The following is a 48,552-nucleotide window of genomic DNA, read 5'->3' as shown; positions in this document are numbered from 1 at the left end:
GTTGCGGGGGACGCCGTAAACCCATCCCTGGGGGCTTGGCCGCGGCATCCATGCCGCGGACACCCCCGCAACCGGACCCACCCCGCCTTCGACAGATTTCCGCGATCTGGGAACGGTGTTCTGTGCGGCTGTTGATGGGTGTCGACCACGCGGCTTCTGGTGGGTGTCGACCTTGGTCGACACGTGTAGATCCACGCCATGCGTGGATGGGACTCGCCGAGGCCGCTCGATCTGTTGGCGAGGGCCTTGCTGACTACTGCGCCATCTCCCGCGGCGGCTGAAGGATGTCGACCATGCGGCTGTTGGTGGGTGTCGACCTTGGTCGACACGTAGATCCACGCCATGCGTGGATGGGGCTCACCGAGGCCGTTGGATCTGTTGGCGAGGGTCTTGCTGACTACTGCGCCATCTCCCGCGGTTGCTGGAGGATGTCGGCCACGCGGCTGTTGGTGGGTGTCGACCTTGGTCGACACGTGTAGATCCACGCCATGCGTGGATGGGACTCGCCGAGGCCGCTCGATCTGTTGGCGAGGGTCTTGCTGACTACTACGCCATCTCCCGCGGTTGCTGGAGGATGTCGACCATGCGGCTGTTGGTGGGTGTCGACCTTGGTCGACACGTAGATCCACGCCATGCGTGGATGGGGCTCACCGAGGCCGTTGGATCTGTTGGCGAGGGTCTTCCTGACTATCTCGCCATCTTCCGCCGCAGCCAATAACCGGCGCCCAGCAGCACGAACCACGCTGGGCTTGCGATCAGCGCCTGGCGGGTGTCGGCCTGCAGGCTCAGCAGCACCAGTACCGCAGCAAAGAAGACCAGGCAGGCCCAGCACATCGCCACGCCACCGGGCATCTTGAAGATCGAGGCCGCGTGGCGCTCGGGGTAGCGGCGGCGGTAGACCATGTAGGCCACCAGGATCAGCGACCAGACGAAGATGAACAACACCGTCGCCAGGGTCGTCACCAAGGTGAAGGCGGTCACCAGGTTGGGGATCAGGTAGATCAGCAGGGTGCCGCCCAGCAGGCACAGGCAGGAAAACAGCAGGCCCCGTGCCGGTACCGCAGCGCGCGAGAGCTTGGACAGGCCACGCGGTGCGTGGCCTTCCTCGGCCAGGCCGAACAGCATGCGGCTGGTCGAGAAGATGCCGCTGTTGGCCGAGGACGTGGCCGAGGTCAGCACCACGAAGTTGATCAGGCTGGCGGCGGCGGGAATGCCGGCCAGCACGAACAGCTGCACGAACGGGCTCTTGTCCGGTACCACCTGGCGCCATGGGGTCACCGCCATGATCGCGATCAGCGCCAGCACGTAGAAGATGATGATGCGCACGGGGATCGAGTTGATCGCCTTGGGCAGGTTGCGCTCCGGGTCAGCCGTTTCCGCAGCGGTGGTGCCCACCAGCTCGATGCCGACGAAGGCGAACACCGCGATCTGGAAACCGGCGAAGAAACCCACCAGGCCCATCGGGAACATGCCGCCGTCATTCCACAGGTTCGACAGCGATGCGGTGTGGCCGCTGGGCGAAGTGAAGCCCCACGCCACCAGTCCAGCACCGGTGATGATCAGCGCGCAGATCGCCACGATCTTGATCAGCGCGAACCAGAACTCCATTTCGCCGAACAGCTTCACCGTCACCAGGTTCAACGACAGCAGCAGCATCACGCAGGCCAGCGCCGGTTTCCACGCTTCCAGTCCCGGGAACCAGAACTGCGCATAGGCGGCGATGGCGATCACGTCGGCGATGGCGGTGACAATCCAGCAGAACCAGTACGTCCACCCGCAGAAGAACCCGGCCCATGGGCCAAGCAGATCGGTGGAGAAATCGATGAAGGATTTGTACTGCAGGTTGGACAGCAGCAACTCGCCCATCGCCCGCATCACGAAGAACAGCATCGCGCCGATGATCAGGTAGACCAATACGATGGACGGGCCGGCCAGGCTGATGGTCTTGCCCGAACCCATGAACAGGCCGGTGCCGATGGCACCGCCGATGGCGATCAGTTGCAGGTGGCGGTTGGACAGGCTGCGGCGCAGGTGCTCGGGGGGCGTGGCGGGCTCGGTCATGGGCGCGGGAAGGGGCGGGTGAAGCGTTCGACGTTAGTCCTCCCGCTGCCACAACGCCAGCGCCGGACGGCCCAGGGCCGTCAGCACGTGTCACTTTCACCACAATGTGACCCGTTACCGCCTTTGTCCCATTCCGCCCAGCCCTGCGCCGTGTTCATATACCGCCATCGTCCAAGGACCGGCCCCGCCCATGTGCCCAGCCCTGCACACCTCTCTGGAGCCCCGGTCATGAGCCGACTGCGGGTCATCATCGGCGGCACCGTCCTGGCCGTGCTGGCCGCGGCAGTGCCGATCGCGGTCATGGTCTATGCCACCTGGGACCGTGCCGTAAGTGTCGAACAGCAGCGGCTGCATGCCATCGCCGAGCGCAGCCTGCGGCGTACCGAAGTGTCCTACCAGGAAGCACTGGCGGCATTGAAGTCGGCCGAGGCCACCGTGCTGCCGCCCTGCGGGGCCGAACACATCCAGCGCATGCAGACCCTGGTGATGACCACGCCGTCGTCGGACCAGATGGGCTACTTCGAGGGCGGCAAGCTGCGCTGCACGTCGTGGGGGCCGTTCCAGCAGGATGTGGACCAGCCCACGCCGGACCACGTCACCAGCGATGGTGCCGGCATCACCGTCAACGTGCGCCCCGAGGCGGCTGGCCGGCGGCCGATGCTGTCCATGATGTACGGGTCCTACGACGTGCTGGTCGACCCTCGGCGCTTCGTCGACGTCATCGTCGATCCGGACGTGCGGCTGGCCCTGGCAAGTCCGGATGGACGGCTGCTGACACAGCAGGATGGCATGGACCAGGCCCTGCTGCAGCGCCTGCTGCGTGAGCCCGGCGAAGGCCTGGACCGCGACACCCTGTATGCCAGCGCGCGCAGCGGTGAATGGCTGGCGATCGCCACGGCGCCGCGCACCGCGCTGGCGGCCACGTTCCGGCAGCAGGCGTGGCTGTTCGTGCCCTTGGGCCTGCTGATGGCCGCCGCCGGTGCCGGCCTGGTGATCTGGCTGTCGCGACGACGGCTGTCGATGCGCGGCGAACTGGGCATCGCCATCCGCCGCCGCGAACTCTACCTGCACTACCAGCCCATCATCGAACTGGACACCGGCATCTGCGTCGGCGCCGAGGCGCTGGTGCGCTGGCAGCGCCCCGACGGCACGCAGGTGCGTCCGGACCTGTTCATTCCCTTGGCCGAAGAAGCGGGGATGATCGCCGCCATCACCGATCTGGTGATCGAGAACGTGGTTGCCGACATGCGTGAGCTGCTGGCCGAGGATCGCAGTGCACACATCGCGATCAACCTGGCGGCCGAGGACATCAGCAGCGGACGGGCGCTGAAGGTGATCTCGCAGCGCATGGCCGGCAGCGGCATCCTGCCGCAGCAGATCTGGTTGGAGGCCACCGAACATGGTTTCCTCGACATCGACCGTGCCCGCACCATGCTGGCCGCGGCGCGGCGCGCGGGCCACAGCGTGGCCATCGATGATTTCGGCGTCGGCTATTCCAGCCTGCAGTACCTGCAGCAGCTGCCGCTGGATGCGCTGAAGATCGACAAGTCCTTCGTCGATGCGATCGGCACCGAAAGCGCGACCAGCCCGGTCACGCCGCACATCATCGGCATGGCCCGCGAGCTGGGCCTGTGGGTGGTGGCCGAAGGTGTGGAAACCGAAGCGCAGCTGGCCTACCTGCACAGCCAGCACGTGCAGTTCGGCCAGGGCTGGCTGTTCTCGCGGCCGTTGCCGCGCGATGAGTTCATCGCCTTCCACCGCAAGCGCCAGCAGCAGTACGGCGCGGCGCGGGAGCACATGCAGAATCCGCGCAGCGTGCCGTTCGAGCGCGAGCAGGCGGGGGAGTAGCCGGCGAACGGCGACGCCCCTCGTGGTGGGTCGCATAAAGCTGTTCGTGGGTTGGCCGGGTGGTACAGATCTCTGCGGCGTTCCACCACGTAAATAGAGAAGAGAAAAGCAACAGCGGGTCGCTGCGCTCGCGCGCGCTGTTGAGCTTCGGCTGGGGTAGTGCCGGCCGCTGGCCGGCAACCCCGTCATCCTCGATCGACGCCTACGCCCAAGCCTTCGGCCGCGCCCAGACCCAAAGGCCGCACACCGCCAGCAGCAGCAACGGCAGCCAGGCCAGGTGCTGGGCGCCGCTGGCCTGCAGCATCAGGCCGCCGCCGACGCCGCCGGCGGCGATGGCCAGGTTCCAGCCGGTCACCAGCATCGACTGCGCCAGGTCGGCGGCGGCACCGGCGCGGCGCGCCAGGGCGGTCTGGAACAGGGTGGGTACCGCACCGAACGCGACGCCCCACAGGATCGTCACCAGCAGCAGCACGCCCGGCACGCCTGGCCACAGCAGCAGCGAAGCCACCGCCATCACGAAGCCGATCACGCTGGCCCACACCAGCGCGCGCAGGTGGCGGTCCACGCCCCAGCCGGCGATGGCGATACCCACGATCGCGGCGATGCCGAATGCCAGCAGCAGCCGGTCCAGCCACGCCCCGGCGCCGGCCTGCACTGCCAACGGCTCGATGTAGGTGTACAGCACGTTGTGCGCTAGCACGTACAGCACCATCACCAGCAGCGTGCTGCGGATGCCGGGCATGCGCCAGACCGAGCCCAGCGACATGCGCCGGCCTGCACCGGCCGCCGGCAACGCGGGCAGCGCCCATCGGGCGTAGCCGAGCAGCAGCACTGCCAGCACGCTCATCAACGCGAACGCCCAGCGCCACCCGATCTGCTGGCCCAGCAAGGTGCCGGCCGGCACTCCCAACGACAGCGCCAGCGGCGAGCCGATCATCGCTACCGCGATCGCCCTTCCCTGCAGTTCCGGCACCACCATGCGCGCGGCATAGCCGGCCACCAGCGACCACAGCAGGCCCGCGCCCACACCCGCCAGGAAGCGCGCCACCAGGGTCAGCACGTAGTCGTGGCTCAGCGCGGTCACGGTATTGACCACCATGAAGCCGGCAATCGCCGCCAGCAGCAGCGGACGACGTGGCAGGCGCTGGGTCAGCGCGGTCATCGGCAACGCAGCCAGCACCGAGCCCAGTGCATACACGCTCACCAGCTGCCCTGCGGCCGCGTCGCTGACGCCGAGGCTCTCGCCCATCGGCCGCAGCACGCCCGCTGGCAGCGTTTCGGTCAGCAGAGTGATGAAGCCACCACCGGCCAGTGCCAGCAGCCCGCGCCACGGCAGGCGCGTTGCTTCACCCGCCGGAGCCCCTGCATCAATTGCGTGGCCGCTCATCGCACCGTCTCCAGATCGGCGTACACCGCATCGCGCAGTTCATCGACAAACGCGCCATGCATGCCTTCGTACAGCGTGTTGGTCAGCGCGACCACGCTCAGGCCACGCGCCGGGTCCACGAACCAGCTGTGGCCGTAAGCACCGCCCCAACGCCATGTCCCTGCGGTCTGCGGTGTGCCGCTGGCCGCTGCATCACGCAGCACCGCAAAGCCGAGGCCGAAGCCCCAACCCGGCGGATCAACCGGTCCCAGCTCGCCGACCTGCGGGGTTCCCATCTGTGCAACCACGCTGTCCGGCAGCAGCTGCGAGGCGCGCACATCGCGCAACGCTTCCAGCACGGCCATCACCTCGTCGGCACTGCCCACCAGCCCCGCGCCTGCCGACGGATAGCGGTGTGAGTCGGTCGCCCGCGCCACGCTGTATTCGATGCCCACCGAGCCCTCGAACGCAGGCACCACCTCGCCCTCCCGCAACCGATGCGGCTGCGGCGTGTCACTGACATATGGCGTGGCCAGACGAGCGCCCTCGGCGGTGGCGAACGCGGTGTCGCGCAGGCCCAGCGGCTGCGCCAGCAGCCGGTCGAACAATACCTGCAACCTTTCGCCGGTGGCCGCTTCAGCGACGGCGCCCGCTACATCCACGCCCAGCGAGTACAGCCACTGGCTGCCCGGCGCGAACAACAGCGGCGCCTGCGCGATACGCTGCACGTTCTGCTGCAGCGTCACCGGGTTCGCGTCCATGCCGTCGCTCACACCCGCCTGGGCATAGGGCCCCTCGGCATCGGCCTCCAGAAAGCGGTAGCCCAGCCCACTGCTGTGGCTGAGCAGCTGGCGCAGGCTGATCGGCGGGCGGCTGCCATCGGCCAGTGCCGGGCGGAACGCCGGCAACCAGCGCTGCACCGGCGCGTCCAGGTCCAGCACCCCCTCGGCTACCAGGCGCAGGATCACCGTGGTCAGCAGCGGCTTGCTCACCGAGGCCAGCCGGAACAGGTGGTCGCGGCGCATCGGCGTGTTCGATTCACGGTCGGCCAGGCCACTGGCGCTGGCGTGGCGCAGCACGCCGTGCTCGCGCACCAGTACCACCGCACCGACCAGGCGCTGTGGATGCACGGTCCGCAGCAGTGCGCTCACCGCGGGCAGCGCCGGTGCGGTATCAACAGGAAGGGCGAGTGTCATCGGGGTGGTCCGTGGGGAGAGGCCCGCCACGGTAGGCAGCTCCGGCACCGGCAAAAAGCGGGGCGGGGCTCCGTGCATCATGGACCGCAAGGTCCGCAATCGGCATGATGCCCGGAACCACTGGGCCGCAGCGACCCTCCAGGCCCGCGCACCGCAGTGTTGCGCGGGCCACGTCAGCGGGCCGGACTGCCGCGCCCTACCCTGCCCACTTTCGCAGCGACCCTACCCATGTCCGTCCTCGACAACCTGGCCAACCTGCAGACCTTCGTCCACGCCGCGGACACCCGCAGCTTCGTCGACACCGGCCGCGTGCAGGGCATCTCCGCCTCGGCCGCCGGCAAGTGCGTGGCCCGGCTTGAACACGCACTCGGCGTGCGCCTGTTCCACCGCAGCACGCGCAGCATCACCCTCACGGCCGAGGGCCAGCTGTTCCTGGCACGCTGCCGCCGCATCCTCGACGAACGCGATGCCGCACGCACCGAACTGGCCCAGCAACATGCAACCCCCAGCGGCACCCTGCGCATCAGCCTGCCGCTGGTGGGCGACCTGACGCTGCCGCTGATGGCCGAGTTCATGGCAGCCTACCCGGACATCCGCCTGGAGCTGGATTTCTGCGATCGCCTGGTCGATGTCATCGAGGAAGGCTTCGACGCCGTGCTGCGCGTTGGCGAGCCCAGCGATTCACGCCTCACGGCACGCCGCCTCGGTGTGTTCCCACGTCGCGTGGTTGCATCGCCGGCGTACCTGCAACGGCATGGCGTTCCACGCACGCCGGCCGACCTGCTGCAGCACCGCCTGCTGCACTACCGCTTCCCCAGCACCGGCAAGCTCGAGCCATGGCCGATCCTCTGGCCCGAAGGCGAAACGGCACAGGATCTGCCGGTGCACCTGGTCGCCAACACCATCGAAGCGCGGGTGGCACTGGCGCTGCGCGACGGGGGCCTGGCGTTCGTGCCGGTGCATTCGGTGCGCGATGCACTGGCCGATGGCCGGCTGGTCACCGTGCTTGAAGAGCACGTGCATTCCTGCGGCATCTTCCACCTGCTGTGGCCCTCCGGCCGCCACGTGCTGCCGAAGCTGCGGGTATTCATCGAATTCGTCGGCGCGCGGCTGGATACGGTGCCCTGACCCAGCGCCACGGCCGCGACCATTCAGCTCGCGGCGCTATACTGCCCGCTCATTCCCCACCGAGGCTCGCGACCAATGCGCCAGTGATGCCGCCGTCTTCGCACTAGACGGCCCGACTCTTCCCGCCCCTGCGCGCAGGGGAGAACCAGGCATCCATGGAGGTCGCATGACTTCGCATTCCCTCACGCTCGATCGCGTGTCGTATCGGTTGGCCAATGGCCGTCCGTTGTTTTCCGATCTGTCCTTTTCCTTCGAACCGGTGGCCACCGGGCTGGTCGGCGCCAATGGCGCCGGCAAGAGCGTGCTCGCGCGCCTGCTCGCCGGCCAGCTGTCGCCCGACGATGGCCGCGTGCACCGCAGTGGCCAGGTGTTCCTGTTGCCTACGCCGGGCTATCCGCCACGTGGCACGGTGGGTGAACTGGCCGGCGTCGGCGCCGAACTGGCGGCACTGGCGCGCATCGAAGCAGGCAGCATCGATGAAGCCGATTTCGCCTGCGTGGGCGACCACTGGGACCTGCGCGAACGCCTGCAGCAGCAGTGGCAGGCGATGCAGCTGCCGGCCGGCCTTGATCCGGCGCAGCCCGCCTCCCGGCTCAGTGGCGGCCAGGCGATGCAGGTGGCGCTGTCCGGTGCGTGGGCCAGCGGCGCGGACTGGCTGATCCTCGACGAGCCGAGCAATCATCTCGACGCCCGTCATCGCCACCAGCTGTACGCACAGCTGCAGCAGTGGCAGGGCGGCCTGCTGGCCATCAGCCACGACCGTGGCCTGCTCGCGCAGATGGCGCAGATCGTCGAGCTGGACGCGCACGGCCTGCATCGTTACGGCGGACCGTGGCAGCACTATGCCGACACACGCGCCGCCGAACGCGAGGCCGCCGCCGCGCAGCTGGAGCATGCCCGTGCCCAGCACCGACAGCAGCAACGCAGCGCGCGCGAACAGAACGAGCGCCAGCAGCAGCGGCAGGCACGTGGCAACCGCGAAGCGCGCGAGGCCAACCAGGCACCGATCCTGCTCGGTCGGCAGAAGCAGCGCGCCGAAGCCAGCCACGGCCGTGCGCAGCAGATCCAGAGTGATCGGCTGCAGGCCAGCGCAGCGCAGGTGCGCGCCGCCGCTGCGGCGGTGCACGTGACGCCAGAACTGGCGTTGTTCAGTGGCGAAGGCGAGCGTGGCCAGGGCCGCCTGCTGCAGGCGCACGATCTGGTGCTGCCGCATGGCTGCAACGCGGCGCTGCAGCTGGAGATCAGGCGCGGCCAGCGCATCGCCGTCGTGGGCGACAACGGCAGCGGCAAGTCGACCCTGCTGCGCGTACTGGCCGGGCAGCTGGCGGCGCGCAGCGGTCAGGTGCAGCGGCATGCGCCGCTGGCCCTGCTCGACCAGCAACTGCTGGGGCTTGCAGGTGAGCTGAGCATCCTCGATGCCGTGCGCGCTGCGAATCCCGCGGCCGATGCGGGTGAACTGCGTACGCGTCTTGCCCTGCTGGGCCTGGATGCGCAGCGCGTCCAACGCCCGGCCAGCAGCCTCAGCGATGGCGAGCGGGTGAAGGGTGCGCTGGCCAGCGTGCTGTACGCCGATCCTGCCCCGCAGCTGCTGTTGCTGGACGAGCCGGGCAACGCGCTGGACCTTGCCGCGCTGCAGGCGCTGGAAGAACTGCTGGCGGCGTGGCCGGGCGCGTTGCTGATGGTCAGCCATGACACCCACCTGCTGCAGGCGCTGCGGCCAACGCAGGTGCTGCAGGTCGGTGATGCAGGTTGGCGGTGGCGCGATGCGTTGTAGGGCCGAGCGGGTGCTCGGCTCCTGCAGGCATTCATCCACGCATGGCGTGGATCTACTACCAGCCTCTCATCCACGCGTGGCGTGGATCTACTGCCAGCCTCTCATCCACGCATGGCGTGGATCTACTACCAGCCTTTCATCCACGCATGGCGTGGATCTACTGCCAGCCTTTCATCCACGCATGGCGCAGACGCATCAACGCTTCCACACCGGGAACGCCTGCGGCATCTGCTGCCACAGCAAGGGCCCGGCCTGCAGCTCGGTGTCGTTGAGCAGGCACGCATCCAGGGCCGACCGCACCACACGCTCGTCCATGTGCACGCCGATCACCACCAGTTCCTGCCGGCGGTCACCCCACAGCGGATGCCACAGGCGTGCCATCGCCGAGTGCGCGGCCGCGTCCGGGAATTCCCGTACGTCCGGCAGCGGAGCGCTCCAGCAGTCGGCCTGCTGCCGGGCCCAGCCCAGATCGCTGTAAGGCAGCGGCGTTGGCGGCAGCAGCGGCGTGGTGTCCTCCTGGCCGGCGCGCACCCGCTCGCGCGCCGCATACCAGAAGCCCGCCGCCTGGGTGCGTGTGGCCGCGCCCACACTATTCAACTCACCCACCCAGTCCATGCGGTTGGCCAGCCAGAACCAGCCCTTGCTGCGGATCACCCCGGGCATACCGTGCTGCAATGTGCGCGCGAAACGGGCGGGATGGAACGGCCGCCGTGAGCGATAGACGAAGCTGCCGATGCCGTACTCCTCGGTTTCCGGCGTGTGCTCGCCACGCAGTTCCTTCACCCAACCGGGGGCCTGCTGCGCGCGCTCGAAATCGAAGCGACCGGTATCCAGCAGCTCGGCAAGCGGCACGTCGCCGAAACTGGACAGCAGCAGCTTCGCGTCGCGATTCAAGCCGCGCAGCACGGCCAGCGTGTCCTGCAGCACTTCGTCGTCCACCTGGTCCACCTTGCTGACCACGATCACATCGGCGAATTCCGCCTGCTCGCACAGCAGGTCGACCACGCCACGATCATCATCCGGCCCCGCCTGCTGGCCACGCTCGGCCAGGCGCAGTGTCGAACCGAAATCGGCCAGGAAGGCACTGCCATCCACCACCGTCACCATCGTGTCCAGCCGTGCGATATCGCTCAGGCTGAAGCCGTGTTCGTCGCGCACCGCGAAGGTCGCCGCCACCGGCATCGGCTCGCCGATCCCGGTCGATTCGATCAGCAGGTAGTCGTAGCGGCCGCTGTCGGCCAGGCGCCGCACCTCCTGCAGCAGATCGTCACGCAGCGTGCAGCAGATGCAGCCGTTGCTGAACTCCACCAGCGTCTCTTCGGTGCGACGCAGTTCGGCGCCGCCATCGCGCACCAGCTGCGCATCGATGTTGACCTCGCTCATGTCGTTGACGATCACCGCCACCCGCAGGCCATCGCGGTTGCGCAGGATCTGGTTGAGCAGGGTGGTCTTGCCGGCACCGAGGAAGCCGGAAAGCACGGTGACCGGAAGGCGGGGGTCGGCGCGGGAAACAGTGTTCATGTCGGAGCGGGCTGGCTGCGGAATGGAAATGTTACTGTATAACAATTGTCGCGCAAGGAATCCTCCCCGCATGAAGTCGCCCTCTGCCGCCCTGCTTGATGCCGGCGCCGTCGCCCTGTCCAGCCTGTGCCTGCTGCATTGCCTGGCGCTGCCCCTGCTGGCGGCCGCACTGCCGCTGTTCGGCGTCTGGGCCGAAGCGGAGTGGGTGCACCTGGTCTTCGTCGCCATCGCGCTGCCGATGACCGGCTTTGCCCTGTGGCGCGCCGAACGCCGCCAGCCGCTGCCTGCGCTGGCATGGCTGAGCGCGGGCATGGGCCTGGCACTGTTGATGGCCGGGGCGCTGGCACTGCCCTCGCACGCCTGGGAGACCCCGCTGACGGTCACCGGCAGCCTGCTGCTGGCCGCCACGCACCTGTGGAACGCGCAGCACCGGCACCGCAGAAGCTAGTGCCGGCCGCTGGCCGACAACTGCAGGCATCGTCCGCAGGACATGAGGTTGCCGGCCAGCGGCCGGCACTACCCAGCTATTTGCCGTAACGCCGCAGCAGTTCCACCAGTACCTCGGCTTCGGCCGCCCGTTGCGCCGGGTCGTCCGCGCCCACCACGTGTTCCTGCAGATGCTCGTGCAGCAGTTCCATCAGCAGGCTGTGGGCAGCGCCACGCACGGCCGCCACCTGCACCAGCACATCGGCGCAGTCGCCTGCCTCGCCCTCGGGCGTGTTCAACGCCTGTTCCAGCGCCGCCACCTGCCCGCCGATGCGGCGCACCCGGGTCAGCAGCTGCTTTCGACTTCTGTGTACATGGGCCATGGCAGGATCATATACCCTATGGGGGTATCCACCCAAGCCTGACCGCCGCCATGCACCTGGACGCCCTCGCCGCCGCCCGTCGCCACGAGCACCGCTTCGACGACGGCAATCCGCTGGCCGAACGCAACACCCGCCGCGCGATGTGGCTCACCGTCAGCATGATGCTGGTGGAGATCGTCGGTGGCTGGTGGTTCAACTCCATGGCCGTGCTGGCCGACGGCTGGCACATGAGCTCGCACGCGCTGGCACTGGGCCTGTCGGTGTTCGCCTACCGCTGCGCACGGCGCTACGCGCACGATCCGCGCTTCGCCTTCGGCACCTGGAAGATCGAGATCCTGGCCGGCTATACCAGCGCCATCGCCCTGCTCGGCGTCGCCGCTCTGATGGCCGTGCAATCGCTGGAACGCCTGTGGGTGCCCGCGCCCATCCACTACAACGAAGCCATCGCCATCGCCGCGGTCGGCCTGGGTGTGAACCTGCTGTGCGCATGGTGGCTGCATGACAGCCCCGGCCACGCCCATCACCACCATGGACACGGGCACGACCATGGCGATCATCATGGTCATCACCACGATCACGACCACGACCATTCCCACGGCCACGACCTCAACCTGCGGTCGGCCTACGTGCACGTGCTGGCCGACGCCGCCACCTCGGTGCTGGCCATCGTCGCCCTGCTGGGCGGCAAGCTGCTCGGCCTGACCTGGCTGGATCCGGTGATGGGCCTGGTCGGCGCGGTGCTGGTCACCGTCTGGGCAATCGGCCTGCTGCGCGACAGCGGCCGCATCCTGCTTGACGCGCAGATGGATGCGCCGGTGGTGGCCGAGGTACGCGAGGTGATCGAGCAGGGTCCGTGGCCGGCACGCCTGGCCGACCTGCACGTGTGGCAGGTGGGGCGCGGCAAGTACGCCGTCGCCGCCAGCGTGGTCACCAGTGATGCCACGCTCGATCCGGACACCGTGCGCCAGGCGCTGGCGATCCACGAGGAACTGGTGCATGTCACCGTGGAGATCCACCGCAGCGCGTGACGCCAGAAGGGCGGCGGTTCTTGCCGAAAATCTGTACCGGCCACGGCTGCGTGCTGCCTACACTGGCCGCACCTGCCCCGTCGGGACATCCCATGCGCACGCTCCGCCTGCTGCTGCCCGGTGCCCTCCTGCTGCTGGTGGCCTGTTCCGGCGACACCCAGCTGCCGTTCTCCTCCGACCCGATGCTCGGCTGCTTCGCCACCAGCCCGCGCAAGTCCGCCGAGTTCCGCATCGAAAAGGAAGCAAGCCAGTACTTCGTCTCGTTCGAACGCGATGGCCACTGGCAGCGCGAACCCAATGCGCTGTACAAGGCCAGCCGCAGCGACATCCAGCAGTACTTCCGCGATGACGCCGACCAGATCGACAGCGCGCTGATCCGGATGGCCGGCGGCTTCGGCATCTTCCGCGTCAAGGACGGCGCCACGCTGAAGGCCCGGGCACGCGACAGCGACTACATGGCGCTGCTGCTGATCGGCGCCGGACCGGTGTATGCGGTGAAGTGCCAGTAGCGGCCACATTGCAATTCTTCCCATGGCCTCAACGATGCCGCTGGCACACGCTGACGATTTCGAGGAGGAATTCCGATAACCGTTCTTCTCCTGCTGGCCGCAATCGTTGCAAAGACCCAGGGTGCTTACGACGAGGTGCGTGAGACCGCTGATGGCGAGATCGTGGTAATGCGTACCTTCGACTGGGAGATCGAAGGGCAACGCGCCGAACGCGTAACCGTGCACTGGCTGCTGCAGGAAGACGGCAGCATGCGCTACGACTTCGACCGGCAGCCAGCCGCCACCCAGGATGTCCATCGCCGTTCGTGCGCGTTGCGGGGAATGCAGCCCTCGCGAGGCGTCGGCCTCATCTCGGGAGAGGGAACCATCCACGGATTCAGCTGCACCGACCTGCGGTAGCGCCGCGCCCATGTCCGGCTCGGCTGCACAGCGCCTGCGGTACCATGCCCTCCCCCGAATCCTCCCGCTACCCACCGTGCCCCACTACTCCGGCCCCCTGCTGACCCGCGACAGCGCTGACACCCTGCGCCGTGCCCACGACAAGGGCGCCACCGAGTGGTCCGGCTCGCTCGATCTGGGCCGCAGCGAAGCGGCGGTACAGCTGGATGCCGAGGGTTTCACCTTCCGCGGCCAGCACTATCCGTGGCCGGGCAAGCTGAAGGACCGCACGCTGTACTACTGGGATGGCGAGGAGTTCTGCTCCATCTCCCGCTTCAGCGGCTCGCTGATCAAGCTGGTGCCGACCGAGTGGGGCGCACCGACCTTCGAGATCGACGGCATCAAGATGCTGCCGACCTCCAAGCTGTCGCCGTTCGAGGACGCGCGCCGCAAGGTCGAGCTGGTCGCCCCGGCGGGCAAAAGCCTCCTCGATACCTGCGGTGGGCTTGGCTACTTCGCCGCCTGCGCACTGGAGGCCGGCGTCGGCCAGATCCGCTCGTTCGAAAAGAACGCCGACGTGATGTGGCTGCGCACGCTCAATCCGTGGTCGCCCGATCCTGACTCAGCCGCCGCGGGCGGCCGCCTGCACTTCAGCCACGGCGACGTCTCGCAGCAGATCGAACAGGTCGCCAGCAACAGCGTCGATGCGATCCTGCACGACCCGCCGCGCTTCGGCATTGCCGGCGAACTGTACTCGCAGGTGTTCTACGACCATCTCGCCCGCGTCATCCGCAAGGGCGGCCGCCTGTTCCACTACACCGGCGCGCCGAACAAGTTGACCAGCGGCCGCGACGTGCCACGCGAAGTGGCCAAGCGCCTGGAAAAGGCCGGCTTCAAGGCGGAGCTGGCGCTCGATGGCGTACTGGCCGTCAAGCGCTGAGGCTCACTCGCCTTCCACCTTGGCCAGCTTCATCACCCACTTCGGCACTTCCGGCTCGCCGGCGTAGAACGCCTTGGGCTTGTTTTCGGCCATCGCCCAGCGGTGCAGCCAGCTCGGCCCATAGCGACCGCTGTAGCCCTCGGCGCCGCGCGCGTAGGCGGGGTCTCGCACGGCTTCTTCCAGCGACACGAAGCGATAGCCACGACGCTTGGTGGCTGCCACCAGCTCGGCGAACGTCGCCGCGTTGAGCTCGTTGGCATGCATCAGCCACACCTGCGGCACCGCATACCCCAGCAGCGCCTGTGACTGCTGCTCGTAGTAATCCACCTTGTTCAGCATGTACGGCACATAGCCCTTGCGCAGGCCCGCCAGCGTCGCCTCGCGCTGCGGTGAATCGGGCTGCTCGTTCATCACGTTGGCATAGGCGAAGGCCCACACCCACTCACCGTTGTCGACCGTCACCGGCGCAACGCGGTAGCCGTGCTGCTTGAAGAACACGTCCATCGCCACGCGGTCTTCCTGCGTACGGCCCGCACGCAGGTAAGGGTGGCGCATCCATTGCGGCGTCTGCCCACGCTCGGCCAGCAGTGGTCGCAGCACCTGCTCGCCGCGCAGGAAGTCCTGCTGGAACGCCGGCACGCCTTTGGCGTTGAGGTCCATGTGCGACCAGGTGTGGTTGCCGAGTTCGTAGCCGGCATCCAACCAGTCGCGCAGCATCTGCACGCGCGCCGGCTGCACCTGGCCATCCACTTCCAGCTTGTTTTCGTTGACGAAGCCCACCACTGGCACATCGGTCTGGCGCAGCTGCGCCATCAGTGCGGCATGGCGTGCCTGCAGATCGGCCGGCACGATCTCATCCAGGCGCGCCCACGGCAGATCGTCGATGGTCACCGCGATGCGCCGATCGACTTCGGCAGCGTGGACGGTCAATGACAACAACAGCAACGGCAACGCACGCAGGAACAGACGCATCGGTACATCCATGGGACCAGGATGCAGCGACTGTAACGCGATTGGGCCTTGCCGCCGAGTGTGGACCCGGCCGCAGCGCCAGAGCGGGTCAGTCGGCGATGTACTGCGGCGGCACGTGGTCGGTCAACCAGACACCATTGGCCGAGCGGTGGAACACGTGCCCATCGGCATGCATGCGCCCTGCGTGCACGCTGAGGATCACCGGCGCACCGCGGCGAGCACCGACCTGGTGGGCCGTCTCCCGGTCCAGTGACAGATGCACGTGATGGCGCTCGCCCGCATGCAGGCCCTGCTCGCGGATCGAGCCGACGAAGCGCGGCACCGTGCCGTGGTACAGCCACTGCGGCGGCGCCACCGGCACCAGTCCAAGATCGACCGCGACCGAATGCCCCTGGTTTGCGCGGATACGCTGGCCATCATCGCTCAGTGCAAAGCGTTGCTTGTTGCAGCTCGCCACGATGTGCTGCAGTCCGCCACGGTCGAGCGCCTGCCCGTGTGCAGCCAGCTTCTGCAGCAGTTCGTCGACATTGGCCCAGCCTTGGCCGTCCAGGATCAACCCGATTTTCCCGGGTTCATGGCGCAGCACCAGGCTGAGGAACTTGCTGGTCTGCTTGGTTGAAGTTTCCGTATTCATCCGCATAGCGTGCCGCAGAAGCACCGGTCGATGCCAGTCAGCGGCCCGCGCTGGCGTCAGAACCGGGTCAGCTGCGAGGTGGTGCGCCACAGCCAGAGCCCAACCACCATCGCGGCCAGCAGCAGTCCACACAGGATGATCGCCAGCGCGTCAGGCGCGTGCGGCGGCATCAGGTCGGCCCTGGCGAAGATCTGCAACAGCCATCGCCGCATCGAGGACGGGAGCGCATGTCCGTCTGGCGTCAGGTCTGTCATGCATGCTGCAGGCAGCGCAGTGGTGATGCCCGCCCACACATGCTCATACAGTCGAAGCATCACGCTCGCCAGCAGCAGCGCCGCCGCATGCAGGGCAAGCAGGCCCCAAGCGCTGCGGCGCAGCGGTGCATCCACATGGCGCAGCCAATGCACGCAGACCAGCAGCGTACCCAGCAGGGCCAGCACCAGCGTTGCCATCGGCAGCCAGCACAGCGGCTGCCAGTCGTCCAGCGCGCCGGCACGTGCCAACAGCTGCTCGGCAACCAGCATCCGGGCAGCAGGATCGGCGCCGCCGCAGGCCAAAGACAGGGGCTCCAGCAGCAAGGCCACGCGCTGGTGGAAATGGCCTGCGGCCAAGCCCACCGACAGCAGCGCCAGCACCTGCAGCAGCAACAACATCAGGCCGGCGCCAAAGAAGCGTCCGAGGCGGGCAGTGAAGGCGGTCATCGACGTAGTCCCAGCGAGTGACGCGCATGCTAGCCAAGCCAACGGCCGCTGTCGGCTGGCAGATGCGACACGACCCTGGAGGATGCGCGATCATGTCTACTCCTTCAGGAGAGCTGGCGATGGTAGGGCTGTATCTGCTCGTGCGTACCCTGCTGCCGGTTCTGCTTGGCGGGTTGGTTGCAATGCTTGGCGCACGCGTGATCAATGCGCGGCTGGCCCGCCTTCCGCCGCGCGTGATTGCACTGCCGGATGACAGCCTGCTGCCCAGCCCCGCAGCACAGCGACGCTATCGCCGCATGCGTCGGCGCAGACCGCGCCTGCAGCGCTTCACCCAGCCGCCCAAGGTGCCGCGCAGCTGGGTCCTGCTCGCAGCAATGGCGTTCATCGGCACGGTGGGCCTGACCGTCTACCTGATGCCCGATGGCGCCCGCTTCCAGGTGCTGGTCGAGAGCACCTTGGGATATCCCTCCACCGTCATCGAAGTCCATGCGCCCATGCAGCAGCAGCTGCAGCTGCTGGATGCCTGCGCCCCCGTGCTGCATCGCACTGTCCGCCCCATCACCATGCGCTACCGCAGAGCCCGCACCGGCAATCCGGTCGAGGTGCACGGGGTACTGCCGGTGCAGGTGCGGCACCGCGGCACGCTGCTGCAGGTGGCCACGGCGCGGCCGGTGGATGTGGCCCTGCTGCGCGATGCCCTGCACCAGTGCAGCGCATCGTCCAACGTTACGCTGACGATACAGCCGCGCACCGTCGCGCCATGGCGGGAATGGGGTTGGCAGCCGTGGCCGGGGCGCAACAGCCAGTAAGGCTTCAACCGCGCGGCAGTTTCGCCGCCCACATGTTGTCCACCAGGTTCGGGTAACGGCGCCCGCTCTCCTCTGCCCGCTGCCGCGCCGCCGCCTTCTGCGCCTCCGTCAGCGGCTGCGTCTTCTGGCCCTTCGGGTTGGGCTTCTTCCAGGGCGGCGTGCGGGCAGTGGGCATGTGCGGATGATGCCGTAGTGGGTGTTACTTCTTCAGGAATTCCAGCAGCGCCAGATTGAAATCATCGGCGTGGCTGGTATTGCAGCCATGCGGTGCATTCTTCAGCACCACCAACTCGCTGCCGGCGATGGCCGCATGCGTGCGCTTGCCCGAACCTTCGAACGGCACCGTCGCATCGCTGTCACCGTGCAGCACCAGCGTCGGTACGGTCACCTTCTTCAGGTCCGCACGGAAATCGGTGGTGGCGAACGCCTTCATGCACCCCAGCGCAGCGGTCTGGTCAGATTGATGGGCAAGCGCGATGGCGGCCTGGCGCTCGTCCTCGGTGACCATCAGCTTGCCGTCGGCACTGAAGAAATCGCGGGTAAAGCCGTCGAAGAACGACTCCCGGTCCTTCTCCAGCCCCTGGCGCATCTCATCCGCCTTTTCCTGGGTCAGCGGCCCTTCGGGATTGTCCGCGCCCTTCAACAGGTACGGCGGCACGGCCGCAGCGAACACCACGCTGTGCAGGCGGTCTTCACCATGGTTGGCGATGTAGCGCGCCACTTCGCCACCGCCCATCGAAAAGCCGACCAGGGTGACATCGCGCAGGTCGCGTTCGTCGATCAGGCCGGCCAGGTCAGCGGCCAAGGTGTCGTACTCGTAGCCATCGGCGGGCTTGTCCGAGCGCCCGAAGCCGCGACGGTCGTAACTGATCACCCGGTAACCGGCATCGCGCAGCAGCGGCACCTGCGCCTTCCAGGATTCGGCAGACAGCGGCCAGCCATGGATCAGGATGACCGGGCGGCCGGTGCCGCCGGTATCTTCAATGTGCAGTCGGACGGAGGAGGTAGCCATGGGAACTCCCGGGGGAAAGAGGAACCCAGCCTAGGCAATCGCACCGGAGCCGCCCGTGATGGATCCGGCTCAGGCCATGACATCGCGTACACGGGCACCGGTCAGCCGGCACATCGGTTCGCACCCGCCAGCACGGCATTGGTCGAGCCCTGCCCCGGTTTCGTCATGCCCCGCTTACCGTGCGCCATCGTCCATGCCAGTCTGCGCCGGTCCTCAATGGAGCCACGCCATGCTGCTCGCCCTGCCCCTGCTCGCCGCCGCCGTCGCCGGCACCTCCCCCACCAGCGACACCCTGCGCGAGCAGATCCGCGCGGCCGACACGCAGCTGTTCGCCGTGGCCTTCGATGCCTGCGATGCCGACAGGGCCGCCGCGATGACCACCGAAGACATGGAGTTCTTCCATGACAAGGATGGCAAGTCCGCCAACAGCCGCGAGGACTTCCGCCGCAGCGTGGCCACCCTGTGCGACAACGCGCGCAAGGGGGGCTGGCACCTGCGGCGCGAGCTGGTGGAGAGCTCACTGCAGGTCTTTCCGCTGCAGGACGATCGCGCCCTGGAAGTGGGCGATCACCGCTTCCATGAGCGCGGCGCCGATGGCGTTGAACGCTGGACCGGCCAGGCCCGTTTCATCCAGGTCTGGCGCCGCGTGAACGGTCAATGGCAAGCCGAGCGGGTGATCAGTTACGACCACCACCCGGCAGACAAATAAATATCACCACCGCAGCGCCCGCTCAGTCGCGCAGGTTGCTGGCGCGCGTCAGCATCCAGCAGCCGTAGCGGCGCGCGAAGGTATAGGTATCGCGCTCGGCGTCGCTGCCGAAGATCACGCGCTGCCCGTTGTCATCGATCGCTTCGATGCGTGTGGGCGCGTTGTAGGTGCCGGCGCGCATGCGCTCCAGCGCGGCCGGATCGCGGCTGACCGGTGAAGGCACGAACAGATCGAACGCGGCCAGGTAGCGGTAGCTGAAACGTTTCAACCGCGCGGCACCCTGCTCCAGCACGATGTGCGTGGGCGCCAGCCCCTCGTGGTCGTCACGCACTGTGTGCATCGGCACCTCGTACTCCAGTGGGTCGGAGGTGTAGCGCAGGCGCACCCGGTCATCGGCCGGGTCGGCGAAGCGTTGCAGGAAATGGGTGAAGTCCTGCGAAGGGCAAGCGGGATCGTCCGCCGCCACGGGCGTATCAGCCACTGCAATACCTGCGCAGGCCCACAGCCCCATGCCCAGCAGCAACCGCACAGCCGCCTGCCCCCGTATCCGGTTTGTCTCCCCGTGCACCACCTTCTCCCTCCATCCCATTGCAGCCGGGCGCCATCCCCTGCGCCCCGGGCCACAGGCTAGCAACAAAGCGGTTACCGGCGCAGCCCACGACCGTTTTACACTGGCCACATCCGGCCACACGGTAGCGGCCACATGGAGCCCCCAATGACCCCTGATGATTCCCTGCACCAGCAGATCCGCCAGAACGTAGCCGCACTGGACGAGAAGCATGGCCGTGCGTTCGACGCCACCAGCGAGAACGTGGCCGCCAGCCTGGCCGTCAAAGCCCGCGAACAGGGTCTGGAACGCGCCGACCACGTGGTGGTGAGCAACGCCACGGCCAACCTCCCGGCCGGGCACAACATCTTCGTGGTGCAGGGCGACCCGGCCAACCCGGCGCACCTGCGGGCGATGCTGCCGACCGCCGTGGCCGCGCAGACGCCGGCCGAGCAGTCACTGCAGAAGCTGGGGCTGGGTGGGCAGCAGCCAGTGCAGGCCGAGCAGCAGACGCTGGATGCACAGGCGCAGGATCAGCAGCAGAACCCTGCGCATCGCATGGGGTGAATGCCGTCAGGCGTCGATGCTGTCGACGCCTGTCGCATGGGCCGGTATCAGCCCATTCGGGGCTGAGCGTGCTGCGTCTGCTGCAGCAGCTGATCTTCCTGCGCAACGCGGCTGGACTCACGGCCCTGATGCTGCACGCTGGCTTGCTGGTACACCTCTTCAACCGTGCCCTGCTGGGCATCGGCCAGCGAAAGACGCTGGCGGTTCGCTGCCGGGTCCGGTGAGGCGGTGTCGCCCGTGCGCTGCAGGAAGACATAGCCCGGAGAGTCCGCCGCACCGCCACTGCTGAAGGCCACCTGCAAGGTATCGCGCTCGGTGTAGCCCCCCTGCACCGCCAATCGCGTCAGGTGGCCCGCCAACAGCTCGGGCTGCTGTCCCGGCGGCAACCCTTGGCGCTCGGCCGCGTCCCCCAGCGCCGCACGCACCCGCTGGTCCAGCGGATGCAATGTGTCACCCGGCACACGTGCGTCGTTGGCCAACCGCTCACCGCTGCGCTCACCGATGTCGTCGTTCTCGCTCAGCAAGCGATGCTTCCACGTGCGCTCGGGCATCGGATTGGTCTTCGTACGATTGAGATCGCTGTTCGGGAACGGCGGCTCGATGCTGTCCACGCCGTGGATGTTGCGCAGCGGGCGAAAACCGTCCTTGCCCGCGCCCTTGCTGTCCAGGGGAATGCGGACATCCGGAAAGAGCTGCCCTGCGGGACCTCCAAAAGCATTCACATCGATGCTTCTCTTTCGCTCGATGCCAGCGTGGTTCAGCGCTTCCCAGGTGAAGTCCACGCAGTTGTGGCGCACGTCCTCGTAGTGCTTGCTGAAGCCGAATTTCTCCGGGTCCGAGCCGAAGGCCTCAAGCTTCTTATATTGCTCTTCGCTTATCTCGAGGGTGCGGCTGTGTCGCGGGTCCTTATAGACATCTGCATCATCCGGCATGATGTCACCGGGCCCGTTGATGCTTCCGTGTACCTTGGGTGCGAACCCGAAACTCTTCGCGGGCTCGCCTGATGCATGCAGGACATAAAACATATGACCTGGAGAGGATGTCTGCGGAACACCGTCAAGGACCTCCTGTCGACCGGTCTTCGGGTCCATCAGAGGCGTGCCAGGTGCGGCGATGACGATCTCTACGGTATAGCGCGGCTTATCCATAAGGTGGCTCCTTCAGTTCCTTCCAAGGGTGAGGTGCTGACTACTTTCCAACCGGGCGGGCGGCGTGAACCTTCAAACGAGCCGAATAGTGCTTCAACTCGGCGCTGGGCTGAACCGTGCGCACATCCAGCCGGTAACGGGCATCAAGATCCAACGGCAGGGCAACGATGCTCCATCGATACTGGCCACCGCTGCCCGCGCTCAACGCTGCGTAGCGCCAGGCAGCGGATGCGTGCCATGCAGGAAGCGGCTTCCCCGCGTTGAGCGCGAGTGCCTGGTAGCTGTCATGGGTGGGAACGTCCTGCCAGGCACCTGCGCCCCATCGCTGCAGTGACACCTCAAAGGGAAGATTCAACTTGCGCATGTCCGGTTCGCCGTTCTCGCGCCTTCCTTGCCCTTGCACCTCAAGCTCCAGCGCATAGGTGCGCCCCGAGTCGAAATTGCGCGCATTCGTCTCGAACTCGAACCGCACCTCCTGGCCGGGCTGATCCACCGTAATCGGCTGCGTCAGTTCCAGTGGTTCGGGTGGCTCCGGGATGCGGCTGGAACAGGCACCCAGCGCGATGCTCAAGATGATCAACAGACCGACGTGCAGCCAGCGGTGGATACCCAGCATGTTCAGATCCTTTGGCTCCCTGCCATGGGTTTCAACCCTAGCGGGTTGGCGGTGAGGACCGCAACCGGGCAAAGAAAAAGGCAGGGCAAAAAGCCCTGCCCCTTTCCAGCAGCCAGCTGCCGGGCATGACCCGGCACCATCCCTTACAGCTGGATCCGCGCCACGCTCTCGTCCGAGCCCTTGGCATCCTTCTCGCCGTTCTTGATGCTCACGTACAGCACGTTGTTCTTCGCATCCAGCGCCAGACTGTTCGGGTGCGTCGGCACGGCGTAGGTGGCCACCTTCTGGTAGCTGTCGCTGTTGTACGCGGTCACCGTCCCGGCTTCGCGGTTGGTCACGTACAGGCGTTTGCGCGGTGCATCCAGCAGGATGCCCAGCGGGCCGGCGTCGGTCGGGATGCTGGCCAGTTCCTTGCCATTGCTGCGGTCGAGCACCAGCACGCGCTGGCCCGGGTGCTTGCTGACCAGCCCGCTGCTCTTGGCCTGGTAGCCACGCAGCATTTCCGAGCCCTGGTCGGTCACGAACAGGCGCTTGCCGGCCGGATCCAGCGCGATGTTCATCGGCTGCTCGGCGGCGATCTTGTGCTGGGCTTCGACCTTGTTGGAGTCGGTGCCGACCACCACCAGATCGGCCAGCAGATTGCTGGTGTACACGCGCTTGTTGGCGGCATCCAACGCCAGGCCCGGCGCCTTGGCGTTGCCCAGGCCCGGAATGGTGTTGATCACCTTCAGGGTGTTGGTATCGATCACGAACAGCACGCTGCTCACATCCGGCTGGCTGCTGTGGCCGGTCACGTACAGGCGGTTGGCGGCACTGTCGACCACCAGCTCGCGCAGGTCGTGGGTGTAGGCGGCCTTGCCGTCCTTGCCGGCCTTCTTCTCCATCAGCTGCACGGTGCCGACGGCCTTGTTCTGTGCGGTATCGACCACGGTCACCGACAGGTCCACGGTGTTGCCCACATACAGGCGGTCGTGGGCGTCATCCAGCACCACGCCGAACGCCTTGCGCTCCAGCGGGATGCGGGTTTCCACGGCCAACGTGGTCGGGTTCAGGCGCAGCACCTGGGCCGGGCCGGCGTTGTCACCGAAGCCACCGGACGAGGCAACGAACACGGCGTTCTGCTTGGGGCTGTAAGCCAGCTCGTACAGGCCCTGGGCGATGGCCTGGCGCTGCACGGCGGTGGCGGGGCTGGTGGCAGCGGCGGCTTCAGCGGCGAAGGCGGTCGGAGCACCGAGGCTCAGCGACACGGCGACAGCCAGCGCGGCCGAACGGAAAAGGGAATTGCGGATCATGCGAGCGTCCTTCAATGGGCACGGAGGGTGTCCTGGCTCGCGGGGCCGTTCTTCGACGGCCCGGCCCTGCATCTGTCTGCGCGGGGTGGGCTGGCTGGGTAGCGCGGGAATGGTAGCAGGTAGGGGCCGTGGCGTCCGCCTGCGGATGCATGGCGGACGCGCTGTTCGGTGTTGGGCGCCTACGCCGTGCGCGGGGCGTGCGCCTGGGCCAGCTGCTGCTCTTCCTGTTGACGCTGGGCATCGCGCTGCGGCTGTGCCTGCGCCAGTTGCTCGATGCGCTCGAACGAGGCGGCCACCGGCGTCTGCGCGGCGACATCTGCCGGCAGACTGGCGCGCTGATGCGCCGGGTCGCTGCGGTCGCCCTGCACGATGAAGAGGTTGGGGGCGGCATCGCCACGGCGCTCGCCGAGCAGCACATCGTCTACGCGCGTGAACTGCTGCTCCTTGGAGAGTGCCAGGAGGCTGGCGCTGACGTTGCCGTTCTGGGCGCCGAAGGCATTCATGGCAACCACGCGCTCGTGGATCTGATTCAGTCGGGGATTATCGGCGTGGTTGGGGTCGCCCGGCGTACCGGTCCAGGCCAGTGCATCCGCGCGGGCTGGATCACTGGCGTCCGTGGACCACCGCTGTATCACATTGGTCTGTACGGGCATCGGCTTCCATTCTTCCCGATCCAGATCGCTGCCTTTCACTTGTGGCCGGATGCTCTGCACCGGTCCGATGTTGTCCAACACCTTCAACGTACCTTCGTACGTCTTGAACTCACCGAAAATGGTGTTGCCGTGAATACCGGCGTGGTTCAAGGCGCCCCAGGCGAAGTCCACGCAGGAGTTGGAGGCAAGGTTGTAGTTCTTTGCATCGAAGCCGTGCTTCTCGGGATCTTTCGCGAACTCGATGATCTTGTTGTACTGCTCGTTGCTGATCTCGATCGTTCGCTGGTAGCGGGGGTCCTGGTAGACCCTCACATCGTTGGCATCCACCGAGCCGTGACTACTGCCATCCGGCTCGATCTTGCGGGTAAAGCCAAAACTCAGCGGGTCTGCCTTCTCGCCGACCCGGTTAAGGGACAGATACATATGGCCGACATCGGAGTCCTCCAGATCAATCCACTCACCGCCTCGCATGCCGCGGCGGGGCGTGCCCGGCGCAGCAAGATGTATGGTGACGGTGTAACGCTCGGCTGCATCCTGCATGATTTACTTTCCTAGCGAGTAATACGCGGCGATGAACTCGACCTGCATCCCCTCGAACTCAGGGCGATCTTCGACAATATCAACGGTAACGCGATACCGACCCGGATCAATCAAACCTGCATCGGCGATCTGCAGAACCTCATAGAACATATCCTCCGACTGGAGCCCGGCCTGCACCAAGGGATAGGCGTCCACGCTGTCTTGGAACAAACGTTCGACGCGGCCATCCTGAGGAAGCTTTTGCCAGCCGCGGCCATCATCGGACGACCTTGAAAGCGGTATGGGCGACGGCTTTGCCATGTCCACGCGCTCCAAGTGAATACGCGTCTGAAACTCCGCGCGCCTGAGGCGTTCAGCAGCTTCCGATACAGCCTTCTGCTCAGACCCCTGCATTCTCAACCCGAGCTTCAGCCAGGACATCTGCGGGTCAACCGCCGCCGGCGCCTCAAAGGTCACGTCCACGATCCGCCCCGCCTTGTCCAACCGCACGCCTCGCGTGAATGGCACCACGGCACGTGCGTCGGCCTCGGCCCGGGTCAACAGCTTCGGGGCTTCAGGTGACGAAGTACTGCCGCAGCCCACCAGCAAGGCGAGTACCACCGACGCAACAACTGCACGCACCGCCCGCATCACTGCTCCTTCAGCCGTAGCGAATCCGCCACATCGGTCTGTGCCGCCACCTCCGTAGCGATGCTCGCGCGGCGATGCCCCGGATCATCGCGGTCGCCCTGCACGATGAAGATGCTCTCCGCCTCGTGGCTGCTCTTGGTAGGCCGGCTGAGCAGCACGTGGTCCACGCGGGAGAGGTTGTTCTGCTTGGCCAACACCAGCAGGCTGGCGCTGATGCGCTGGCTGGTGTCGTCGAAGGTGCGCCCGTGTGCGGCGTCCAGCTCGGCCACCTTCTGGATCAGCTGCGCGAACAGCCGGTGATCCGGGTGCGAGGGGTCCAGCAGCGTGCCGGCCACTTCCATCGGGCTGGGCGGCGGCTCGTCGCTCGGGCGACCGCCTTCGCGGTGCAGCTCGGCCTCGCGTTCGGGCATCGGGTGGTGCTGTTCGCCATTCAGCTCGCTGGCCGGGAATGGCGCCGCAATGCACTGGATTTCCGGCAGGTTGAACAGCACCGCAAACTCGCCCAGGTTGCTGCCGCCGTCCAGCGGTGCTGGCTGCGAATGCAGGCCAGCATAGTGCAGCGCGGCCCAGACGAAATCGCTGCAGCGGTTGATGGTGGCCGGGCGATCGACATCGAAGCCGAACTCGGCCGGCTCCTCGGCGAAATCGCGCAGGCAGCCGTAGTGCTCCTCGCTGATCTCAAGGGTGCGGCTGTAGTACGGGTCGCGGTGCTCGTCGGCGTCGTCGTGTACGACCTCGGCGTACTGCACACCGGCAGCGGCCTCATCGGTCGGCAGGCGCGGCGGTGCGAAGCCGTAGCTGTGTGCTTCCTCGCCGGCGGCGGTCCGGAAATACATGTGGCCGCGCGGCGAGCTGCCGCCGCTGTTCAGCGGGGTGCCGGGCGCGGCCAGAAAGAGGGTTACCGTGTAGCGTGTTGCTTGCTCCATGCCTGCTCAGCCTTGTTGGGTACTGCGGTCCTGGCCGGATGATCGCATAGGTGGGTTCGCGGGCAGGTGGACAGCCCGGGCCGGGGTGGCGGTGGCTTGCTGAATGTGTGAACCAGCGTGCAGTACCAGCGCCCCGGAAGCTCGCAGGTGGAGTGGGTTGGGATGCCGCCGTATAGTGGCTGGAACGCTGCAATGGATTTGCTGATGGGTACCCCAACCTCTGGCGCTTCGGCTCGATTGCGCCCGGCCCCTATCTCACTGGATCGGTCGCTCCGACTGCGTTTAATGTCGTATCTGGCCCGAGCCGGGGTAGCCGTCGGGCCATTGGCATTGATCACTCTATCCTCGGCATGCGCGCCCGTATCAGACACGCCTGCTGGCGAGACCCGTCCCTCTGCTTCGGCGAGCCGCCCCGCCGATATCTCAATGTCGGAGCTTCAGAGGAGACTCCTCGCCTACGCCGATTCGCTCAAGTCGCGAGCTGACATCAGCCCTGAGAAGTTCGGCGCAGCAATCGGTGTATCCCTGGTGCCGGACGAGAAGGTCAGCATCAGGAGCGTCGCCAAAGACCTGGTGATAACAGAAGGCTTCAATTACGCAGCCTCATACTTCTCTGTTGAATCTCCGCGTGACTACCCCCGGCATTCCGTCGCCTTCTACCAGCTTGGGAAACCTTCAGTAACCGAAGCTCCTGGCGACGTTTGCTATTGGGATGCGGATAGCGCGGAGCAGGCCTTGAAACGATTGGGCTACAGGGGCCTTGGGGAATCGCCGTTCAAGAGAGGCGGAATCAGGCATTTTTGGCGTCCTATCGGCGCGGGCAAGAAAGGCATGAGTACCAGCCTTCTGACATACCGCATCAATGACAGTGCCGGACTCCGAACGTGTGTGTATGAGATCAGGTTTTCAGGAGGTGACATGTGAAAGGAATCGAAGCAAGTATCGAACCGCTGCTGAGCGATTTGAAAGCTGACAAGCGGCTGCCAGAAGGCGCAGAGGAAGCAATTCGCCGCACCATCGCCGATTCGCCCTATCTCAACCATCTTTTGGCAAACGCGGCCAAGGATGGTCAGGTCGGCCGGATCTCCGTGTCCTATGGCCACCACAACGGAGGTCACTTCCAAGACGCAAGCCCGGGAAGTCCTCCGACCATCTTCATCAGCGCGTCGAATTTCAAGAATTCGTTAGGTGTCGAACTTGAAGAACGTCTGACCGAAGTACTCGGGCACGAGGCCATGCATGGCATCCTCGCAAAGGAACGCGGAGCAGCACTCGAGGAATTCAAGGGCTCCTACGCTACAGAGCTTGATGCTGCCCACGCCTCTCGATCAGGCACCGTCAACCTGACCGATCCAGTGAAGAAGTATCTCGACAAGGGCCGCCAGGACGAGGCGCTGGCAGAGGTTTCCGGCCTGCGCGCGCTGGACAGTCGTCTGAGAAACTTGAACCCGACGTTGGATGAGGCTGCGCTTGAGGCACTGCTTGCGGATCGCTCTGGATCACGCTGCGCCGCCGACGACGGGAGGCTTGCAGAAGGAATCTCGTATGAAGCACTCGCCCATCGCCCCAACAAGGATGGTGTGCAACTGACGAAGGCCGTCGAGCAGTGCTTCTACGATGGCAGCGGCACGCTGGGAAGGCATGGCGATTCGGACTATCGGAACTACTACGGCACCTACCCGCTATCTGCGATCGGGGCGAGTCACGCCTTCCTGGCAGAGGGCCGCCAACCACCTTCCATCCGCATCGATCTTCACGAGCTGGGCTTGAACCCCCAACAGCTTGAGCGCAATGGCCTCAACCTTGGCAGCGCCAAAGTCCTTCCGATTGGCGACTTTGGAAAGGACGGGCTGGGCTGGGTTGAACTGAAGAACACGGGTAGTGCGCTTACCACGCCCCCACCGACGCAGGGTGTTGCAGGTACGCAGTCGTCGCCGGCCCACACGCTCAATCCTGCCGACCAAGCTCTGCTGGAACAGATCCGCGGCAAGGTAGAGGCTCTGGACAAAGCAAACGGCCGCGCCTTTGACGAGACCAGCGAGCGCATGTCCGCCAGTCTGCTGGCAAGCGCCAAGGGTGCAGGCATCACCCGGGCCGATCATGTGGTGTTGAGCAGACAGACGGCGAACTCGCCGGCAGCGCAGAACATCTTTGTCGTGCAGGGCGAGATGTCCGATCCGGCGGCACTGCGCACGCACATAGCGACGGCGGAAGCCGCGCAGCGGCCCGTGCAGGAGAGCTTGAACCAGGTTGAGGCGATTGGTCAGCGCCAGGCGCATGAGCAGGCGACAGAGATGCAGCGTGCGCAGGAGCAGCAGCGGGCTTCGGCGCCGTCGATGTAGCCCGCGCTTGTCTCTGAATGCCTCTGTGTGCCGGCACTAGCCCATCTGCATACCGCCAGCCGTCTGCGCCGCCGCCTCGCGCTGCTGCGTTTCTTGCCGGGCCTGCTCAGACACTCGCGTGTCGATCTGCTGACTACGGGCCAGCCCCTCCTCAAGGCTTTGTTGAGACTGGTTCAGATCCACCATGGCCCTGAAGCCAGGCGTCGTGCCCATCACGAAGATTTTCTCTTCCTGCAGCACCACATCGCGCAGTTGTTGCGGCTGGTGAATGCCGTTCTCCCGCGCGGCAACCATCGCTGACATCACCTGCGCATCGCTCACCTTCTCAGGCAAGTCCGATCGCATGCGATCAAACAGTTGCTGCGACTCCGGCGACAGTGCAGCCAATCGCTCGCGCGGCGGTAGTTCGCCCTCCACTTCGGTCAATAGCTTCTGCAACGTGCTCTGCTTCTTGGGAAGCGGATTCTCGTGTGTGGAATTGAGCTTGCTGTCGGGGAACGGCTTGGGAATGCTCTTCAGCGCGTCAATGTTCGGAAGCACCTTCATCGTCCCTTCGAAGCCGGGATCGGGCTTTTCGAGCTTAGGTCGCAGACCGGCCTGGCCAAGGCCTATCCATACGTAATCGACGCAGCTATTCGACAAACCGTTGTAGTAGAGATTGAAACGATCCTGATCGCGATTGACGCCAGCCTCGCCGTACGCCTTCAACTTGTCGTACTGGTCCTTGGTGATCTCGAGCGTGTATGAAAACCGAGGGTTCTGGTAGCTCTCGAATTCGCCCTTGACCACGTGCCCAGGCCCGGTGATCCCCGTTTTTATCGGGGAGAACCCATATCCGTCTTTCTTGTCACCATCGGCAACCATGAAGTAGGCATGGCCTGCTGAAGATGAGTGGGTCGTGCCATCCTTGCCTGCGACAGGTGTGCCCGGCGCAGCGAGGTAGACCGTGACGGTGTAAGGTCCTTTCTTGACGTCTTGGGGTGCGGCGCTGTTCGATTGACTGTCCATAGTCCTATTTCACGTTGTAGTTGGCGACGAGAAGCTCGATGTTGAGATGTGCAACTTCTGGGTTGCCCTGAAGGTTGGTCACTTTCAGCCGGTACTTCCCGGCTGTCAGATTTCCAGAATCGGCACGGGCCACCTCGTACTCCCTGTAGGCCAGTGACATGTCGTACTTCCCTACATTGACCAGACTGTTCGAATCCGCGCCGACGGCATTCCTGTATTCGAATACATCGGCCTTGGCCGGTTGATATCGGCTGCCCTGCCAGACGGCAGGCAGATCGCGATTCAATGCATGTAGCGCGATGGGCGTTTCGGTGCCGCCCTCCAGCTTCCACAGCTGCACCTTCAGGGGAATCCGGGCGTCTTCAAGGAAGTCGACATCTCCCGGTTTCATGTCCGGGCGCTTGGCAGGCCCACCCGTACGGAAGCCGATCAGGAACGTGCGAGGTTTGGGATCCTTCTCCCAAGGCGGCGGCAGTTCAAAACGCGCCTCCACCGTTGCACCTGCATGGACAAGGTCCATCGGCTTGGCGACGGGGAAACCATCGCCATACATCTGGGGTGCCTGGGTGCCACAGCCGCCCATAAGCAGGGGCAGCAGCACCATCCATGGCCTCAGTAGGTGTCGCATCCGTTCCTCACATTCGGGCACTCACTTGTCGGCAGTTTATACACCGCACCGGCCTGCAGGACCTGAACTGGCTTCACATAACCCCGGCGCGAGATGGGGAGTCCTGCCGTTGAACATTGCACGGGTCAGTTCCGAACGAAGGAAGCACGCAATGGTGCAGGTACTATGCTTGGCGGATGCCCAGCCCTCATCTATCCACGATCATGGCCGTTCGCGTCGTCATGGCAGCACTCGCCCTTGCTTTGGCCGGTTGCGCTTCGTCGCCACACGAGTCCTCCGCTGCACCCACGTCGTTGGGACTGCCGCACGTCTCCACCGCGCTTTTCATCGAGCCGAATGACAACCCCGAGCTTCCAGCCCTCATTCCGCCGGGTGTGCTCAACTCTCCTGCCCCGCGCGCTCCGGCAGATGCGGCGCCTCTGCTGGAAACGGCGGAGATGATCCTGGTAGTGGACGTCGGTGCGGAAGGGGAAGTTCGCAACGTGATGGTTGCGACGTCAACGCGTGTGCGGGATCTTGATCGCGCGGCGCTGGATGCACTCCGACAGTGGCGCTTCGCGCCTACCGAGTACGAAGGGTCAGCCGTGGCGGTACGTGTGCGGGTCCGAGTGGTATTTGAGATGCGCGATCGTTGATTGCCACCCCATGAGATGCGCCAAGTTCATCCTCTGCTGCCCTCGGGAGGATGACCATGACCAAGATCGACGCCGAATGGCTGGAAGCATTCGACAAAGAGCTCCTCCACCTGTTCGCCATCGACCATCGCGATGCCGGCATGAATGAGTACCTGCTGGGCTGCTACGCAGACCTGCCGCCGCGCGAAGCGGCGCTGGCGTTCGGCAGCGACTACGACCTGGAGCGCGACGATGCGCTGTGGCCACGGCCGGGATTGGCGCCTCAGATCGAGCGGTGACGTATTCGCCACTCTTTGCATCGCAGCCCCGATAGCGAGCTGTCGCAATTGGGACAGCACCACACCGAAACCGTGCAGCGTGATGCTCATAAGCGTGGCGGCTTAACATCGCTCGAAAGCCCTGCGCCGCAGTAGATGTGCCGCTTCCGTGCTATGCGACAATGCCGTAAGCGTCAGCATTTGCAGCCTCAGTAGCCTGCGACTTCTTGGCATTTGGCATCTGTGCGGGTACACCTTGGCATGCCACCGAAAAAGGGTGGCGCGGGTGTCGAAAACCCGTTCTGTAGCGATGTGTTTACGCTTGCCAGCCGGCGTCACCTTTGTGTGGCGCCGGCTGGCAATCCGTTCGCGTTCCATGGCGGGCGGTGCGTGGGGGTCTTCGGACCCACCGGCTTCGCTACAGACCGGTTTTCGAGCCACGCATCGTCCGCCACCCTTATTGGTGGCGCTGCTGTCTGTCCTGTACGGAGCATTGCCATGAACGCATCGGAATTCCGTTCCCTGCACGCGCAGTACGATCCCGCCAACGCCGAGCCGGAGCGCGAGCCGCCCATCGATCCCAACGCCTTTGTCGCAACGCTGCGACGTATCGGGACGGGGGCGGCCTCAGATGGCCAGCCTTGGCCGGAGCGTCATCAACTGCCTGGGCGGTGCCTTCAACTGGCGGATGCGGACTGTGCGCTAGCCGGTCTGCGCGTGGTGGCGGAGCTGATGCTGGCTGCGGAGCGGACGCGGCAGAACGGCGCGCCCGAAGAGTACCTGGGGGACCGGGTGATGGAAGGGTTGAAGATGGCTTGTGTGGCGTTGACTGCGCAGGTTGCTGAGCGGTTGCAGGTGCGGGAATAGCCCAGTTGGACCTGGCCATCTGTCGCGTGACTGCTGGTCATCCACGTGCTATCGGCTGACGTCGGTTGGAAGTCACCCTTGCGGGTTCCACCAGGCATCCCCGATTCGGAGATGCCTACCTCCGGTGATTATTTCCTACTTACGCAGCAGTACGGCCCGATGGTAATTCAGGTACTGGACCTGGGCAGCCGAGAACGGAACGGGCGAAGTCTTCTGATCCACCTCCCACTGCAACCGTACCGCCTCCGGCAACTGCTTGCTCAGAATTAGGCGGCCGTCATCTTCAAACGAGATGTATCCGCGGTCGAATAGCCGATCGATATGGGGCGCCAACATCAGCCCATTGCTTCCGTCAAGGCGCTCAGAGTTGGTGCTCTTCGCCCAGGGCTTGATGTGGCTAGCGATAAGAAATTTTGGCTCGCTCGTGCCGGTAACGCGGCAGACCTTTTCGATGTCGCTCACGCTCTTTCGGTAGATGCCCTGCCCCACTCTGGCATTGATCAGCTGGGCCTTCACCGTTTCGCCAATATTGCTGTCTTCCTTGATCTCCTTGACTCGTACCTCGTCTTGCCAAGCGACTAGGTCATCAACGTCAACGTTGAGCAGCGACAGTAGCTGGGCAGCCATCTCCTGGGGCACCGGGAACAGGTAGGCCTGGTTGGCCTTGCCATCCGGCTTTAGCGGCGAGTACTTCCTCGGAAGACTCGGCCCAATCTTCGCCATGTGCTCGCTCACCTTTAGCGGTGCTTCCACCAGGTGATAGTCCACCGGAACTGCCCAGCCGTCCCTGCGCCATTCGTTGTCCGTCTTTTTGAAGTCATCAGGGCGAGCTTTCGCATAGTGAGCGCCATTGACGATCGCGACAGCCTTGATTCGAGTGTTGGCAAACGCAAAGACCACATCACCCGGACGCACCTGGGTCATGTGCTCATAGAAGGGATTTATCTTCCCTTCCACATTGGTCTTCGGCGACCACAAGTAGCCAGCCTTAACCGCCCGATCAAACGTCTGCTTCTGGTTCACCCACCAGTACGCCATCCCTGCTTCCCCTGTCTCATCTAATTGATGAGGCCTATTGGCCTCCGAGACGGGATAGTACCTTTCGATGTCGCAATCAGCACGCACCTGCTGGATGGGGGGGGGGGCAGTCAGGGACGCGCCATCCCTTCTACACGGTGCCTCGATGAATTACTTAGAGAACTCCCTTCCTCTTGATCAGTGGCCACGCGCAAAAATCTGTAGCGGTCGAGCACCACGTAGACTTCCATGCGCCCCTGTCAAAGTATTTTCTTCTACCGAAATGCACGCCTATAGCTTGAAACGAACTAGGGATATGAACTGAATGCGCGATACCGGTCAAACCTGCAAGGAACCTAACCACTAGCACTGACTGTGCCGCTGAAACAAGAACTAGGTACTTTGGCGAGTGACCTGATCCACTGTCACGCCGGCATAGAAATGGTCCAGCATGAAGTGCTCTGCGGGGGAGCCGAACAGCTTATAGACTTCCGACCGACGGGTCTCCAGCGCCTCGAGCGCATCAGAAAGAGACAAGTCCGCCCTCTCAAAATCTACAATCGCTGACAAATGAATCCTGCGACTAAGCATTCTTGGCAGGCCATACTCTTCGAGTTGATAAACCGTTGCCGGAAGAAAAGCGTGGGAAAGCCTGTAAATGAATGGCGACACATCGAATCCGCGATTTGGACTAACCCTGGCATGAATTGTATTGATGTCCCCGAGGAGCGCTGCCATTTTATAGGAAACCGTCCTCTCAAGCTTAAAGAACTCCTCAACCGTAACCGAATGATTAGAAAGTTTTCGTAGCATTGCCGGAATTGTAGACGTCCATGAGTCTGCGACGACTTTGATGAATGCAACAACTTTGGTGTATGGAGCATCCCATCCGGCCGGGCTCAGGTTGATTGCATTGAAGAGCACCCATTCCCATGACTCACGATTCGAGGAATTCAGATTCGCTAAAGCCCTCCAATTGCTCGGCTCATTTGAAATCGAATTCACCAGTTTCCAGATGACATTTGCGTCACTCGATTGCAACTTGCCTTCTCGTTGCAGCGCAGCTACAGACGTCACGTTAAGAATAGCCGAAACATCTCTATCAAAAGCCTCGGCCTTGTCCCGCTGCGCTTCGCTCAACGAATCCGACACTGAGTCAATTTCAGCAACACCAAGCAACGATTCAGGCAACTCTAGAGTGAGCTGCGTTTCAGAATCAGCAGGAGCTTTCTCCAGCAAATATACTTCACCAACGAAGTATCTGAACATCCTTCCTCCACGACCAATTAAATTTCGGTAGTCGAAGTTCGAAAGCCGCGGATTGCCATTCTTGTTACTCCAAACCACGACACGTTGCGCTGACGTATTCACGCCCTCAATAATCGAGGACGTAGATACAATCAAATCCAGACCATGCTGTTCCATTTCAAACAGCCGCAGCTGCATCTGAGCAATCGCCCGGTGGATCTGGCCATTATGCAACCCAATCCGATGTTGAATAAGAGTTGATAGAGCCCAGGTTGCAGAATAGTTATCTCCCAGCCATCTGCCTATGTCGCGCAGGAGATCAGAACTAGACAATGGCCACGACATTTTGACAGCATCCGATGCAACCTTGACCTGAGAATGAGATCCTGCATAAAGCAAAGTTTTTGAGCCTGGCTGGCAAATTCTGCGCACTGCAGCCGACTTCTTCTCTACATCACCAGAAGTCGAGTCCGAAAGGTCGTAGGTCTTTAGAACAACGGTATTAAAGTCCGTCTTAACAAACTCCATGCCCCTGGTAAAAAGATTTTCCTTCAACGATGATATGTTGGGCGCCAGGAAATATCTCTGCTTGGCGATCGACGAAAACTTGATCATTGCACGAACTAGCGTTGGTGACCTATCCTTATCGAACGCAGCACTTGCCTTGTAGAACTCATCCACAATGAACAAGTCGAGACTTTCAATTCTGTTCGCATAGGTAATGGCTCGCTCTTGGGAAAATACGAATATTTTCGACCCCTCTGGGATATTCCCCTCAGTCGTCGTCACAACTGAGTAGCTGCCACCAAATTTTCTATGAAGTCGACGCCTCACCTCGTCCATCAACGCGAGCGTAGGCACGATGATGAGGACTGACTTTGGCCGAGTTATCGAAATGAAAGCATCAATAACGAAGCTCTTGCCAAAGCTAGTTGGTGCGCTTACTGCGACGCTCTGCCCCTTCAACAGCTTAGAAAGCAAGGACGATTGGTCGCGATGGAGAGTTGCAAACTCTGGTAGTCCAACGTCTGCTCGAAAAACGTCTGCGACGATGCGATCCTGCCACATCGCTGTATCAAGCTGAAGATAAGGATAGAGGCCGACCCTACGTAACAGATGATTCAGAAGGGGCGTATAGGCCTCCTCTGATTGTGACCGTCCATGGAGATGCTCAATCAATGAAGCTCGGGCCTCCTGCTCACATCCAAGCTCGATCATATCGTTGATTCTAGAAAGCACCTCAAAATCAGTCATTACCACACTCCTTGTGGAACTTCGCGGTTGCGAGGAACTTCTCTACAACCTTCTTCTTGTCAGGGACTGGGAACAGAATCACGTGAAACGTGATGTCACCATACTGAGATACAGTGGACGAAAGCTGGCTGAGCTGCCGACTAAAGTAGGTCACCGCTCGCTCTCGGTGGTGGTCAATCAGGGACTTCTCGTACTCATCGGTCCAAATCGAGGCGCTCGACGTAAGCGCACATTCGTGAAGCAGAAGTATGGGGATGCACAAGTGAGGCTTGAGCTCATCCAGGGAGACGTCCTGGGAGAGCATTTTTTTTATCTTATCTAGAACGACCTCATTTTTTACACAGGCCGAGAGATCGCTCACGTTGCAGATTATTGCATTCTCTTTCTTAAGCTTATCTGCCCTTAGCGACTCCCCCACCGATTTCACAATAGAGGCAATACGAGCATCTTCGATGTTTGAGTAGAATTTAGACTCACCAAACCAGAGGTGAAACTCGTCGCCATCCACGGTCACGTGAACGCTGTCAGCACCCTTCGCGTTATCTTGGGCATTCTGTTTATAGAATATCTTTGGAACTACGGGGAGACCGTCATAGTACGCTCTCATGACCCCATATAACATGGCCTCAGCAAGCTCGCTGCCTGATCCAATATCCTCCGCGCTGTCGGTGAGCCTAAGGTTGCTAGCAGCTCTATTGATAAGGGTTTGCGGGCTGTCTATTAACGCATTTCGCTCAGACTCTGATAGAGCTGTTTGAGCGATATTGTTCCACACGAATTCATGGAATTTTGCCACTCGCCACTTTGAGTCTTCAAAGTCATTCGCGATGCTCAGTACGAAATGTCGATCTCCGCCCGATCCAGCTATGTTCACCGATTCTTTCAAAACAGTCTTGAACACGAACCACTCCAGGTTGGCTAAGCTCTGCTTCCTTCCGAGTCACAATCGCTCGGAGCACATCGAACCACCATTAGCATACTCATCTTGATACAACAAAAAAGGGCGGCCAATGGCCGCCCTTTCTCACGTCAATTAATTGACGAAATCAAACCCCAACAGGATTAGCCTTCTCCGGATCAATCTTGTACTGCTTGATCGCCCGTGCCACATCCTTAGCCGTCATCTTCCCGTCCTTCGCCAGCGCCGCAATCGCGGCATGCGCGATGTAGTACCGGTCAACCTCGAAGAACCGACGCAGGTTCGCACGCGTATCCGAACGGCCGAAGCCATCGGTACCCAGCACGGTGTACGACATCGGCACGAACGCGCGGATCTGGTCCGCATACGCACGCACGTAGTCGGTGGCGGCAATCGCCGGGCCCTGGCGGCCTTCCAGCAGCTCGGTCACGTAGGCCTTGCGCTGCTCACCTTCCGGATGCAGGCGGTTGGCACGCTCCACGTCGAAACCATCGCGACGCAGCTCGTTGAAGCTCGGGCAGCTCCAGATGTCGGCGGTCACGCCGAAATCCTTGTCCAGCAGCTCGGCCGCGGCAATGGCTTCGCGCAGGATGGTGCCCGAACCCAGCAGCTGCACGCGCAGCTCGCCCTTCTTCGGCTTGCCGGCGTCGGTCAGCAGGTACATGCCCTTGACGATGCCTTCGGCCGCACCTTCCGGCATTTCCGGGTGGGTGTAGTTCTCGTTCATCAGGGTGACGTAGTAGTACTCGTCAATCTGATCTTCCATCATCGCCTTGGTGCCGTGCTGCAGGATCACCGTCACTTCGAAGCCGAAGGTCGGGTCGTAGCTGCGCACGTTCGGAATGCCACCGGCCACCAGATGGCTGAAGCCATCTTCGTGCTGCAGGCCTTCACCGTTCAGCGTGGTGCGGCCGGCGGTACCACCCAGCAGGAAGCCGCGGGTACGCATGTCCGCTGCCTGCCAGGCGATGTCGCCCACGCGCTGGAAGCCGAACATCGAGTAGTAGATGTAGAACGGCAGCATCGGCACGTTGCTGACCGAGTAGCTGGTACCGGCGGCCATCCACGAGCTGATCGCGCCCGGCTCGCTGATGCCCTGCTGCAGCACCTGGCCGCTCTGGTCTTCGCGGTAGAACATCAGCTGGTCGGCGTCGACCGGCTTGTACTTCTGGCCGAACGGCGCGTAGATGCCGATCTGGCGGAACAGGCCTTCCATGCCGAAGGTACGGGCTTCGTCGGCCACGATCGGCACGATGTGCGGGCCCAGTTCCTTGTCGCGCAGGGTGATGTTCAGGCTCTGCACGAAGGCCATGGTGGTGGAGTAGCTGCGCTCGCCGCTGCTCTTGAGCAGGCGCTCGTAGCTTTCCAGCTTCGGTGCGTTGAAGCTCTTTTCGGCCTTGCGGCGGCGCTGCGGCAGGTAACCGCCCAGCGCGGCACGGCGTTCCTGCAGGTACTGCACTTCCGGCGAATCCGGGCCCGGGTGGTAGAACGGCACCTGGCCGTCGGCCAGCTGCGCGTCGGTCACCGGAATGTTGAAACGGTCGCGGAAGTGGCGCACCGCTTCGTCGTCCAGCTTCTTGGTCTGGTGGGTCGGGTTCAGTGCCTCACCGGCGCTGCCCATGCCGTAACCCTTCACGGTCTTGGCCAGGATGACGGTCGGCATGCCCTTGGTGTTCACGGCCTGGTGGTAGGCGGCGTACACCTTGTGCGGGTCGTGGCCACCACGGTTCAGGCGCCAGATGTCGTCGTCGGAAAGACCGGCCACCATCGCAGCGGTTTCCGGGTACTTGCCGAAGAAATGCTCGCGGGTGTACGCGCCACCGAAGGCCTTGCAGTTCTGGTATTCGCCGTCGACGGTTTCCATCATCAGCTTCTTCAGGACGCCATTGGTGTCCTTGGCCAGCAGGGCATCCCAGTAACCGCCCCACAGCAGCTTGATGACATTCCAGCCGCCACCACGGAACACGCCTTCCAGCTCCTGGATGATCTTGCCGTTGCCGCGCACCGGGCCGTCCAGGCGCTGCAGGTTGCAGTTCACCACGAAGATCAGGTTGTCCAGGCCTTCACGGCCGGCCAGCGCGATGGCACCCAGGGTTTCCGGCTCGTCGCTCTCGCCGTCGCCGATGAAGCACCACACCTTGCGGTCGGACTTCTCGATCAGGCCACGGTTTTCCAGGTAGCGCATGAACTGCGCCTGGTAGATGGCGGCCAGCGGGCCCAGGCCCATCGACACGGTCGGGGTCTGCCAGTACTCCGGCATCAGCCACGGGTGCGGGTACGACGACAGGCCGCCGCCGTCCACTTCCATGCGGAACTTGTCCAGCTGCTCTTCGCTGATGCGGCCTTCCAGGAAGGAACGCGCGTAGATGCCCGGGGCGCTGTGGCCCTGGATGAACAGCAGGTCGCCCGGATGGTTTTCGCTGGGGGCGCGCCAGAAGTGGTTGAAGCCCACGTCGTACAGCGTTGCGCCGGAGGCGAACGAGGCGATGTGGCCGCCCAGGTCACCCGGCTTGCGGTTGGCGCGCACCACCGTGGCCATCGCGTTCCAGCGGATGATCGAACGGATGCGCCATTCCAGTTCGGCGTTGCCCGGGCTCTTGGCCTCCAGCTGCGGCTCGATGGTGTTGACGTATTCGGTAGTGGGAGAGAACGGCAGATAGGCACCCGAACGACGGGTCAGTTCCACCATGCCTTCCAGCAGCTGATGCGCGCGCTCGGGGCCCTCGACATCAATAACGGCCTTCAACGACTCGATCCACTCCTGGGTTTCCACAGGATTCGGGTCGTTGTTCAGCACCTCGTTCAACCAGTTCATTAGCGCTCCCATTACCGCACGCACGCGCGCGACTGTTGATAGATTTCTAGACCGCAAAGTGTAGCGCACCAAGGGCTTTCGTCACTTGGCTACGCTGGCGTATGGATGCAGGCCACCCATGTCTGCAAGGCCTGTCCCGGGACGTCCACCCGCGGGACAAAGCGCTGACAACGCGCTGCGGCAGGCCGCTGTGGCTGCCTGCAAGGGCTGCGCCAGCTGTCGCTTGCGGCCTGCTGCGCCCATGCGCAGGACGCAGTGTTACCGCCATGGATGACCGTTGTGGGGCAAGGCGGGCGCCATGTCGGCGTTGTCTGACGGGGCGCCGCTGAACCCGCGACAACGTGTCGCGCGCGCCTCTCGACGCGGACGAGGCAGCTGCGCACGGTTGGCCGCGAGCAGGCCCCTTCCCGCGGTTCGCCGCTCGTCTGCTGCGCCCCTGCCCGGGGCGGAAACCCGCAGTGCCGTTGCGTGGCCCGATACGGATGTCAGGCCGCGCAACGGTGGCTTGCGCCGCGCGCATCTTTCCCCCTGAGCCCTTGTGCCGCCTGGCTGCGTGGCCCGATCCGGCAAGCGTTGTGGCCGGAATCCTGCTTGCCGCGCTTGGCCTATCGATATATCGTTTGCAATACACGTTACCGATATATCGAAATGGGCCGATCCCCCTCCCCTCGCAGCCGCACCGACGATGCCGCGGTACCCCGCCGCAACGGCCAGCCGCGCGTGCTCAGCCGTGGCGACCTGCGCCTGTTGGTGCTGGCGCTGATCGGCGAGCAGCCGCGCCACGGCTACGAGTTGATGCAGCACATCAGCACCATGTTCATGCAGGCCTATACCCCCAGCGCCGGCACCATGTACCCGCTGCTGGCCAGCTTCGAGCAGGCCGGCTGGGTGGCGTCGGAAGAGGTGGACGGCCGCCGTGTGTTCCGCATCACTGCCGCCGGCGAGTTCGAGCTGAAGGTGCAGCGCAGCCAGGTGCGATTGGCACAACGGCGCGCATTCGACCGCGCTCGCGAGATCACCAAGGCCTCGCTGCCGGCGCCGCTGGCCGCCGCGCTGCGCGAGTTCAAGCGGGCGCTGGTGCACCACCACGGGCGCTGGGCCGACGGCGAAGCCGAGCAGGTGGCGGCCCTGCTGTCGCGTGCCTCGGCGCTGATCAACGGCCAGGGCGACAACGCGCCTTCTCCCTTTTCAACGACCCAGCCAGACTGATTCCAGCCAGGTCTCCCCCATGCCGCGCGCCCCCGCGCGACCTTCCAACTGGTACCCCCATGACCGAACATCACAACTCGCGCCTGCGCCTGGATGTGCGCTTCCGTGAACTGACGGTGCTGCGCACCGAGACTGTTACCCCGCACATGCGCCGCATCGTGCTGGGCGGCGACGACCTGGCCGGCTTCGATTCGCCCGGCGCCGACGACCACATCAAGCTGTTCTTCCCCAACGCCAGCGGCGAGATGGTGCTGCCGGTGCTGACTGCCGAGGGCCGCAGCTACCCCGAGGGCAAGCAGCCTTCGCCCGCACGCGACTACACCCCGCGCTGGTGGGACCACGAAACCGGTGAGCTGGCCATCGACTTCGTGCTGCACGACCAGGGCATTGCCGGGCCGTGGGCCGAGCGCGCACAGGCTGGCGACACGCTGGTGATCGGCGGCCCACGCGGCTCGTTCGTGGTGGCCGACAGCTATGACGCCTACGTGCTGATTGGCGATGAGACCGCGCTGCCGGCCATCGCCCGCTGGCTGGATGTGCTGCCCGAAGGCGCGGAGGTGCAGGCGTACATCGAAGTGGCCGACGAGGACGAGCGCCAGGATCTGCCGCAGTACGAGAACGTGCGCATCCACTGGCTGGAGCGCAACGGCTTCCCGGCCGCCAGCAGCACGCTGCTGGAAGACATGCTGACCGACTTCGAGGTGCCCGAGGGCGATACGTTCTACTGGATCGCCACCGAATCGCGCCGCGCGCGGATGATGCGCAAGTTCATCGAAGGCCACCTGGGTGTGCCGCGCGACTGGATCCGCTCGACCGGTTACTGGAAGGCGCACCCGGACGAACAGGACGGCGATTGACCGCAAAACGGTAGGTGCGGACCGTTGGTCCGCACGCTCTTCTACGGGTAGTGCCGGCCGCTGGCCGGCAACCTCATGACCCTTCGGCGGCATCCTGCAATTGCCGGCCAGCGGCCGGCACTACCAGCCGGGGCGCAGCCCCACCCTTCCACCCGAACCGATGCGCGGCCCAGATCTCCAGCGCCAGCAGCAGCGCGATGATCGCCAGCGGCAGCAGCAACCCCAGGTACACACCCGGCATCATGCCGTTGATCTGCGCCTTCACCAGCCGCAGCACGCCGCGCGTATGCAGCAGCTCATCCATGCGCATGGTCAGCGCCTCACGCACCATCTTCGGCTCCAGGCCCACAGTGCCAGCCTTGTCGATCAGCGTGTCTTCCACCATCGCGCGCAGCAACCCGGCGCGCACCTTGCCGATCACCCAGCCCACGCCGCGCGCCATCGGCCCGTTACCCAGACGATCCACGCCCGGCAGTGGATGCTCGCGCAGGTAGATCGCGGCAAGCGAATCGGCAACATCACCCACCGTGCCCTGGCTCTGCAGCGCGGCACGCATGCGTTCGTCTTCCAGCGAGGCGGTGAAGCCACTGCTCCACCCTTCCACCATCGTCTGCAGGTGCGGCTGGAAGTGGTCCAGCTGCTTGAACAGCGCGCGGTGCGCGCCGGCGGTGAAGCCCAGTTGCAGGCCGAAGAACGCGACAAGCAACGGCAGCAGCACCACATACGAGGCCAGCAGCCCGTGGTGCCAACGCCGCTGCCGCCGCAGCCAACCGCGTCGATGCAGCCCGCGCCAGGCGAAGATGCCCAGCACCAGCCCCAACAGCGTGCCCAGCACGCTGCCGCCGATCAGATCGAGCACGCTCAGGCCGGTCCAGAATTCGCCAAGCCAATACTGCGCTTCCTGCATGGTGTTGCCTTCCGTGGTTCAGTGCGGCCGCCATGGTAACCGCGACCCGATGCTCGGCTGCTCTCTGCGGCCGGCAGGTGCAGACCGTCGGCCAGCCGATGGGTGCGGACGGTTGGTCCGCCGGTGGGTGCGGACCGTTGGTCCGCACGCCCCCATGCAGTCGCCCGCCAGCGGCCGGCACGACCCGGCAAGCAATGCGACAATCGCACTCCTTTCCTGCAGCAACGAGGCCCACATGGCCAAACTGACCCTGGCCAGCGTGGACACGCTGCGTACCCGCTTCACTGATGATGCCGCCTGCGATGCAGCGCTGTCCGCCTTTGCCGACCCGGCTGCGGCGCGCGCACCGCTGCGTGAGCTGGTCGAGGCACAGCACCGCTACCTGCAGGCCGAACACGAAGTGGCACAGGTGGCCGACATCCTGCGCCGCGACCAGAAGTACGCGCCGGTGGGTCGCCCGTCGGTGCATATCGTGCAGCTGCGCAAGCAGCAGGCAACGACCAAGCAGGCCGCGCTGATCGCTCGCCAGGTAGTGGCGCAGGCGGCGCAGACGTTCGTGCGTGCGAGCGGGTTGGCGGTGAAGGCGAAGCAGAGCCCGAGCGAAGCGTCGGCGGCGTGGCTGGGTACGCTGCGCTGAGCGCCCGTACCCGGTAGTGGCCAACCTTGGTTGGCCTGCGGAGTGCTCGTGCGCCAACCGACGTTGGCACCTACCGGGTAGTGCCGGCCGCTGGCCGGCAACCTCGGTGTAGTTGGATGCGTGCAGTTGCCGGCCAGCGGCCGGCACTACCAGACGATCGGGCCACCAATTGATTCGGCAATCAGCCAATCAGGCAATCGAGCGCCCCGTCCAGAACGCTGCCAAAAAAGAAGGCCCGCTTTTCAGCGGGCCTTCTGCCTTCTCACGACGAGTGAGCGGGAGGGATCAAGCCGCCGGCTTCTCGCCGGTGGCTTCGGTGGTGATACGGATCTTCACTTCATCGCTGACGTTCGGGGCGTAGGCGCCGACGCCGAAATCGCTGCGCTTGATCGTGGTGGTGGCATCGAAGCCGGCGGCCGGAACCTTGGCCATCGGATGCTCGCCGCCGCCGTTGACGGTGACGTCCAGGGTCACCGGCTTGGTGATGTCCTTGATGGTCAGGTCGCCGGTAACGGTCAGCTTGTTGGTGCCGGCCGATTCAACCTTGGTGCTCTTGAAGCTGGCAGCCGGGAACTTGGCAGCGTCGAAGAAATCGGCGCTCTTCAGGTGCTCGTCGAACTTGGCGGTGAAGCTGTTCAGGCCGCTCAGCGGCAGCTTCACTTCCACGGTGGACTTGGTGACGTCGGTGGCGTCGTACACCAGGGTGCCTTCGGCGTTGCCGAAGTGCGCGCTCGGGTTGGAGAAGCCGAAGTGGCTCCACTGCGCCAGCACGTCGGTGTGGGTCGGGTCGAGCTTGTAGGTGCCCGAGGCGATGGTGATGGCGGCAGCGGCCGGGGCGGCAGCAGCGGCATCGGCGGCCGGGGTGGTGGCAGCCTGTTCGGTGGCGGCCGGGGCAGCAGCATCGGCCGCCGGGGCGGCGGTGTCGGCCGGCTTGGAGCAGGCGGCGATGGCCAGGGTCAGGGCCAGCGGCAGCAGCAGTTTACGGGTGGCGCTCATCTCAGGAACTCTCCGGATCGTAGGGTGGGAACACAGTGCAGCAATGGCCCGCCACGGCGGGCGGGCCCGAAACCGATACAGCGACTTACGCGATGCGCGCCGCTTCGTCGAAGGACAGACGCGGCAGACGGGGGAACAGGCCCGAATCGTCACCGTACCCCAGGTTGACCAGGAAATTCGACTTGATGCTGGTGCCGGCGAAGAAGGCTTCGTCGACCTTGGCGTTGTCGAAGCCGGACATCGGGCCGGCATCCAGGCCCAGCGCGCGTGCGGCCAGGATCAGGTAAGCGCCCTGCAGGCTGCCGTTGCGGAACGCGCCTTCATGGCGGCCTTCGCGCGGGCCGTCGAACCAGGCCTTGGCGTCGGTGTGCGGGAACAGGTACGGCAGCTTCTCGTGGAAGTCCTGGTCGAAGGCCACGATGACGGTGACCGGGGCAGCCAGGGTCTTGTTGTGGTTGCCTTCGGACAGGGCCGGGGCCAGCTTGGCCTTGGCTTCGGCCGACTTCACGAACACGAAGCGCGCCGGGCTGCCGTTGGCGGCGGTCGGGCCCCACTTCAGCAGGTCGTACAGGGCGTGCAGCTGGGCGTCTTCGACCGGCTTGTCGAGGAAGGTGTTCTGGGTACGGGCAGTGCGGAACAACTGGTCCAGTGCAGCAGCGTCGAGCGCGTGGGACATCGGTGGATCTCCAGGGCGGCTAAGGTCTGTGCCCGCGGGCGGCGCGGGGCGAAACGTCGATCCGCAGTGTAGAGTGTCGCGACTGTTGCAACACCCAGCAGGGCTGAAACGAATTAATGCCAATGGTGAAACGATCGAGCGCGCCTTGGACGGTCACCGACGGCCGTGCCGGTAATGTCCGGCAGGCGGTCGCGCTGGCCTCGGCGCTGCGCCAAGGCACCCACCGCCCCCTGATCCTGCAGCCCCGGGCGCCATGGCGCTGGCTGGCACCGCGGCGCTTGCCCGGTGATGTGCACGGCTACGGCCAAGCCCTGGCAACCCTCGCCGCCGATGCGCCCGCGCTGGCGATCGGCTGTGGCCGCCAGGCTGCCGGCGCGCTGCGCGTACTGCGTGCGCGCGGCAGCCAGGTGGTGCAGATCCTCGACCCGCGCATCGGTTCCCGCCACTGGGACGTGGTGGTGGTGCCCGAACATGACGCGCTGCGCGGCAGCAACGTGCTGACCCTGATCGGCAGCCTGAACCCGGTGGACGATGACTGGCTGGCCTGGGGCCGCGCGGCGTTCGCCAGCTTCAGCACCCTGCCCGGCCCGCGCACCGCGCTGCTGGTGGGCGGCCCGACGCCGCTGGCGCCGTGGGACGAAACCGCGATGGTGCATGTATTCCAGGCGCTGGCCGAGCAGATCCGCAGCGAGGGCGGCAGCCTGCTGGCGACGACGTCGCGGCGCACGCCGCCGGCATTGGCCGAGATCCTGCGCGCGAAGTTCGCCGATCTGCCGCATGTGATCTGGGGTGATGGCGGCGATGGCGTGAACCCGTATGCCGGCCTGCTCGGCTGGGCCAACCGGGTGGTGGTGTCGCCCGATTCGGTGAACCTGTTGTCCGAGGCCAGCGCTACCCGCATGCCGGTGATGGTGGCCTTGGCCGATACCGCACAGGGACGGCTGGCACGCTTCCAGCAGCAGCTCCGCGAGCGCGGGCGCCTGCAGCCGCGTTGGCTGGACTGGCAGTACGACCGCATCGAACCGCTGCGCGAAACCACGCGGATTGCCGCCGAGGTCAAAGCACGCCTGGCATCACGGTAGTGCCGGCCGCTGGCCGGCAACTCATGATCTTCGGCGACGTATATGCGGATGCCGGCCAGCGGCCGGCACTACCTCACCCACCCGTGGAGCGCTGATTCCAGCGATGCGGGTATGATCGGCGCGCGGGCCTGCCCGCGTCTGGAGCGGTATACATGGAACGTCTGCATCGCCTGCGCTGCGCCCTGCTGCTGTCGATGGGCCTGCTGGCCACCGTGCCGGCATGGGCCGACAGCGGCACCTGCCGCGAGCGCTACCCCAGCGTGGCCGCGCAGGCGGCGATGTTCGATGTGGCGTGGACCACGGCCGAGCGCCTGGATGCGCTGCCCGACGTGGACGTGGTGATCGCCGCGCGTGGCGGCCAGGACCTGAGCCGCTACGGCCTGCGCCACAGCCACCTGGCCTTCCTGCTGCGCGAGGACGACGGCCGCTGGCGTGCGATGCACCTGCTCAACCGCTGCAAGACCGACAGCTCGCAGCTGTACCGCGAGGGCCTGGGTAATTTCGTCGGTGAAAGCGGCACCCATACCGATCTGCGCATCGGCGTGCCGCCCCCGGCGTTGCAGGCTGCACTGAAGCGGATGCTGGCAGCGCCGGCGATCCAGCCCAAGGCGCTGCACGAATCGAACTACAACGTCGTGGCCTATCCGTTCGCTACCGACTTCCAGAATTCCAACCAGTGGATCCTGGAAGTGCTGGCCGCAGCGATGGCGCAGGCCGAAGGGGGCCCGGTCATCGTCAAGCGCGAACAGGCACAGCAATGGCTGCGCGCGCAGAAGTACCAGCCCAGCGTGCTGCATATCGGCCTGGGCAAGCGCGTGGGTGCGCGCTTGTTCGTGGCCAACGCCACCACCACCGACCATCCGGCCAGCGAACGCATTTCCGGCAACTACTCGGTGGTGACGGTGGAATCGGTATTCGACTTCCTGCACCAGCGCAGCCAGCTGCAGCAGGAACTGACCATTGCGCATGCGACGGCCGACACTGCCGCCGCTGCGCCCTGACCTGGCAAGGAGAAGATGATGCGCAACCTGCAGTTTTCCGCGTTGGCCGTGCTTCTGTGCGGCAGCCTGTTGTCTGCAGCACCGGCACATGCCGAGCGCCGCATCGTGATCATCCAGAACAGCGTGCCCGAGGGGCCGAGCCTGGAGATGTCCGCGCCGATGGTGGAACGGGCGCGCGCAGCCGCGGCTGGGGAAACCAACGATGCGGGCATGCCCCCCGGCCAGGGCCCGCGGGTGAAGCTGCCGCAGATGCAGGTCAGCGCCATCTCCACCACCGTCGATGGTCGCCGTGAAGTGCTGCTGCAGGACCCCGCCAACCCGCAGAACACCGCGTCCATGCAATGGCCCAAGCGCCCCGGTGACCCGGCCGTGCAGTTCAACGTGGGCCAGACCGTGAATTTCGAGCCTGCTGAATCGGGCAACGGCTGGCGGGTGAGCGACAACCAGGGCCGGCCGCTGGAGTACCTGCCCGAGGCCACCGGCCCACGCGACATTTTCGATACGCAGCGCTGAGCCGCTGCCTTCATCCTGACCAGGAGGTCACCATGCTTCGTTCCCTGCGCGCCCCCGCCGCCGCCCTGCTGCTCTCGGCCCTGACGGTGCCGACCGTGCACGCTGGTGCCGCCCCGCACATCAACAGCGGCCAGGCCAGCGTGCTGGTCACTTCGCTGATCGTGGTGTCGGTTCCACTGGCCACCTCGATGGGCCTGGCCGCACTGTCCAAGGCGCCGTTCAAGGCCAGCGAGCGCAATGGCCGGGTGGCCGAGCGCACTCCGGCAGTACCGCTGCCGCCGATGGAAGTGAAGCAGGTGGCGACCACCGCCGCTGGCGAGCGCCAGGTGCAGCTGCAGGTGCCGGACAAGGCCGACCAGACCGCCACCCTGCAGTGGCCGGCGATCGAGGGCGAAGACCCGGTGGCCGGTTTCGTAGTGGGCCAGCAGGTGCGCTTCGACCCGACCGATGCCGGTGCCGGCTGGACAGTGAAGAACAGTGACGGCAAGGCCCTGGCCTATGTGCCGACCGCCTATGCCGCCGGCGACGCGCTGAGCGAGCAGCTGTAAAACTGAACGGCCGTTTTTGGCTTTGCGGCGGGCCGGGCGGATAATGGGCGATCCCCTTTGTCCCCTGGCTCGCCATGTCCGTGCGTCCTGCGCCTGTTTTTGCCCCGTTGACCGCCCGCGCCCTGGTGCTGGCGGTGCTGGCCATGGGCGCGGTGGTGCTGCTGTCCAACGTGCTGGTGCAGTACCCGATCAATGACTGGCTGACCTGGGGTGCTTTCAGCTACCCGGTGGCCTTTCTGGTCAGCAACCTGATCAACCGCCGCTTCGGCCCGGGCCCGGCCCGCCGCGTGGCGTGGATCGGGTTTGCGGTGGCGGTGCTGCTGTCGGTGTGGGTGGCCACACCGCGCATTGCGATCGCCTCGTGCTCGGCCTTCATCGTGGCCCAGTTGCTGGACATCACCGTATTCGATCGCCTGCGCCGCGGCAGCTGGTGGCGCGCACCGATGGTGGCCACCACCTGCAGCGCCACGGTGGACACCACGATCTTCTGGTCGATCGCCTTCGCCGGTTCCACCCTGCCGTGGGTGAGCTGGGCGGCGGGCGACCTGGCGGTGAAGCTGGCGATCGGCGTGTGCCTGCTGGCCCCGTTCCGCGCGCTGCTGTGGAAGATGGCGCCGCTGCGTACAGCGGGCTGACTGCCTCACCGGTGGGTGCCAACCTTGGTTGGCACACTCTCTGAACCCGGTGGGTGCCGACCGTTGGTCGGCGCACTCTCTGAACCCGGTAGCTGCCAACCTTGGTTGGCACACTCCCTGAACCCGGTGGGGGGCCCCCCGTGGTGGGCCACCCAGAACACGGTTAAAACAAGCGGTGGGATTTTGG

The 48,552-nt window shown here is 64.9% G+C and carries 50 protein-coding genes; 24 read left to right on the top strand and 26 right to left on the bottom strand.

Going from position 1 to position 48,552, the window contains the following annotated elements; all coding sequences use genetic code 11:
* Positions 1-687: 687 nt before the first annotated feature.
* Entirely contained in the window at positions 688-2,061 is a 1,374-nt protein-coding gene (gene cycA / locus M2299_RS18070) for a D-serine/D-alanine/glycine transporter (protein ID WP_280884785.1), read from the bottom strand.
* A 228-nt stretch (positions 2,062-2,289) separates the two neighbouring features.
* On the opposite strand from cycA, the gene M2299_RS18065 reads away from it, so the two are divergent.
* Positions 2,290-3,909 carry an EAL domain-containing protein gene (locus tag M2299_RS18065; protein ID WP_080150651.1) on the top strand — a complete coding sequence of 540 codons (1,620 nt, stop codon included), beginning with the start codon at positions 2,290-2,292 and terminating at the stop codon, positions 3,907-3,909.
* Between the two features lie 202 nt (positions 3,910-4,111).
* Here M2299_RS18065 and M2299_RS18060 read toward each other — a convergent pair whose 3' ends face one another.
* Together M2299_RS18060 and M2299_RS18055 are read right to left on the bottom strand one after the other, a co-directional pair.
* Positions 4,112-5,296 (bottom strand): MFS transporter, encoded by a 1,185-nt coding sequence (locus tag M2299_RS18060; RefSeq protein WP_100435733.1) that lies wholly within the window; start codon positions 5,294-5,296, stop codon positions 4,112-4,114.
* Positions 5,293-6,471: a serine hydrolase domain-containing protein gene (locus tag M2299_RS18055; RefSeq protein ID WP_280884784.1), complete on the bottom strand. Its 1,179-nt coding sequence runs from the start codon at positions 6,469-6,471 to the stop codon at positions 5,293-5,295. Before M2299_RS18055 ends, M2299_RS18060 begins: the two co-directional genes overlap by 4 nt.
* 228 nt (positions 6,472-6,699) lie before the next feature.
* Between M2299_RS18055 and M2299_RS18050 the strand changes: the two genes are divergently transcribed.
* Positions 6,700-7,599, top strand: a complete 900-nt coding sequence (locus M2299_RS18050; RefSeq protein WP_033830227.1) for a LysR family transcriptional regulator — start codon at positions 6,700-6,702, stop codon at positions 7,597-7,599.
* 166 nt (positions 7,600-7,765) lie between these two features.
* Positions 7,766-9,373, top strand: a complete 1,608-nt coding sequence (locus tag M2299_RS18045; RefSeq protein WP_223484545.1) for an ATP-binding cassette domain-containing protein — start codon at positions 7,766-7,768, stop codon at positions 9,371-9,373.
* Between the two features lie 195 nt (positions 9,374-9,568).
* Here the strand turns inward: M2299_RS18045 and M2299_RS18040 are convergent, their stop codons facing one another.
* On the bottom strand, positions 9,569-10,894 hold the full coding sequence (locus M2299_RS18040; RefSeq protein WP_280884783.1) for a GTP-binding protein: 1,326 nt from the start codon (positions 10,892-10,894) through the stop codon (positions 9,569-9,571).
* A 70-nt stretch (positions 10,895-10,964) separates the two neighbouring features.
* On the opposite strand from M2299_RS18040, the gene M2299_RS18035 reads away from it, so the two are divergent.
* Positions 10,965-11,342, top strand: coding sequence for a MerC domain-containing protein (locus M2299_RS18035; protein ID WP_025879198.1), 378 nt, complete (start codon positions 10,965-10,967; stop codon positions 11,340-11,342).
* Between the two features lie 76 nt (positions 11,343-11,418).
* Here the strand turns inward: M2299_RS18035 and M2299_RS18030 are convergent, their stop codons facing one another.
* On the bottom strand, positions 11,419-11,703 hold the full coding sequence (locus tag M2299_RS18030) for a metal-sensing transcriptional repressor (protein WP_280884782.1): 285 nt from the start codon (positions 11,701-11,703) through the stop codon (positions 11,419-11,421).
* A gap of 50 nt (positions 11,704-11,753) precedes the next feature.
* On the opposite strand from M2299_RS18030, the gene dmeF reads away from it, so the two are divergent.
* The 4 genes from dmeF to M2299_RS18010 all read left to right on the top strand — a co-directional run bounded on the left by dmeF (position 11,754) and on the right by M2299_RS18010 (position 14,558).
* Positions 11,754-12,731, top strand: coding sequence for a CDF family Co(II)/Ni(II) efflux transporter DmeF (gene dmeF / locus M2299_RS18025; RefSeq protein ID WP_154879227.1), 978 nt, complete (start codon positions 11,754-11,756; stop codon positions 12,729-12,731).
* Between the two features lie 92 nt (positions 12,732-12,823).
* Positions 12,824-13,240: a hypothetical protein gene (locus M2299_RS18020; protein WP_025879201.1), complete on the top strand. Its 417-nt coding sequence runs from the start codon at positions 12,824-12,826 to the stop codon at positions 13,238-13,240.
* A 135-nt stretch (positions 13,241-13,375) separates the two neighbouring features.
* On the top strand, positions 13,376-13,639 hold the full coding sequence (locus tag M2299_RS18015; protein ID WP_280884781.1) for a hypothetical protein: 264 nt from the start codon (positions 13,376-13,378) through the stop codon (positions 13,637-13,639).
* 76 nt (positions 13,640-13,715) lie between these two features.
* Positions 13,716-14,558, top strand: coding sequence for an MnmC family methyltransferase (locus M2299_RS18010; protein WP_099782633.1), 843 nt, complete (start codon positions 13,716-13,718; stop codon positions 14,556-14,558).
* A 3-nt stretch (positions 14,559-14,561) separates the two neighbouring features.
* Here M2299_RS18010 and M2299_RS18005 read toward each other — a convergent pair whose 3' ends face one another.
* The 3 genes from M2299_RS18005 to M2299_RS17995 all read right to left on the bottom strand — a co-directional run bounded on the left by M2299_RS18005 (position 14,562) and on the right by M2299_RS17995 (position 16,865).
* Positions 14,562-15,530: a polysaccharide deacetylase family protein gene (locus M2299_RS18005; RefSeq protein ID WP_280884780.1), complete on the bottom strand. Its 969-nt coding sequence runs from the start codon at positions 15,528-15,530 to the stop codon at positions 14,562-14,564.
* 88 nt (positions 15,531-15,618) lie between these two features.
* Positions 15,619-16,164: an RNA 2'-phosphotransferase gene (locus tag M2299_RS18000; RefSeq protein ID WP_280884779.1), complete on the bottom strand. Its 546-nt coding sequence runs from the start codon at positions 16,162-16,164 to the stop codon at positions 15,619-15,621.
* A 56-nt stretch (positions 16,165-16,220) separates the two neighbouring features.
* The gene (locus tag M2299_RS17995; RefSeq protein WP_025879206.1) at positions 16,221-16,865 is read right to left on the bottom strand and encodes a hypothetical protein; all 645 of its coding nucleotides are present in this window, start codon (positions 16,863-16,865) and stop codon (positions 16,221-16,223) included.
* A gap of 92 nt (positions 16,866-16,957) precedes the next feature.
* Here M2299_RS17995 and M2299_RS17990 point away from each other — a divergent pair, with 92 nt between their 5' ends.
* Positions 16,958-17,674: a hypothetical protein gene (locus M2299_RS17990; RefSeq protein WP_280884778.1), complete on the top strand. Its 717-nt coding sequence runs from the start codon at positions 16,958-16,960 to the stop codon at positions 17,672-17,674.
* Between the two features lie 4 nt (positions 17,675-17,678).
* Here M2299_RS17990 and M2299_RS17985 read toward each other — a convergent pair whose 3' ends face one another.
* Together M2299_RS17985 and M2299_RS17980 are read right to left on the bottom strand one after the other, a co-directional pair.
* The gene (locus M2299_RS17985) at positions 17,679-17,849 is read right to left on the bottom strand and encodes a hypothetical protein (RefSeq protein WP_280884777.1); all 171 of its coding nucleotides are present in this window, start codon (positions 17,847-17,849) and stop codon (positions 17,679-17,681) included.
* Positions 17,850-17,873: 24 nt separating this feature from the next.
* The gene (locus M2299_RS17980) at positions 17,874-18,686 is read right to left on the bottom strand and encodes an alpha/beta hydrolase (protein ID WP_280884776.1); all 813 of its coding nucleotides are present in this window, start codon (positions 18,684-18,686) and stop codon (positions 17,874-17,876) included.
* A 229-nt stretch (positions 18,687-18,915) separates the two neighbouring features.
* Between M2299_RS17980 and M2299_RS17975 the strand changes: the two genes are divergently transcribed.
* Complete coding sequence (locus M2299_RS17975; protein ID WP_280884775.1) at positions 18,916-19,395, top strand: DUF4440 domain-containing protein; 480 nt, start codon at positions 18,916-18,918, stop codon at positions 19,393-19,395.
* A 22-nt stretch (positions 19,396-19,417) separates the two neighbouring features.
* On the opposite strand, the gene M2299_RS17970 is transcribed toward M2299_RS17975, so the two are convergent.
* On the bottom strand, positions 19,418-19,876 hold the full coding sequence (locus M2299_RS17970) for a hypothetical protein (RefSeq protein ID WP_280884774.1): 459 nt from the start codon (positions 19,874-19,876) through the stop codon (positions 19,418-19,420).
* Positions 19,877-20,110: 234 nt separating this feature from the next.
* Between M2299_RS17970 and M2299_RS17965 the strand changes: the two genes are divergently transcribed.
* Positions 20,111-20,509, top strand: a complete 399-nt coding sequence (locus tag M2299_RS17965; RefSeq protein WP_223483326.1) for an XVIPCD domain-containing protein — start codon at positions 20,111-20,113, stop codon at positions 20,507-20,509.
* Between the two features lie 47 nt (positions 20,510-20,556).
* Here M2299_RS17965 and M2299_RS17960 read toward each other — a convergent pair whose 3' ends face one another.
* The 6 genes from M2299_RS17960 to M2299_RS17935 form a co-directional block, all read right to left on the bottom strand.
* The gene (locus M2299_RS17960; RefSeq protein ID WP_088101281.1) at positions 20,557-21,657 is read right to left on the bottom strand and encodes a hypothetical protein; all 1,101 of its coding nucleotides are present in this window, start codon (positions 21,655-21,657) and stop codon (positions 20,557-20,559) included.
* Between the two features lie 40 nt (positions 21,658-21,697).
* Positions 21,698-22,273, bottom strand: coding sequence for a hypothetical protein (locus M2299_RS17955; protein ID WP_280884773.1), 576 nt, complete (start codon positions 22,271-22,273; stop codon positions 21,698-21,700).
* Between the two features lie 143 nt (positions 22,274-22,416).
* On the bottom strand, positions 22,417-23,565 hold the full coding sequence (locus M2299_RS17950; protein ID WP_280884772.1) for a YncE family protein: 1,149 nt from the start codon (positions 23,563-23,565) through the stop codon (positions 22,417-22,419).
* Between the two features lie 179 nt (positions 23,566-23,744).
* Entirely contained in the window at positions 23,745-24,758 is a 1,014-nt protein-coding gene (locus M2299_RS17945) for an XVIPCD domain-containing protein (protein ID WP_280884771.1), read from the bottom strand.
* A gap of 3 nt (positions 24,759-24,761) precedes the next feature.
* Positions 24,762-25,388 (bottom strand): hypothetical protein, encoded by a 627-nt coding sequence (locus M2299_RS17940; RefSeq protein WP_280884770.1) that lies wholly within the window; start codon positions 25,386-25,388, stop codon positions 24,762-24,764.
* Positions 25,388-26,314, bottom strand: a complete 927-nt coding sequence (locus M2299_RS17935) for an XVIPCD domain-containing protein (protein WP_099782603.1) — start codon at positions 26,312-26,314, stop codon at positions 25,388-25,390. Before M2299_RS17935 ends, M2299_RS17940 begins: the two co-directional genes overlap by 1 nt.
* Before the next feature lie 426 nt (positions 26,315-26,740).
* Between M2299_RS17935 and M2299_RS17930 the strand changes: the two genes are divergently transcribed.
* Both M2299_RS17930 and M2299_RS17925 read left to right on the top strand, forming a co-directional pair.
* Positions 26,741-27,238: a hypothetical protein gene (locus tag M2299_RS17930; protein ID WP_099841803.1), complete on the top strand. Its 498-nt coding sequence runs from the start codon at positions 26,741-26,743 to the stop codon at positions 27,236-27,238.
* On the top strand, positions 27,235-28,656 hold the full coding sequence (locus M2299_RS17925; protein ID WP_280884769.1) for an XVIPCD domain-containing protein: 1,422 nt from the start codon (positions 27,235-27,237) through the stop codon (positions 28,654-28,656). Before M2299_RS17930 ends, M2299_RS17925 begins: the two co-directional genes overlap by 4 nt.
* Positions 28,657-28,692: 36 nt before the next feature.
* Here M2299_RS17925 and M2299_RS17920 read toward each other — a convergent pair whose 3' ends face one another.
* Positions 28,693-29,664 carry a lytic enzyme gene (locus M2299_RS17920; protein ID WP_280884768.1) on the bottom strand — a complete coding sequence of 324 codons (972 nt, stop codon included), beginning with the start codon at positions 29,662-29,664 and terminating at the stop codon, positions 28,693-28,695.
* 4 nt (positions 29,665-29,668) lie between these two features.
* Positions 29,669-30,268, bottom strand: coding sequence for a hypothetical protein (locus tag M2299_RS17915; RefSeq protein ID WP_280884767.1), 600 nt, complete (start codon positions 30,266-30,268; stop codon positions 29,669-29,671).
* Between the two features lie 200 nt (positions 30,269-30,468).
* On the opposite strand from M2299_RS17915, the gene M2299_RS17910 reads away from it, so the two are divergent.
* The 3 genes from M2299_RS17910 to M2299_RS17900 all read left to right on the top strand — a co-directional run bounded on the left by M2299_RS17910 (position 30,469) and on the right by M2299_RS17900 (position 32,051).
* Positions 30,469-30,927, top strand: coding sequence for an energy transducer TonB (locus tag M2299_RS17910; RefSeq protein WP_099841800.1), 459 nt, complete (start codon positions 30,469-30,471; stop codon positions 30,925-30,927).
* A 56-nt stretch (positions 30,928-30,983) separates the two neighbouring features.
* The gene (locus M2299_RS17905; protein WP_207759512.1) at positions 30,984-31,205 is read left to right on the top strand and encodes a hypothetical protein; all 222 of its coding nucleotides are present in this window, start codon (positions 30,984-30,986) and stop codon (positions 31,203-31,205) included.
* A 477-nt stretch (positions 31,206-31,682) separates the two neighbouring features.
* On the top strand, positions 31,683-32,051 hold the full coding sequence (locus M2299_RS17900; protein ID WP_099841798.1) for a hypothetical protein: 369 nt from the start codon (positions 31,683-31,685) through the stop codon (positions 32,049-32,051).
* Positions 32,052-32,186: 135 nt separating this feature from the next.
* Here the strand turns inward: M2299_RS17900 and M2299_RS17895 are convergent, their stop codons facing one another.
* From M2299_RS17895 to aceE, 4 genes are all read right to left on the bottom strand, one after another.
* Positions 32,187-33,074 (bottom strand): HNH endonuclease, encoded by an 888-nt coding sequence (locus M2299_RS17895; protein WP_165780882.1) that lies wholly within the window; start codon positions 33,072-33,074, stop codon positions 32,187-32,189.
* A 387-nt stretch (positions 33,075-33,461) separates the two neighbouring features.
* Positions 33,462-35,570, bottom strand: a complete 2,109-nt coding sequence (locus M2299_RS17890) for a DEAD/DEAH box helicase (protein WP_280884766.1) — start codon at positions 35,568-35,570, stop codon at positions 33,462-33,464.
* Positions 35,563-36,471, bottom strand: coding sequence for a DUF1837 domain-containing protein (locus tag M2299_RS17885; protein WP_165780881.1), 909 nt, complete (start codon positions 36,469-36,471; stop codon positions 35,563-35,565). Before M2299_RS17885 ends, M2299_RS17890 begins: the two co-directional genes overlap by 8 nt.
* A 145-nt stretch (positions 36,472-36,616) precedes the next feature.
* Positions 36,617-39,304, bottom strand: a complete 2,688-nt coding sequence (gene aceE / locus M2299_RS17880) for a pyruvate dehydrogenase (acetyl-transferring), homodimeric type (RefSeq protein ID WP_099841795.1) — start codon at positions 39,302-39,304, stop codon at positions 36,617-36,619.
* 648 nt (positions 39,305-39,952) lie between these two features.
* On the opposite strand from aceE, the gene M2299_RS17875 reads away from it, so the two are divergent.
* Positions 39,953-40,513 (top strand): PadR family transcriptional regulator, encoded by a 561-nt coding sequence (locus M2299_RS17875; RefSeq protein WP_099841794.1) that lies wholly within the window; start codon positions 39,953-39,955, stop codon positions 40,511-40,513.
* Positions 40,514-40,572: 59 nt separating this feature from the next.
* Positions 40,573-41,370, top strand: coding sequence for a siderophore-interacting protein (locus M2299_RS17870; RefSeq protein WP_099841793.1), 798 nt, complete (start codon positions 40,573-40,575; stop codon positions 41,368-41,370).
* Between the two features lie 73 nt (positions 41,371-41,443).
* Here the strand turns inward: M2299_RS17870 and M2299_RS17865 are convergent, their stop codons facing one another.
* The gene (locus M2299_RS17865; protein WP_059065779.1) at positions 41,444-42,277 is read right to left on the bottom strand and encodes a hypothetical protein; all 834 of its coding nucleotides are present in this window, start codon (positions 42,275-42,277) and stop codon (positions 41,444-41,446) included.
* A 235-nt stretch (positions 42,278-42,512) separates the two neighbouring features.
* Between M2299_RS17865 and M2299_RS17860 the strand changes: the two genes are divergently transcribed.
* The gene (locus tag M2299_RS17860) at positions 42,513-42,914 is read left to right on the top strand and encodes a hypothetical protein (RefSeq protein ID WP_093820972.1); all 402 of its coding nucleotides are present in this window, start codon (positions 42,513-42,515) and stop codon (positions 42,912-42,914) included.
* A 285-nt stretch (positions 42,915-43,199) separates the two neighbouring features.
* Here M2299_RS17860 and M2299_RS17855 read toward each other — a convergent pair whose 3' ends face one another.
* Positions 43,200-43,910: a YceI family protein gene (locus tag M2299_RS17855; protein WP_025878214.1), complete on the bottom strand. Its 711-nt coding sequence runs from the start codon at positions 43,908-43,910 to the stop codon at positions 43,200-43,202.
* Positions 43,911-43,995: 85 nt separating this feature from the next.
* Positions 43,996-44,586: a malonic semialdehyde reductase gene (locus M2299_RS17850; protein WP_280884765.1), complete on the bottom strand. Its 591-nt coding sequence runs from the start codon at positions 44,584-44,586 to the stop codon at positions 43,996-43,998.
* A gap of 122 nt (positions 44,587-44,708) precedes the next feature.
* On the opposite strand from M2299_RS17850, the gene M2299_RS17845 reads away from it, so the two are divergent.
* The 5 genes from M2299_RS17845 to M2299_RS17825 all read left to right on the top strand — a co-directional run bounded on the left by M2299_RS17845 (position 44,709) and on the right by M2299_RS17825 (position 48,365).
* The gene (locus M2299_RS17845; protein ID WP_025878217.1) at positions 44,709-45,668 is read left to right on the top strand and encodes a mitochondrial fission ELM1 family protein; all 960 of its coding nucleotides are present in this window, start codon (positions 44,709-44,711) and stop codon (positions 45,666-45,668) included.
* A gap of 152 nt (positions 45,669-45,820) precedes the next feature.
* A complete protein-coding gene (locus tag M2299_RS17840; RefSeq protein WP_099782573.1) occupies positions 45,821-46,669 on the top strand; it encodes a DUF2145 domain-containing protein in 849 nt (282 codons plus the stop codon).
* A gap of 18 nt (positions 46,670-46,687) precedes the next feature.
* Positions 46,688-47,182, top strand: coding sequence for a hypothetical protein (locus M2299_RS17835; protein ID WP_099782571.1), 495 nt, complete (start codon positions 46,688-46,690; stop codon positions 47,180-47,182).
* A gap of 32 nt (positions 47,183-47,214) precedes the next feature.
* Positions 47,215-47,730, top strand: a complete 516-nt coding sequence (locus M2299_RS17830) for a hypothetical protein (RefSeq protein ID WP_025878222.1) — start codon at positions 47,215-47,217, stop codon at positions 47,728-47,730.
* Between the two features lie 74 nt (positions 47,731-47,804).
* Entirely contained in the window at positions 47,805-48,365 is a 561-nt protein-coding gene (locus M2299_RS17825; RefSeq protein WP_025878224.1) for a queuosine precursor transporter, read from the top strand.
* Positions 48,366-48,552 lie beyond the last annotated feature (187 nt).

Origin of the sequence: Stenotrophomonas sp. 1278 (assembly GCF_029892765.1) — a bacterium.
In the GTDB taxonomy this organism is placed as follows: domain Bacteria; phylum Pseudomonadota; class Gammaproteobacteria; order Xanthomonadales; family Xanthomonadaceae; genus Stenotrophomonas; species Stenotrophomonas indicatrix.
The sequence above is the reverse complement of the archived record's forward strand: the minus strand, read 5'-3'. Positions and strand labels throughout refer to the sequence as shown.

Bases quoted from the DNA above. Each gene is read 5' to 3' on its own strand.
- dmeF (WP_154879227.1), top strand. From the start codon at position 11,754: ATGCACCTGGACGCCCTCGCCGCCGCCCGTCGCCACGAGCACCGCTTC.
- M2299_RS18020 (WP_025879201.1), top strand. From the start codon at position 12,824: ATGCGCACGCTCCGCCTGCTGCTGCCCGGTGCCCTCCTGCTGCTGGTG.
- M2299_RS17865 (WP_059065779.1), bottom strand. From the start codon at position 42,277: ATGCAGGAAGCGCAGTATTGGCTTGGCGAATTCTGGACCGGCCTGAGC.
- M2299_RS17825 (WP_025878224.1), top strand. From the start codon at position 47,805: ATGTCCGTGCGTCCTGCGCCTGTTTTTGCCCCGTTGACCGCCCGCGCC.
- M2299_RS17955 (WP_280884773.1), bottom strand. From the start codon at position 22,273: ATGCTGGGTATCCACCGCTGGCTGCACGTCGGTCTGTTGATCATCTTG.
- M2299_RS17975 (WP_280884775.1), top strand. From the start codon at position 18,916: ATGCTGCTCGCCCTGCCCCTGCTCGCCGCCGCCGTCGCCGGCACCTCC.
- M2299_RS17900 (WP_099841798.1), top strand. From the start codon at position 31,683: ATGAACGCATCGGAATTCCGTTCCCTGCACGCGCAGTACGATCCCGCC.
- M2299_RS18065 (WP_080150651.1), top strand. From the start codon at position 2,290: ATGAGCCGACTGCGGGTCATCATCGGCGGCACCGTCCTGGCCGTGCTG.
- cycA (WP_280884785.1), bottom strand. From the start codon at position 2,061: ATGACCGAGCCCGCCACGCCCCCCGAGCACCTGCGCCGCAGCCTGTCC.
- M2299_RS17940 (WP_280884770.1), bottom strand. From the start codon at position 25,388: ATGCGGGCGGTGCGTGCAGTTGTTGCGTCGGTGGTACTCGCCTTGCTG.
- M2299_RS17920 (WP_280884768.1), bottom strand. From the start codon at position 29,664: ATGGACAGTCAATCGAACAGCGCCGCACCCCAAGACGTCAAGAAAGGA.
- M2299_RS17985 (WP_280884777.1), bottom strand. From the start codon at position 17,849: ATGCCCACTGCCCGCACGCCGCCCTGGAAGAAGCCCAACCCGAAGGGC.
- M2299_RS17890 (WP_280884766.1), bottom strand. From the start codon at position 35,570: ATGACTGATTTTGAGGTGCTTTCTAGAATCAACGATATGATCGAGCTT.
- M2299_RS17980 (WP_280884776.1), bottom strand. From the start codon at position 18,686: ATGGCTACCTCCTCCGTCCGACTGCACATTGAAGATACCGGCGGCACC.
- M2299_RS18005 (WP_280884780.1), bottom strand. From the start codon at position 15,530: ATGCGTCTGTTCCTGCGTGCGTTGCCGTTGCTGTTGTTGTCATTGACC.
- M2299_RS18045 (WP_223484545.1), top strand. From the start codon at position 7,766: ATGACTTCGCATTCCCTCACGCTCGATCGCGTGTCGTATCGGTTGGCC.
- M2299_RS17845 (WP_025878217.1), top strand. From the start codon at position 44,709: ATGGTGAAACGATCGAGCGCGCCTTGGACGGTCACCGACGGCCGTGCC.
- M2299_RS18000 (WP_280884779.1), bottom strand. From the start codon at position 16,164: ATGAATACGGAAACTTCAACCAAGCAGACCAGCAAGTTCCTCAGCCTG.
- M2299_RS17915 (WP_280884767.1), bottom strand. From the start codon at position 30,268: ATGGTGCTGCTGCCCCTGCTTATGGGCGGCTGTGGCACCCAGGCACCC.
- M2299_RS17935 (WP_099782603.1), bottom strand. From the start codon at position 26,314: ATGGAGCAAGCAACACGCTACACGGTAACCCTCTTTCTGGCCGCGCCC.
- M2299_RS17855 (WP_025878214.1), bottom strand. From the start codon at position 43,910: ATGAGCGCCACCCGTAAACTGCTGCTGCCGCTGGCCCTGACCCTGGCC.
- M2299_RS17960 (WP_088101281.1), bottom strand. From the start codon at position 21,657: ATGGATAAGCCGCGCTATACCGTAGAGATCGTCATCGCCGCACCTGGC.
- M2299_RS18040 (WP_280884783.1), bottom strand. From the start codon at position 10,894: ATGAACACTGTTTCCCGCGCCGACCCCCGCCTTCCGGTCACCGTGCTT.
- M2299_RS18050 (WP_033830227.1), top strand. From the start codon at position 6,700: ATGTCCGTCCTCGACAACCTGGCCAACCTGCAGACCTTCGTCCACGCC.
- M2299_RS17875 (WP_099841794.1), top strand. From the start codon at position 39,953: ATGGGCCGATCCCCCTCCCCTCGCAGCCGCACCGACGATGCCGCGGTA.
- M2299_RS17860 (WP_093820972.1), top strand. From the start codon at position 42,513: ATGGCCAAACTGACCCTGGCCAGCGTGGACACGCTGCGTACCCGCTTC.
- M2299_RS18060 (WP_100435733.1), bottom strand. From the start codon at position 5,296: ATGAGCGGCCACGCAATTGATGCAGGGGCTCCGGCGGGTGAAGCAACG.
- M2299_RS17930 (WP_099841803.1), top strand. From the start codon at position 26,741: ATGTCGGAGCTTCAGAGGAGACTCCTCGCCTACGCCGATTCGCTCAAG.
- M2299_RS17910 (WP_099841800.1), top strand. From the start codon at position 30,469: ATGCCCAGCCCTCATCTATCCACGATCATGGCCGTTCGCGTCGTCATG.
- M2299_RS17840 (WP_099782573.1), top strand. From the start codon at position 45,821: ATGGAACGTCTGCATCGCCTGCGCTGCGCCCTGCTGCTGTCGATGGGC.
- M2299_RS17990 (WP_280884778.1), top strand. From the start codon at position 16,958: ATGTCTACTCCTTCAGGAGAGCTGGCGATGGTAGGGCTGTATCTGCTC.
- aceE (WP_099841795.1), bottom strand. From the start codon at position 39,304: ATGAACTGGTTGAACGAGGTGCTGAACAACGACCCGAATCCTGTGGAA.
- M2299_RS18035 (WP_025879198.1), top strand. From the start codon at position 10,965: ATGAAGTCGCCCTCTGCCGCCCTGCTTGATGCCGGCGCCGTCGCCCTG.
- M2299_RS17995 (WP_025879206.1), bottom strand. From the start codon at position 16,865: ATGACCGCCTTCACTGCCCGCCTCGGACGCTTCTTTGGCGCCGGCCTG.
- M2299_RS17945 (WP_280884771.1), bottom strand. From the start codon at position 24,758: ATGCAGGATGCAGCCGAGCGTTACACCGTCACCATACATCTTGCTGCG.
- M2299_RS17905 (WP_207759512.1), top strand. From the start codon at position 30,984: ATGACCAAGATCGACGCCGAATGGCTGGAAGCATTCGACAAAGAGCTC.
- M2299_RS18055 (WP_280884784.1), bottom strand. From the start codon at position 6,471: ATGACACTCGCCCTTCCTGTTGATACCGCACCGGCGCTGCCCGCGGTG.
- M2299_RS17965 (WP_223483326.1), top strand. From the start codon at position 20,111: ATGACCCCTGATGATTCCCTGCACCAGCAGATCCGCCAGAACGTAGCC.
- M2299_RS17870 (WP_099841793.1), top strand. From the start codon at position 40,573: ATGACCGAACATCACAACTCGCGCCTGCGCCTGGATGTGCGCTTCCGT.
- M2299_RS18030 (WP_280884782.1), bottom strand. From the start codon at position 11,703: ATGGCCCATGTACACAGAAGTCGAAAGCAGCTGCTGACCCGGGTGCGC.
- M2299_RS17950 (WP_280884772.1), bottom strand. From the start codon at position 23,565: ATGATCCGCAATTCCCTTTTCCGTTCGGCCGCGCTGGCTGTCGCCGTG.
- M2299_RS17850 (WP_280884765.1), bottom strand. From the start codon at position 44,586: ATGTCCCACGCGCTCGACGCTGCTGCACTGGACCAGTTGTTCCGCACT.
- M2299_RS17830 (WP_025878222.1), top strand. From the start codon at position 47,215: ATGCTTCGTTCCCTGCGCGCCCCCGCCGCCGCCCTGCTGCTCTCGGCC.
- M2299_RS17835 (WP_099782571.1), top strand. From the start codon at position 46,688: ATGCGCAACCTGCAGTTTTCCGCGTTGGCCGTGCTTCTGTGCGGCAGC.